The sequence below is a fragment of the Larkinella bovis genome (genome assembly GCF_042655385.1).
In the GTDB taxonomy this organism is placed as follows: domain Bacteria; phylum Bacteroidota; class Bacteroidia; order Cytophagales; family Spirosomataceae; genus Larkinella; species Larkinella bovis.
In genome coordinates this window covers 1,557,132-1,614,662 of sequence record NZ_JBHSMA010000001.1, presented here as the reverse complement: position 1 = coordinate 1,614,662, position 57,531 = coordinate 1,557,132, and the positions used below count along the sequence as shown (strand labels likewise).

52 protein-coding genes, 1 tRNA gene and 1 pseudogene (2 of these 54 running past the window's edge) are annotated in these 57,531 nt (G+C 49.4%); 20 read left to right on the top strand and 34 right to left on the bottom strand.

What is annotated here, in order from left to right:
* From ACFPMF_RS06700 to acs, 4 genes are all read left to right on the top strand, one after another.
* Positions 1–380, top strand: partial view of a carbonic anhydrase gene (locus ACFPMF_RS06700; protein WP_379842440.1) — the 3' portion only. It extends 310 nt beyond the left edge of the window; the window shows 380 of its 690 coding nt (coding positions 311–690); the start codon falls outside the window, past its left edge; it ends in the stop codon at positions 378–380.
* 255 nt (positions 381–635) lie between these two features.
* Positions 636–2,162, top strand: coding sequence for an MFS transporter (locus ACFPMF_RS06695; RefSeq protein WP_379842437.1), 1,527 nt, complete (start codon positions 636–638; stop codon positions 2,160–2,162).
* 11 nt (positions 2,163–2,173) lie between these two features.
* A complete protein-coding gene (locus ACFPMF_RS06690; RefSeq protein WP_379842434.1) occupies positions 2,174–2,392 on the top strand; it encodes a DUF6814 family protein in 219 nt (72 codons plus the stop codon).
* A gap of 179 nt (positions 2,393–2,571) precedes the next feature.
* On the top strand, positions 2,572–4,485 hold the full coding sequence (gene acs, locus ACFPMF_RS06685) for an acetate--CoA ligase (RefSeq protein WP_379842432.1): 1,914 nt from the start codon (positions 2,572–2,574) through the stop codon (positions 4,483–4,485).
* A 90-nt stretch (positions 4,486–4,575) separates the two neighbouring features.
* Here acs and ACFPMF_RS06680 read toward each other — a convergent pair whose 3' ends face one another.
* The gene (locus tag ACFPMF_RS06680) at positions 4,576–5,427 is read right to left on the bottom strand and encodes an FkbM family methyltransferase (protein ID WP_379842429.1); all 852 of its coding nucleotides are present in this window, start codon (positions 5,425–5,427) and stop codon (positions 4,576–4,578) included.
* Between the two features lie 107 nt (positions 5,428–5,534).
* On the opposite strand from ACFPMF_RS06680, the gene ACFPMF_RS06675 reads away from it, so the two are divergent.
* From ACFPMF_RS06675 to ACFPMF_RS06660, 4 genes and pseudogenes are all read left to right on the top strand, one after another.
* Positions 5,535–6,263 (top strand): T9SS type A sorting domain-containing protein, encoded by a 729-nt coding sequence (locus tag ACFPMF_RS06675; RefSeq protein WP_379842427.1) that lies wholly within the window; start codon positions 5,535–5,537, stop codon positions 6,261–6,263.
* Positions 6,264–6,338: 75 nt separating this feature from the next.
* Positions 6,339–7,193, top strand: coding sequence for a methylated-DNA--[protein]-cysteine S-methyltransferase (locus ACFPMF_RS06670; RefSeq protein ID WP_379842425.1), 855 nt, complete (start codon positions 6,339–6,341; stop codon positions 7,191–7,193).
* Between the two features lie 57 nt (positions 7,194–7,250).
* Positions 7,251–7,946 (top strand): annotated as a pseudogene (locus ACFPMF_RS06665) (2OG-Fe(II) oxygenase).
* Positions 7,943–8,212 (top strand): Ada metal-binding domain-containing protein, encoded by a 270-nt coding sequence (locus ACFPMF_RS06660; RefSeq protein ID WP_379842423.1) that lies wholly within the window; start codon positions 7,943–7,945, stop codon positions 8,210–8,212. Before ACFPMF_RS06665 ends, ACFPMF_RS06660 begins: the two are co-directional and overlap by 4 nt.
* Before the next feature lie 49 nt (positions 8,213–8,261).
* Here ACFPMF_RS06660 and ACFPMF_RS06655 read toward each other — a convergent pair whose 3' ends face one another.
* The 3 genes from ACFPMF_RS06655 to ACFPMF_RS06645 all read right to left on the bottom strand — a co-directional run bounded on the left by ACFPMF_RS06655 (position 8,262) and on the right by ACFPMF_RS06645 (position 15,092).
* A complete protein-coding gene (locus tag ACFPMF_RS06655) occupies positions 8,262–12,785 on the bottom strand; it encodes an efflux RND transporter permease subunit (protein WP_379842420.1) in 4,524 nt (1,507 codons plus the stop codon).
* Between the two features lie 6 nt (positions 12,786–12,791).
* Positions 12,792–13,844: an efflux RND transporter periplasmic adaptor subunit gene (locus ACFPMF_RS06650; protein WP_379842417.1), complete on the bottom strand. Its 1,053-nt coding sequence runs from the start codon at positions 13,842–13,844 to the stop codon at positions 12,792–12,794.
* 201 nt (positions 13,845–14,045) lie between these two features.
* Positions 14,046–15,092 (bottom strand): sensor histidine kinase, encoded by a 1,047-nt coding sequence (locus tag ACFPMF_RS06645; RefSeq protein WP_379842415.1) that lies wholly within the window; start codon positions 15,090–15,092, stop codon positions 14,046–14,048.
* A gap of 59 nt (positions 15,093–15,151) precedes the next feature.
* Here ACFPMF_RS06645 and ACFPMF_RS06640 point away from each other — a divergent pair, with 59 nt between their 5' ends.
* Together ACFPMF_RS06640 and ACFPMF_RS06635 are read left to right on the top strand one after the other, a co-directional pair.
* The gene (locus tag ACFPMF_RS06640; RefSeq protein WP_379842412.1) at positions 15,152–16,177 is read left to right on the top strand and encodes a sensor histidine kinase; all 1,026 of its coding nucleotides are present in this window, start codon (positions 15,152–15,154) and stop codon (positions 16,175–16,177) included.
* Positions 16,178–16,249: 72 nt separating this feature from the next.
* Positions 16,250–17,278 carry a sensor histidine kinase gene (locus tag ACFPMF_RS06635; RefSeq protein ID WP_379842409.1) on the top strand — a complete coding sequence of 343 codons (1,029 nt, stop codon included), beginning with the start codon at positions 16,250–16,252 and terminating at the stop codon, positions 17,276–17,278.
* An 8-nt stretch (positions 17,279–17,286) separates the two neighbouring features.
* Here the strand turns inward: ACFPMF_RS06635 and ACFPMF_RS06630 are convergent, their stop codons facing one another.
* The gene (locus tag ACFPMF_RS06630) at positions 17,287–18,276 is read right to left on the bottom strand and encodes a c-type cytochrome (RefSeq protein ID WP_379842405.1); all 990 of its coding nucleotides are present in this window, start codon (positions 18,274–18,276) and stop codon (positions 17,287–17,289) included.
* A 216-nt stretch (positions 18,277–18,492) separates the two neighbouring features.
* Between ACFPMF_RS06630 and ACFPMF_RS06625 the strand changes: the two genes are divergently transcribed.
* On the top strand, positions 18,493–19,107 hold the full coding sequence (locus tag ACFPMF_RS06625) for a DNA-3-methyladenine glycosylase family protein (protein ID WP_379842402.1): 615 nt from the start codon (positions 18,493–18,495) through the stop codon (positions 19,105–19,107).
* 185 nt (positions 19,108–19,292) lie between these two features.
* On the opposite strand, the gene ACFPMF_RS06620 is transcribed toward ACFPMF_RS06625, so the two are convergent.
* From ACFPMF_RS06620 to ACFPMF_RS06580, 9 genes are all read right to left on the bottom strand, one after another.
* Positions 19,293–20,504: a metallophosphoesterase family protein gene (locus tag ACFPMF_RS06620; RefSeq protein WP_379842399.1), complete on the bottom strand. Its 1,212-nt coding sequence runs from the start codon at positions 20,502–20,504 to the stop codon at positions 19,293–19,295.
* Between the two features lie 89 nt (positions 20,505–20,593).
* On the bottom strand, positions 20,594–22,018 hold the full coding sequence (locus ACFPMF_RS06615; protein ID WP_379842397.1) for a DUF4403 family protein: 1,425 nt from the start codon (positions 22,016–22,018) through the stop codon (positions 20,594–20,596).
* A 26-nt stretch (positions 22,019–22,044) separates the two neighbouring features.
* On the bottom strand, positions 22,045–22,215 hold the full coding sequence (locus tag ACFPMF_RS06610; protein ID WP_379842394.1) for a FeoB-associated Cys-rich membrane protein: 171 nt from the start codon (positions 22,213–22,215) through the stop codon (positions 22,045–22,047).
* A 123-nt stretch (positions 22,216–22,338) separates the two neighbouring features.
* Positions 22,339–22,875, bottom strand: a complete 537-nt coding sequence (locus ACFPMF_RS06605; RefSeq protein ID WP_379842391.1) for a YfiT family bacillithiol transferase — start codon at positions 22,873–22,875, stop codon at positions 22,339–22,341.
* Between the two features lie 4 nt (positions 22,876–22,879).
* Positions 22,880–23,863 (bottom strand): hypothetical protein, encoded by a 984-nt coding sequence (locus ACFPMF_RS06600; protein WP_379842389.1) that lies wholly within the window; start codon positions 23,861–23,863, stop codon positions 22,880–22,882.
* A gap of 112 nt (positions 23,864–23,975) precedes the next feature.
* A complete protein-coding gene (locus ACFPMF_RS06595; RefSeq protein WP_379842386.1) occupies positions 23,976–24,833 on the bottom strand; it encodes an inositol monophosphatase family protein in 858 nt (285 codons plus the stop codon).
* The gene (locus ACFPMF_RS06590) at positions 24,820–26,109 is read right to left on the bottom strand and encodes a lipoprotein N-acyltransferase Lnb domain-containing protein (protein WP_379842383.1); all 1,290 of its coding nucleotides are present in this window, start codon (positions 26,107–26,109) and stop codon (positions 24,820–24,822) included. The genes ACFPMF_RS06595 and ACFPMF_RS06590 overlap by 14 nt, the downstream gene beginning before the upstream one ends.
* On the bottom strand, positions 26,078–26,743 hold the full coding sequence (gene rsmI, locus ACFPMF_RS06585) for a 16S rRNA (cytidine(1402)-2'-O)-methyltransferase (RefSeq protein WP_379842380.1): 666 nt from the start codon (positions 26,741–26,743) through the stop codon (positions 26,078–26,080). Before rsmI ends, ACFPMF_RS06590 begins: the two co-directional genes overlap by 32 nt.
* Before the next feature lie 92 nt (positions 26,744–26,835).
* On the bottom strand, positions 26,836–27,099 hold the full coding sequence (locus ACFPMF_RS06580; protein ID WP_379842750.1) for a 4a-hydroxytetrahydrobiopterin dehydratase: 264 nt from the start codon (positions 27,097–27,099) through the stop codon (positions 26,836–26,838).
* A 113-nt stretch (positions 27,100–27,212) separates the two neighbouring features.
* Between ACFPMF_RS06580 and ACFPMF_RS06575 the strand changes: the two genes are divergently transcribed.
* Both ACFPMF_RS06575 and ACFPMF_RS06570 read left to right on the top strand, forming a co-directional pair.
* Positions 27,213–27,297, top strand: a tRNA-Ser gene (locus tag ACFPMF_RS06575).
* Positions 27,298–27,689: 392 nt separating this feature from the next.
* On the top strand, positions 27,690–28,691 hold the full coding sequence (locus ACFPMF_RS06570) for a DUF3427 domain-containing protein (RefSeq protein WP_379842377.1): 1,002 nt from the start codon (positions 27,690–27,692) through the stop codon (positions 28,689–28,691).
* A 243-nt stretch (positions 28,692–28,934) separates the two neighbouring features.
* On the opposite strand, the gene ACFPMF_RS06565 is transcribed toward ACFPMF_RS06570, so the two are convergent.
* Positions 28,935–29,879, bottom strand: a complete 945-nt coding sequence (locus tag ACFPMF_RS06565; protein ID WP_379842374.1) for a hypothetical protein — start codon at positions 29,877–29,879, stop codon at positions 28,935–28,937.
* 415 nt (positions 29,880–30,294) lie between these two features.
* Between ACFPMF_RS06565 and ACFPMF_RS06560 the strand changes: the two genes are divergently transcribed.
* Both ACFPMF_RS06560 and ACFPMF_RS06555 read left to right on the top strand, forming a co-directional pair.
* Positions 30,295–30,675 (top strand): hypothetical protein, encoded by a 381-nt coding sequence (locus ACFPMF_RS06560; RefSeq protein WP_379842372.1) that lies wholly within the window; start codon positions 30,295–30,297, stop codon positions 30,673–30,675.
* A gap of 32 nt (positions 30,676–30,707) precedes the next feature.
* Entirely contained in the window at positions 30,708–31,073 is a 366-nt protein-coding gene (locus ACFPMF_RS06555; RefSeq protein ID WP_379842369.1) for a transposase family protein, read from the top strand.
* 424 nt (positions 31,074–31,497) lie between these two features.
* Here ACFPMF_RS06555 and ACFPMF_RS06550 read toward each other — a convergent pair whose 3' ends face one another.
* The 4 genes from ACFPMF_RS06550 to ACFPMF_RS06535 form a co-directional block, all read right to left on the bottom strand.
* Positions 31,498–32,397 carry a CHC2 zinc finger domain-containing protein gene (locus ACFPMF_RS06550; RefSeq protein WP_379842366.1) on the bottom strand — a complete coding sequence of 300 codons (900 nt, stop codon included), beginning with the start codon at positions 32,395–32,397 and terminating at the stop codon, positions 31,498–31,500.
* Positions 32,398–32,877: 480 nt separating this feature from the next.
* Positions 32,878–34,008, bottom strand: coding sequence for a hypothetical protein (locus ACFPMF_RS06545; protein ID WP_379842363.1), 1,131 nt, complete (start codon positions 34,006–34,008; stop codon positions 32,878–32,880).
* A 46-nt stretch (positions 34,009–34,054) separates the two neighbouring features.
* Positions 34,055–35,332, bottom strand: a complete 1,278-nt coding sequence (locus tag ACFPMF_RS06540; RefSeq protein ID WP_379842360.1) for a site-specific integrase — start codon at positions 35,330–35,332, stop codon at positions 34,055–34,057.
* The gene (locus ACFPMF_RS06535; protein ID WP_379842357.1) at positions 35,329–35,571 is read right to left on the bottom strand and encodes a hypothetical protein; all 243 of its coding nucleotides are present in this window, start codon (positions 35,569–35,571) and stop codon (positions 35,329–35,331) included. The genes ACFPMF_RS06540 and ACFPMF_RS06535 overlap by 4 nt, the downstream gene beginning before the upstream one ends.
* 123 nt (positions 35,572–35,694) lie before the next feature.
* On the opposite strand from ACFPMF_RS06535, the gene ACFPMF_RS06530 reads away from it, so the two are divergent.
* Both ACFPMF_RS06530 and ACFPMF_RS06525 read left to right on the top strand, forming a co-directional pair.
* Complete coding sequence (locus ACFPMF_RS06530) at positions 35,695–36,180, top strand: helix-turn-helix domain-containing protein (RefSeq protein WP_379842354.1); 486 nt, start codon at positions 35,695–35,697, stop codon at positions 36,178–36,180.
* Between the two features lie 256 nt (positions 36,181–36,436).
* Positions 36,437–38,608 (top strand): hypothetical protein, encoded by a 2,172-nt coding sequence (locus tag ACFPMF_RS06525; RefSeq protein ID WP_379842352.1) that lies wholly within the window; start codon positions 36,437–36,439, stop codon positions 38,606–38,608.
* Between the two features lie 578 nt (positions 38,609–39,186).
* Here the strand turns inward: ACFPMF_RS06525 and ppsA are convergent.
* From ppsA to ACFPMF_RS06510, 3 genes are all read right to left on the bottom strand, one after another.
* Positions 39,187–41,826, bottom strand: a complete 2,640-nt coding sequence (gene ppsA / locus ACFPMF_RS06520; protein WP_379842349.1) for a phosphoenolpyruvate synthase — start codon at positions 41,824–41,826, stop codon at positions 39,187–39,189.
* Positions 41,827–41,840: 14 nt separating this feature from the next.
* Positions 41,841–42,302 (bottom strand): MarR family winged helix-turn-helix transcriptional regulator, encoded by a 462-nt coding sequence (locus ACFPMF_RS06515; RefSeq protein WP_379842346.1) that lies wholly within the window; start codon positions 42,300–42,302, stop codon positions 41,841–41,843.
* Positions 42,303–42,601: 299 nt separating this feature from the next.
* The gene (locus ACFPMF_RS06510) at positions 42,602–43,651 is read right to left on the bottom strand and encodes a hypothetical protein (RefSeq protein WP_379842343.1); all 1,050 of its coding nucleotides are present in this window, start codon (positions 43,649–43,651) and stop codon (positions 42,602–42,604) included.
* Positions 43,652–44,022: 371 nt separating this feature from the next.
* Between ACFPMF_RS06510 and ACFPMF_RS06505 the strand changes: the two genes are divergently transcribed.
* From ACFPMF_RS06505 to ACFPMF_RS06495, 3 genes are all read left to right on the top strand, one after another.
* Positions 44,023–44,571, top strand: a complete 549-nt coding sequence (locus tag ACFPMF_RS06505) for a lipocalin family protein (protein WP_379842340.1) — start codon at positions 44,023–44,025, stop codon at positions 44,569–44,571.
* Positions 44,572–44,911: 340 nt separating this feature from the next.
* Positions 44,912–45,541 carry an HPP family protein gene (locus ACFPMF_RS06500; RefSeq protein WP_379842338.1) on the top strand — a complete coding sequence of 210 codons (630 nt, stop codon included), beginning with the start codon at positions 44,912–44,914 and terminating at the stop codon, positions 45,539–45,541.
* Positions 45,538–46,230, top strand: a complete 693-nt coding sequence (locus ACFPMF_RS06495) for a Crp/Fnr family transcriptional regulator (RefSeq protein ID WP_379842335.1) — start codon at positions 45,538–45,540, stop codon at positions 46,228–46,230. The genes ACFPMF_RS06500 and ACFPMF_RS06495 overlap by 4 nt, the downstream gene beginning before the upstream one ends.
* Positions 46,231–46,485: 255 nt before the next feature.
* On the opposite strand, the gene ACFPMF_RS06490 is transcribed toward ACFPMF_RS06495, so the two are convergent.
* The 12 genes from ACFPMF_RS06490 to ACFPMF_RS06435 all read right to left on the bottom strand — a co-directional run.
* Complete coding sequence (locus ACFPMF_RS06490) at positions 46,486–46,794, bottom strand: hypothetical protein (protein ID WP_379842333.1); 309 nt, start codon at positions 46,792–46,794, stop codon at positions 46,486–46,488.
* A 79-nt stretch (positions 46,795–46,873) separates the two neighbouring features.
* A complete protein-coding gene (locus ACFPMF_RS06485; RefSeq protein WP_379842330.1) occupies positions 46,874–48,082 on the bottom strand; it encodes a glycosyltransferase family 4 protein in 1,209 nt (402 codons plus the stop codon).
* A gap of 136 nt (positions 48,083–48,218) precedes the next feature.
* Positions 48,219–48,974, bottom strand: coding sequence for a glycosyltransferase family 2 protein (locus tag ACFPMF_RS06480; protein WP_379842327.1), 756 nt, complete (start codon positions 48,972–48,974; stop codon positions 48,219–48,221).
* A complete protein-coding gene (locus ACFPMF_RS06475; RefSeq protein ID WP_379842324.1) occupies positions 48,971–49,546 on the bottom strand; it encodes a WcaF family extracellular polysaccharide biosynthesis acetyltransferase in 576 nt (191 codons plus the stop codon). The genes ACFPMF_RS06480 and ACFPMF_RS06475 overlap by 4 nt, the downstream gene beginning before the upstream one ends.
* Positions 49,506–50,429, bottom strand: coding sequence for a glycosyltransferase family 2 protein (locus ACFPMF_RS06470; protein ID WP_379842321.1), 924 nt, complete (start codon positions 50,427–50,429; stop codon positions 49,506–49,508). The genes ACFPMF_RS06475 and ACFPMF_RS06470 overlap by 41 nt, the downstream gene beginning before the upstream one ends.
* Complete coding sequence (locus tag ACFPMF_RS06465) at positions 50,426–51,601, bottom strand: glycosyltransferase (RefSeq protein ID WP_379842318.1); 1,176 nt, start codon at positions 51,599–51,601, stop codon at positions 50,426–50,428. The genes ACFPMF_RS06470 and ACFPMF_RS06465 overlap by 4 nt, the downstream gene beginning before the upstream one ends.
* A 17-nt stretch (positions 51,602–51,618) precedes the next feature.
* Complete coding sequence (locus ACFPMF_RS06460) at positions 51,619–52,779, bottom strand: glycosyltransferase family 4 protein (protein WP_379842315.1); 1,161 nt, start codon at positions 52,777–52,779, stop codon at positions 51,619–51,621.
* Between the two features lie 18 nt (positions 52,780–52,797).
* Positions 52,798–54,159: a hypothetical protein gene (locus tag ACFPMF_RS06455; protein WP_379842312.1), complete on the bottom strand. Its 1,362-nt coding sequence runs from the start codon at positions 54,157–54,159 to the stop codon at positions 52,798–52,800.
* Between the two features lie 159 nt (positions 54,160–54,318).
* Positions 54,319–55,296, bottom strand: a complete 978-nt coding sequence (locus ACFPMF_RS06450) for a hypothetical protein (protein WP_379842309.1) — start codon at positions 55,294–55,296, stop codon at positions 54,319–54,321.
* Between the two features lie 8 nt (positions 55,297–55,304).
* Positions 55,305–56,333, bottom strand: coding sequence for a glycosyltransferase family 2 protein (locus ACFPMF_RS06445; RefSeq protein WP_379842306.1), 1,029 nt, complete (start codon positions 56,331–56,333; stop codon positions 55,305–55,307).
* Positions 56,317–57,150: a DUF5672 family protein gene (locus ACFPMF_RS06440; protein WP_379842304.1), complete on the bottom strand. Its 834-nt coding sequence runs from the start codon at positions 57,148–57,150 to the stop codon at positions 56,317–56,319. Before ACFPMF_RS06440 ends, ACFPMF_RS06445 begins: the two co-directional genes overlap by 17 nt.
* A 124-nt stretch (positions 57,151–57,274) precedes the next feature.
* Positions 57,275–57,531 carry the end of a glycosyltransferase family protein gene (locus ACFPMF_RS06435; protein ID WP_379842301.1) on the bottom strand. It continues 733 nt past the right edge of the window, so 257 of the gene's 990 nt are visible here — the last part of the coding sequence; its start codon lies beyond the right edge, outside the window — the gene reads right to left on this strand; it ends in the stop codon at positions 57,275–57,277.

Below are 57,531 nucleotides of genomic sequence, written 5' to 3'. Positions count from 1 at the left end.
TAAAAGCCGCCCTGCTCGATAAGCGTTATGGTCTGATTGACAACTGGTTACAGAATATTCAAATCGTAAAGCAAAAATACGCTGACGAACTGGGTAAACTGACGGACGAGAGCCAGTGCTTCGACCGGCTGGTTGAGTTGAGCACCCGCGAGCAGGTCTTTAACCTGGGGCATACTGCGATTATTCAGGATGCCTGGAACCGTAAGCAGGAGTTGTGGCTTCACGGCTGGGTGTTCGATTTACGGACGGGCCGTCTGAAGGAAATTATCGATTTGTCGTCGGAAGATGCGTCCGCCGTTAGCCGGGTCAAAGAACTGGGTGCCGAAGGGGGCCTGGCCAAAGCCCTGACTACCGATATCCGGTTGCTCACGGACAAGTAAGGCTGGAGGCTGGATGGGATGGATGCTAGATGGGCTAGATGCTGGATAGGCTGGATGCTAGATAATGGATGCTAGATGGATACGATGGATGGGCTGGTACCAGCATCTAGCATCCATTATCTAGCATCCAGCATCTCCATCCAGCATCCAGTATTCATCCAGCATCCAGCTCATTCTGCATTAATTTCGTCGGGTATAGGAAAAAAGCGGTTTATGTTGCTTTTTTATGCCGTTTTCCAAAACCCTATACAGTTCATGCGAATTAAACAAGCCGCATCCGCCGAAGCAAGCGGGGTTTGGCGGGTCATTACAGCTTCCTCCGTCGGTACCCTCATCGAATGGTACGACTTTTACATCTTTGGTAGTTTAGCGACGATTCTTTCCGCTCAGTTCTTTCCCAAAGACAATCCAACAGCCGGTTTTTTGTCGACCCTGGCGACGTTTGCCGCCGGTTTTATCGTACGCCCGTTCGGGGCGCTGGTGTTCGGCCGGCTGGGCGATCTGGTTGGCCGGAAATATACCTTTCTGCTGACACTGGTTCTGATGGGTGGTTCGACTTTTCTGATTGGCTGCGTACCTGATTACGAAACCATCGGTATGCTGGCACCGGCTCTGGTTCTGCTGCTACGGCTCGTTCAGGGGCTGGCGCTGGGGGGCGAATACGGTGGGGCCGCCACCTACGTGGCGGAACACTCCCCTGACGGTCGGCGGGGCTATTTCACCAGTTTTATTCAGACAACGGCCACGCTGGGGTTGTTCGTTTCGCTGGGCGTCATTCTGGTCACCCGGCAAATGATGGGGACCGACAAATTCGCGGAATGGGGCTGGCGGGTGCCGTTCCTGCTGTCGGCTCTGCTGGTCGCGGTTTCCATTTATATTCGGTTGCGGATGCACGAATCGCCCCTTTTTCAGAAAATCAAGAAAGAAGGGAAAATCTCGGCGAACCCGTTAAAAGAAAGTTTTGGCAAGAAAGGAAACCTCAAAATGGTCTTGCTGGCGTTGTTCGGGGCAACGGCGGGGCAGGGGGTTATCTGGTATACCGGGCAGTTTTACGCCCTGTCGTTCATCCAGAAAATCTGCAATGTCGAGTTTGCTCAATCGAATTACATCATTGCGCTGGCGCTGCTGGTCGCCACGCCTTTTTTCGTCATTTTTGGCGGATTGTCCGATAAAATCGGTCGGCGAAACATCATGCTGGCCGGGATGCTCCTGGGAGTTTTGACGTACCGGCCGATTTACAAGGCGATGTACAACCTGGCGGACATCAGCCAGAAATTCGAGGAGGCCCCCCGCCGGAGCATCGAAACCAAGCAGGAGCGTATCGACGGGACGAACGAATTTAAAACGACTACCTCGACCGTCCGATATTTCACCGACGGGACCACCTACCGCGAAATCCAGCCCCAACCCGGCTCGGCATCGACGGCAGTGACCAAGGAAGTGACGCTCGGGGACCAGGCGTTTTTCCTGATGACCTTGTTCGTGTTCATTCAGGTCTTGTACGTTACGATGGTCTACGGACCGATTGCGGCTTTTCTGGTGGAACTGTTTCCAACCCGGATTCGGTACACCTCCATGTCGTTACCCTACCACATCGGGAATGGCGTTTTTGGCGGTTTAACCCCCTTCATTGCGACCAGCCTGGTAGAAACCGCCCGAAAAACCGGCTCGCCGGATGCGTATCTTCAGGGCTTGTGGTACCCCATCGGTATTGCTCTGGTTTGCCTGGTCATTGGGGCTTTATACATTGATAAAAAACAATACAAAACGGCCGACGACTAACCCTGCTCACCATGAATGCCCTCAAAAAAACGCTTGGCCTGGTCTGGATGCTGGCCGGTATTGCCCTGATGGTTGGGCTGCCCTATGAAACCATTCAAAAGCTCACGTCCGAAACCGCATCCACGGAAGATTTCGTTTTCTGGCTCGTGATCGTTGTCATCTTTCTGCCCATTACCATCGGCCTGGCCCTGTTTGGCCGGTATGCCTGGCAGGGCGAATACGATAAATAACCGCTTTGTACCGGGCCTGCCGGCCTATTTTGACGAAAAACCGGCAGGGCTAGGTCACTGATTAAAAGGCCGAATCACTACGAATAATGAACAATTTTAGGCTAATGAGTCAACCCGCAGGACCGGATAAAGCAAATAAGTGTGTAGTTTAGCGGTCTGAACTATAGCCTGTCAATACTATGAATTTCCGAATCCAAACCTTTGAGGAATATCAGGAGGCTTATCGATACAGTGTCGAAGATCCCGAAGGTTTTTGGGCCGAAATTGCCCAGAATTTTCAATGGCGCAAGCCCTGGAAGAAAACACTTCAATGGAATTTTGAAGAACCGAATGTGCAATGGTTTGTAGGTGGTAAACTCAATATCACCGAAAATTGCCTGGACCGGCATCTGGCGGAGCGGGGCGACCAACCCGCCATTATCTGGGAGCCCAACGACCCGAACGAAGCCGGGGTAACCCTGACGTACCGGATGCTGCACGATCAGGTTTGCCGGGTGGCGAATGTCCTCAAACGCAATGGCGTTGGCAAAGGCGACCGCGTTTGTATTTACCTGCCAATGGTGCCCGAACTGGCCATTTCGGTGCTGGCCTGCGCCCGCATCGGGGCGATTCACTCCGTGGTGTTTGGCGGTTTTTCCGCTCAATCGATTGCAGACCGGATTAACGACGCCCAATGCCGGCTGGTGATTACGTCCGATGGCGCTTTTCGGGGCAACAAGGAAATTCCGATGAAGGAAACCGTCGATGACGCGCTCGTGCAGTGCCCCAGCGTTCAGAAAGTGGTGGTGCTGACCCGCACCCGCACCCCGGTTTCGATGATCAAAGGCCGCGACGTCTGGATGGAGCAGGAACTGAAGCAGGTGACGGCCGAATGCCCTGCCGAAGAAATGGATGCCGAAGACATGCTCTTTATCCTCTATACCTCGGGTTCGACCGGCAAGCCGAAGGGCGTGGTGCACACCTGCGGAGGGTACATGATTTATGCCGCCTACACTTTCCAGAACGTGTTCCAGTATGAACCGGGCTGGGTACATTTCTGTACGGCGGACATTGGCTGGATCACCGGCCATAGCTATATCGTGTACGGACCGCTGGCCTGCGGAGCCACCAGCCTGCTTTTCGAGGGGGTTCCAACCTGGCCGGATGCCGGGCGGTTCTGGGACATTGTCGATAAGTACAAAGTCGATATTCTGTATACCGCTCCGACGGCCATTCGCTCGCTGATGGGTTTTGGGCTGGATAAAGTGGAAAGCCACGACCTGAGTTCCCTGAAAGTACTCGGTTCGGTGGGCGAACCAATCAACGAGGAAGCCTGGCACTGGTACGATGATCATATCGGGAAAAACCGCTGTCCAATTGTGGATACGTGGTGGCAAACCGAAACCGCCGGGATCCTGATCTCGCCCATTGCCGGGCTGACCAAGACCAAACCGACGTACGCGACACTGCCGCTGCCGGGTGTTCAGCCAATTCTGGTGGACGAAAACGGGGAGGAGATTGAAGGCAACGGCGTCAGCGGCAATCTGTGTATGAAGTTTCCGTGGCCGGGGATTATCCGGACCACCTACGGCGATCATGAACGGTGCCGCCAGGCGTATTTCAGCACCTACAAAGGCTTGTATTTTACGGGCGACGGCTGTCTGCGCGACGAAGATGGCTACTACCGCATCACGGGCCGGGTCGATGACGTGCTGAACGTGTCGGGCCACCGCATCGGAACCGCAGAGGTCGAAAACGCCATCAACATGCACACGGGGGTGGTCGAAAGTGCCGTGGTGGGTTACCCGCACGACATCAAGGGCCAGGGCATTTACGCCTATGTCATTGCCGAAAATACGGTTTCGCACAGTGATGCGGATCTGATGAAGCGCGATATTCTCGCAACTGTTAGCCGGGTGATCGGACCGATCGCCAAGCCCGATAAGGTGCAGTTTGTCAGCGGGTTGCCCAAAACCCGTTCCGGTAAAATCATGCGCCGGATTCTGCGGAAAATTGCCGAGGGCGAAACCGCCAATCTGGGTGATACGTCCACACTCCTCGATCCGGGCGTAGTGGAGGAAATCAAAGCCGGGGCGCTGGTGGGCGTGAAGTAAGAGGGATACGGTTTTCAATATACGGTTTTCGGTGGGCTTCGCCAGCAATGCGTTAGCTCCCGTAAACCGTATACTGAATGCCGAAAACCGTTACACTTCCCGCCATTTGAACGGCGTGGCAACTACGTCGAAATGCTTCCAGTTGGTCATGTCTTCCCGCTTCAGCCGCACCTTCGGCGTGTCGGCTTCAAACTTTTCGATGTAGTAAAGGTTGTAGCCTTTTTGCTGAATCGAATCGTACAAATCGTACCGTTCCCTGGCCGGTAACCGCTTGAAACATTCGAAGATAACCGTCGGTTTGTAGGTGGTTAACACCTTCTCGATCGATTTAATGATCTCGATATCGAGCCCTTCCGTATCGATTTTGATGAGGGTCAGCCGGGAAAGACGATCGGCGTACTTTTCGTGTAAAAACCGCTCCAGGTTTACCGCCTGAATCTTTTCCTTCAACCCGTATTTGCCGTGCGGACTGTCGGCCACTGCCGAAATGCCGCCGTTGCTGAAGGTCGCTTCCGAAGAATTATAGAAATACTCACCTTCGTTGGTTGCAATGGCCAGCCGGTAGGACTCGATGTTCGTTTTCTCCTTGTTGAGCGACGCGTTCTTTTCCAGGATTTTATACACCAGCGGATTCGGATCGAATGCCAGAACCAAACCGGTTTGGCCAACCGCCAGCGCCATTGGCAAGGTCGTATCGCCCATGTGCGCGCCAATGTCGATCACAAAATCGCCTTCTTTGGTGAACTCCCTGTAAAAATTTACATCCTTGATTGTCACCGCATACGGACGTTCCAGCAACGGATTCAGCCATTGGGCAACTTCTACAGAGCCGTAACCCGCTAACGGAATGGTAACAACTTGAAAATCGTATTCCTGAAACGTTCGCTTGATCCGACGCCGTTCGAGCTTCCGCTTGATGTACTGAAGCAGATTATTTATCATTACGAGATAGTAGTTAAGCGGGCTAAAGTAGAAAAAATAAGAATGGAACGGTCGGGGTTCCAACGAAATATTCCGGTTGGGGGTCTCTGTCAAAAAACGGGCAGATTATGATGCGACGATTACTGATGGTGTTGATGGGCGGGCTGGGTTGGTTAAATGCCCTGGCTTGCAGTTGCGTGGATGGCGGGGCTTTTTTGACGATTGCGGAGCAAAACGCCTGGAAGCCGGGCTCCCTGATTGTGCGGGCGGAAGTGAAAGACCACGAAGCCCACGGGATAGACGTGAAAATCCTGGAGGTCCTGAACGGGAGCGAGGAGAAATCGGTCATTCGGGTCTGGGGCGATCCGGGGTTCATGTGCCGCCTGTACACGCACGGTTTTAAAACCGGCGAGAAACTGGTGCTGATTCTCAGTCGAATCGACAATGCCTATTACCAGGACGAGCGAAACGGCGATTATGCGCTTGGCGTCTGCGGCTCCTACGTGGTGCGGGAAGGAAAATCCATCACCGGGCGGATTTCGGGTTCCGATACGGAAATGGCCCGGAATAAATTTTACAACGAACTGGAAGCCATTTTCAACAAATACCGCCCGGATCTGGCGCGGATTTATCCCAATCCGGTCGTCGATCAGTTGCTGACGGTGAGCGTTCCGGAGCTCCGCCAGCCGACCATCTCGGCCCGGATTCTCAACGGGTCGGGCCAGGTTCTGCAAACCCGGCAACTGGAAGTGGGGAAACAGCACGACCTGGAGGTTTCGACGCTCGCCAGTGGCATTTACATCATTCTGTTCCAAACCGAGCACCAGTATTATACCCGTCGGTTCGTCAAGCAATAACGACAAGTCCGCAAGAATCGGGTTTCCGGTGGGTGTTTTCCGGGGTAAATTTGTTGTATACAAACGACATGAACCATGAACGCTACGGAAACCAGCCCCACGTATCAGCAAATAGCCCGGTCGATCGAGTTTCTAACCGAGAACTTCCGGCAGCAGCCTTCGCTGGCCGCTGTGGCCGACCGCGCCAACCTCAGCGAATACCATTTTCAGCGGTTATTTTCGGACTGGGCGGGCGTGAGTCCGAAGAAATTTCTGCAATACCTCACACTCGACTTCGCCAAGGAGCGCCTGCGCCACGGGCTGACACTGGCCGAAACCGCCGACGAAACGGGCCTGTCGGGGACGGGGCGGCTGCACGATCTGTTCGTGGTGCTCGAAGGAATTACGCCGGGGCAGTTCAAGCAGGGGGGCGAGGGAATTACCATTCGCTACGGTATTTTTGAAAGCCCGTTCGGGCCGTATCTGCTGGGGGCCATCGGGCATAAAATCTGCAAACTGGACTTTCTGGACGAAGCCGAACCCTCCGACCCGGCCAGCCTCGCCCGGCGCTTTGCCACCGACTGGCCCGAAGCCCGGCTGATGGCCGACCCGTCTGCGCTTCATTCCCTGGCCGATACCATTTTTACGAATGCCGACCGAAAACCGCTGGACGTGGTGGTCAAAGCATCGCCGTTTCAACTGAAAGTCTGGGAAGCGCTGCTGCGCATTCCGGAGGGACAAGTGGTGAGTTATGATCAGATTGCGGCAGTGATCGGCCTGCCATCAGCCTCGCGGGCGGTCGGAACGGCCATTGGTTCGAATCCGGTCGGCTACCTGATTCCCTGCCACCGGGTTATTCGCAAAACCGGGTTGTTTGGCCACTACCGATGGGGCGCTACCCGCAAAACCGCTCTGCTGGGCTGGGAAGCGGCTCAGGTGGGCAACGAGTGAAAGCGCGAATGAGTGGAAAAACAGCGATCCCGTCTTAACACCCCGTGTCATCTTGCTATGAACCTGGAATTGGTCGATTGGAAAACCGTTCATTCGGGACTCCACCAACACGGTTTTGCCCTTCTGGATCGGGTATTCTATCCGGTGGAATGCCAGGAACTGATTGGCCTGTACGGGCAACCGCAGCACTTTCGGAAAACGATTTCGATGGAACGGTACCGGTTCGGACTCGGCGAGTACAAATACTTCACTTACCCGCTGCCGGACCTGATTCAGACCCTGCGAACGCGCCTGTACGAAGCCATCGTTCCGGTGGCCAACCAGTGGATGAATGTCCTGAACCTCGAACGGGTCTATCCCGCTGAGCACGCTGATTTTCTCGCCGAATGTTGGGCAAATCGGCAGCGTCTGGCGACGCCGTTGTTGCTGCAATACGGTGAAGGCGGGTTCAATACGCTGCATCAGGATGTATACTGAGAGGTGTCTTTTCCTTTGCAGGCCGTTGTTTTCCTGAATGAAATGGGGGTGGACTATACCGGCGGAGAGTTTGTTCTGACCGAGCAGATACCGAGAGCGCAGTCGAAGGCAACGGTGCTGACGCCCCGCCAGGGCGATGTGTTGGTGTTCACGACCCAATTCCGCCCGCAAAAGGGAACGAGAGGGCATTATCGGGTCGCCATGAAACACGGTGTTAGCCCGGTTCGCTCGGGAAACCGGTCTACACTGGGCATCATTTTTCACGACGCCCCATGACTCGCCATGCTGATTTTTCGGACGATGAAACCGGAAAAGCCGCCCTTCGACGGCGAATCAAAACCGGGCAGATTGTATTCGGAGGGAATCGCTCCCTCCGAATTTACGGTTTGCTGCGCTGCGCATCTGGGAAACGGATGCTGACGAAAAACCGGGTGTTTTTTGCCTCGGAAGCCGAAGCACTGGCACACGGCTTTCGCCCTTGCGGACACTGCCTGCCCGAAAAATACCGACAGTGGAAAGGGGCGAAGGAGCGTGATCAATGATCGAAGCTTCGCGGTATCACCGGCACGCCACGGGTGTTAGACTTGAAACTTATTCCTCGCCGGTGGCCCGCTCCAGTTCTACTTTGGCGATCAGGTACTCGTAGACGGCCTGCAAGCGATTGGTTTGCGCCTGCCGGAACGCCAGTTCGGCATCGGTAACATCACCGAATTTGATCAATCCCTGCCGGTAGCGGCTTTGCGTCAGGGCATAACTGCGTTCGGCAGCCCGGACAACGCCCTCCTGGGTCCGAATGCGTTCGCGGGACTCGTTCAGCGAGTGCAACTGCGAGCGGACCTCGTTACGAATCAGGGCTTTGCTATAGTTTAGCTGTTCCTGCGCCTGTGCGTAACCCAGCCGGGTCTGCTGAATTTTTGGACTCGTCGCGGCCGTCAGGATCGGAACCGTCAACTGCAAGCCGAGGAAGCTAACGAATGGCCAGCGGCTATCGGCAAACCGGAAATGGTTCATTTGCGTCAGTGCGCCCGCCTGGCCGAACAGGTTCAGGGTCGGCAGACGGCGGGCCTGCTCCTGCCGGGTTTGCAGCTGACTGTTTTCCAGTCCCAGCAACAACTGCCGGATTTCGGGCCGCCGGTTCAGGGCCAGGCCAACCGTGGCTTCCTCCGTTGGGTCTTGTTCCAGTGCGTACGTCAGCGAATCCGTCAGAATCAGGTTCGTGGCGAAATCGGTCGACTCGCTGAGTCCCGTCAAAACCGCTAACTGGCCCTTCAGCAGCGTGATCGTCCGGTCCAGTTTGGAGAGATTCGGGCGGAGATTTGCCATTTCGACAAAGGCCCGCAGCGTGTCGGCATCCGTCGCCAGCTGAACCTGATACAAACTCCGGACTTCCTGCAGGGCCTGCTCGGCCCGGCGAATGCTGCGTTGCAGCAACGCCCGTTGTTCCTGCGCCAGCAGCGTATTGAGGTACTGGCGTTTCACATCGGCCACCTGCCGGGCGATGACCGACCGGAGTTGCTCCCCGGCCAGTTTCTGTCCCAAAACCGCCTGTTGGCGGGCAATGCGCAGATTCGGCTGAAGAACCGGCATCGCGACATTCAAGCCTGCATTGTACTGATTTTTCAGGGCCGCTTCGATGGGTGTCATCTGATTTTCATCGAGCGAAAAACCGCCTTCGGGCGTGATCGAAAAAGCCGGGAAAAAGAACACGGGCGGGGTAAGATTCCGCTGGTATTGCACAGCCGCGTTGAGGGTGGGCAATACCAGCCGCTTCACTTCCTCGGTTTTGGCGTTGGCTTTCTGCACCTCCATCCGGGCAATACGGACCTCTCCGTTCTGTTGCCGAACCAGATCAACGGCCTCCCGGATGGAAAGGGGACGGGGCGCAGCGGGTTGGGCGAAAAGGGTTGTGGTTCCCAGGACAAGGAAACCAATCGTTACCGGTATGGCCCTTTCCGGGAGCCCCACGTTCTTGGCCCTCGGCTTACCCTCTGCTGCTTTCGGGCCGCGACGCGAAACCCGCGCAATCATCCGGGCGAAGTAGAAGTACATGACCGGTACGAACACCAGCGTCAGGAACATCGAACTGGTCAGGCCGCCGATGAGCGCCCAGGCCAGCCCGGTTTTTAGTTCGGCACCGGGACCCGTTGCCAGGGCAATGGGCAGCATCCCGATCACCATCGCCAGGGTTGTCATCAGAATGGGGCGCAGCCGAACATGACCGGATTCGAGTAGCGCATCAACGACGTTCAGGCCCTGTTCCCGGTTTTCGTTGGCCCGCTGAACCAGCAGAATGGCATTTTTTGCCACTAGACCGAGCATCATGATCATACCCAGGATGGTGAAGACATTCATCGAATTCATGGTCATGGCCAGCGCAAACAGAGCCCCGACAATGGCAACCGGAATCGAAAAGAGCACAACCAGCGGATAGGCCCAGGAATTGTAGAGCGCTACCATGACGAGGTACATAAACAGAATGGCCGCCAGAAACATCAGCCCCAGTTTGCCGAACGAATCGTCCTGCAACTCCAGATCACCGCCGTAGGTGATGCGAACCGACGGGTCCAGCTTGAGGTCGGCCACGGCTTTCTGGATGTCGATACCAATTTCGCCCGTCGGCCGGCCAATGGCCTGCGAAGTGATGGTCATGGCGTTGTCGCGGTCTTTGCGTTCGAGAATGGCCGGGTTGAACGTATCCCGAATCTCCGCAACCTGCTTCAGTTCGACGGGTTGACCATAGGCGTTCGTCAGCGTTAATTGGCCGATCTGGGCGGTGCGGTTGCGGAACGATTCGGCGTACTGTACCCGCATCGTTACCGATTCATTGCCCTGCTGAATTTTCAGGTCGTCAAAACCGGCCAAAGCCGTCCGGATGGCCAGACCTATCGTTTCGGTGGTCAGGCCGAAGCGGGCCAGTTTTTCCCGGTCAACATGGATTTCGACTTCCGGTTTGCGGACATTGCCCGAAAACCGGACATCCGCCGTACCGGGAATTTTCTTTATGGCGTCCACCAGCCGAATGGTTTCGGCCCGCAGCCTGTCGCGGTCGGGGCCGCCAACCAGCAACAGGATGGGAGCGGCATTATCGGAGCCCAGAATACCCAGCGGATAGGCCCGAATGCGGGCACCGGGAATCTCCGACGCCAGTTCTTTCACCTCGCGGGTCAGCGTGTTGAGGTCTTTGGTGCGTTCCTGCCGGGGCGAAAACGTAACGGCAAATTCCACGGCGTTCTTGCTGGTGGGCAGGTTCGACCAGCCATCGGGATTGGCACCAACGTTGGTAAACACGCGCCGGACTTCGGGCATACGGTATAACCGGCTTTCAAACCGCCGGGCAAACGCATCGGTTTGTTCGAGTTTGTATCCCTCCGGGAATTGAAGCACCACGTTAATTTCACCTTTGTCGGTCGGCGGCATGAATTCCCCGCCAATGAAACCCATTCCCGGCAGCATCAGCGCCACAATGAACAGCACGAACGTCATCAAAACAGTCGTTTTGCGGTAATGCAGCGCCATGGCCAGTAACCGGCGGTAGGCCTCCGAAAGCCGGTCGAACAACCGTTCAAAGCCCAGACCAAAGCGGCCCATCAGCGAGTGGGGCGTCAGGTGTTCCAGTTTACCGAACCGCGAGGCAATCATGGGCGTGAGTGTGAACGAGACGAGCAGGCTGAACAGGGTTGAAATCACAACGACCAGCGAAAATTCCCGCACCAGGTCGCCCACTAAACCGGGTGAGAAGGAGAGTGGAACGAAGACGACAACATCGACCAGCGTGATCGCAATGGCGGCAAAACCGATGCTGTTCCGGCCTTCGAGGGCCGCCGTGCGTTTGTCGCGTCCTTTTTCCAGTTGCTGGTAAATACTTTCCAGCACCACAATCGAATCATCAACCAGAATCCCGATCACCAGCGAGAGGGCCAGCAACGTCAGCAGATTGAGCGAAAAACCGAGCAGGTGCATAAAGATGAAGGTGGACAGGAGCGACGCCGGAATGGCCACCATCACGATCAGCGACGAGCGCAGGCTGTGCAGGAACACAAACATGACCAGCGCCACCAGGAAAATGGCCATCACCAGGTCGTGGTTGACAGCCTCGGCTGCCGCCAGCGTAAAATCGGAGCCATCCTGCGCAATTGAGAACGTTAAACCCGTTGCCGCGTAGTCGGTTTCCAATTGTTTCAGGGCTTTGCGGACGGCCGCGCTCACTTCCACATTATTCGCACCGGACTGCTTTTTGACCAGAATTCCGACCGAAGTCCGGCCTTCGGGTTTCGACGCTCCCGACTGCACCATAAACCGGCTGAGATTTTCCATTTCCTTCTTCTCCGTCGAAACCGTGGCGACTTCGCCCAAACGAATTTTTTGGCCGGTCGGACTAGTGTGAACTACAATTTCGCTGAGCTGCGAAACAACATCGGTTTTGCCCACAACCCGCACCGAGTAAGCGGCATCGGCGTCTTTTACACTCCCCGATGGCACATTCAGGTTCGACGCCCGCAGGGCGCTAACCACCTGCAAAACTGATAGATTCAGCGCCTTAAGCCGGGACGCATCGAGGGCCACGCGAACTTCGGCTTCGGGTAAGCCGACAAACTGAATCTGACCGACGCCCGCAACCTGCGCCAGCCGAGGTTTGATCTGCGTTTTGAGCAGCGAACCAAAGTCGAGTTCGGATAGAGTGCTGTTGGCGGCCACCCGAACCAGCGGGAGTTCCGAGATGGAAAACCGGTCCAGGGTAGGCGTGCGCGAACCCGCAGGCAGCGCAGTTGTCACCTGATTGACCCGTCGTTGGACGTCCTGCAACGCTTGATCCGAATCGACATCGTGCTTGAACTCCACCATGACGACGGAAACGTTTTCAATGGAAAGCGAAGTGACCCGTTTGATCCGATCGGCGGATGAAACCGCGTCTTCAATGGGTTTGGTAATCCCGCTTTCAACCTCCGCCGGTGATGCGCCAGGGTAGGGTGTGGTTACAATAATGAACGGGATGGATAAATTGGGCAATAACTCATACCGCATCTGCGAATACGAAAACAGTCCCAGAAGGCCCAGTACGAGAAACAGGACGATTACCAGAATGGGACGCGTTATGGAAAGGAGGGTGAGTTTCATGCCGAATTATTCGTTTACAGTTACGGTTTGGCCATTGGTCAGTCCTTCGGTGCCGCTGACGACGACCCGTTCACCTTCACGAAGGCCGCTGCGGACCAGCAGGATTGTTCCGGTGGTGGCACCGGTTTCGATGGATCGAAGGGTAATCTGCTTGTTTTGCAGGACGTAAACGGCGGGTTGCTGGCTGGTGGTGACCAGAGCCGTCCGGGGAATGGCCAGGCCCGACAGTAAGGTGGCATTCGGGAGGGAAACACGGGCCGTCATGCCCACGCGCAGCGGAGTAGCGGGCGAATTGGCAACCCGGATTTCGACCGGAAACTTCCCGGTTTCTCCCCCTTTGAGCCGGATGTAGTGAACGGTGCCGGTTACGGTTTTTCCCGGATACATATCGAAGGCAATGGCAACCGCGCGGCCGGGCCGAAAGAGGTTCAGTTCCGCTTCGGGTACGTCGATTACGAGTTTGATCGCGGATACGTCGGTGATGGTCAGCAGGGGCGAACCGGGCGCGATGAATAGACCCCGTTCGATGTCTTTCCGGGTTACCACTCCGCTAATCGGGGCATACACCACGGCGTCGCGGAGCTGCTTTTTCAGCGTTTGCACCTGCGTTTCGAGGGTCGTGACCTGCAAACGGGCATTTTCTACGTCGGTAGCGGGAAGGTTGTTTTCGCGGTGGAGCGTTTCGTACCGTTTCAGATCGGTTTGGGCTTTCCGCAACTGGGCTCCGGCCTGGGCCAGAGCGATTTCGGTTAGTTCCGTATCGACCGTCACGATGGGCTGGCCTTCGCGCACCGTTTCGTCGAGTTGCGCATTCAGGCTGCGGATGGTGCCCTGCGTGGTGGCGTTCATCTGGACTTCCCGCCAGAACTCGGTTTTGCCGATGTAGGAGGCTGCTTCCGTAAACGTTTGCCGTGCAACGGTTTCGATCGAAACCACGGTGGTCAGCGGTTTTTGGGCTTCCTGAATTTGTTCCTGCTGTTTTTGTCTGTTGCTCATCAACAGCGCAGCCGATGCTCCGATAAGAGCCAGGATAGTGAGAATGACGAATAGCTTTTTCATAGTAGTTGTCGTTTACACGCTGGCGCGCTGGCGGGTGGTAGCCAACGGAGGGCGTGGTCAGTTAAAGTGCGATTGGGAGGTTCCGAAAAGCTCCGCAAAAGTTGCTTCGGGCGGTTACATCATCAATCGTGAATCAGCTGAAACGGAAAAAGCCGCTGGCGAAGCGGCTTTGATCTGCTACAAAAGAACCTCGCTGGTAAATTAAGGACCCGGTTTTAACAGGGGTAAGCGTACGATAAATTGACCGGAAACTTCCTCAATGGTTGGAGCCGATTGACCTAGCATCTGGTATTTTGCCAGGATATTTGTTAAACCAATGCCGTTGGAAAGAACGCGTGATTGTTTTTTTTGAAGATTGTTGCTTACCAAAATACAGGCGGTTTGATTCGTTTTTATTGTAATTTTCAGGGGTTGGTCCACCAGGGCCACATTGTGTTTGACGGCGTTTTCGAGCAGCAGCTGGAGCGTCAGCGGGGGCAACTGATAGCGGGCATAAGTGCTATCGATTTTAACATCCAGTGCCAGTCCGGCGCCGTAGCGGGTTTTGAGGAGGTGGTAATACGACTGAATGAAGGCAAGCTCCGTGTCGAGTTCGGTTAGGTTCTGTTCATTGGCACGAAGCACGTAGCGGTAAACGGAGCTGAGTTCCTCGGCGAACACTTCGGCTTTCTCCGGGTTCTCACTGATCAGGGCGGTGAGCGAGTTCAGGCTGTTGAACAGAAAATGGGGGTTGACCTGCTGCTTCAGGCTGTCGAGTTGCCGCTCCATGTGCAACTTTTTCAGTTCGTATTCCCGCTGTACGCTTTCTTTCCACCGCTGATACGTATAGGCCGATTCGAGAATACCGACCGAAATAATGTTGGTCATGAAGCCCAGCAGCAACGTCCAGCGGAAAACCGTCGGATCGAAACGGTAACCCGGAATAGCCAGCCAGCCGAATACGCCGTAGAGCGAACAGACGAAACCGGCCGTAATCACGATGTAGAAAAGCAGGCAGTAAGCAACGCGACGGACCATCTGGTTGAGCTGGCCGTAGTGGTGACTCATGTACTTCATCCAGGACACCATGATGAAGCCCGCGAGGATATACAGCCCGGTTTCGATCAGTGTGACCGGCAAAAAAATCCCCGGCTCCCGAAAATAAGGTAGCCCCAGAACCAGATAATTCCCGAAAAATAAGGCCGGATAGCACACCAGCATGGAAAACCAATCGATGCGGGTGAACCTAAACCATTCTTTCATAATCATACCAATGCTATTGACAGATTTTTGTAGATTTGAGTACCAGCCTTTTCTCCTGGTCCGTCATGAAACTACCCGCTTATTCCCGATACGACTGGGTTTTACAACTGATTTTTGTTCCGCTTCATATTTGCATTTTAAACTGGTTACTGATTGGCCCGGCTTTCTGGCAGAATGGAAAAACGTTGGGGCTGGCCACGGGAATTACCCTGATCGATACTTTTCTTAACTGGTATTCCAATAACGGCATTGCGCTGAAAGTGAATTCTTTGTATCCGGACCCGCGGCAGTATTTTGCCCGGACGATCCGGTTATTCGTTGCCTGCGCCATTAGCTCGATGCTCCACGTCACGGTTATTTTTTTTGTCTACTGGTTTATCGGCTTACCCGGTTTTGTTCCCCAGGTCACGCAACTGGGGTTGGGTTTGCTGTTTACGACGGTCGTGGCTGCGATTGTCGTGATTACGTACGAAAGTATCCATAGCTTTGAGCACTGGCAGGAGTCGCGCAAAGAAATCGACTCCCTGAGTAAAGCCCAGCTGAAAGCGGAACTGATGCTCCTGCGCCAGCAGGTCAATCCGCATTTTCTGTTCAACAGCCTCAACTCGCTCACCGCCCTGATCAGCGAAAATCCGGAAAAAGCCGAAGTGTTCGCCGAGGAACTTAGCTCCGTCTACCGTTATTTGCTGCGCAGCAACGAAAGTCCGCTGACACCCCTGGCCAGCGAACTGGAGTTCATCGAATCGTACTACCACCTGCTCAAAACCCGCCATGGCGAGGCCCTCAAACTCGAAACCCGGATTCAGCCCGGCACCGAAACCCGGCAGTTGCCTCCCCTGACGCTTCAATTACTGCTCGAAAATGCGGTCAAACACAATATTATTTTACCCGATCAGCCCCTCCGGATTCGGTTAACCACCGATGAAAAAAAACTGGTCGTAAGCAACAACCTGCAACGCAAAACCAGCCGGGTGTTATCGAATGGCGTGGGCCTGAGTAACATTCTGAGCAAGTATCAGGTACTGGGCCAGCCGATGCCAACGGTGGAAGAGGACGAACACGAATTTCGGGTAACCCTGCCCCTGGTTTAGCGTGGCGTAACCAACCATTGCCCTAATGCCGGAATTTTGTAGATTTGAGTACCAGCCTTTAACTGGTCGGCCATGAAAATTCCTGTTTATTCGCGTTACGACTGGGTACTACAGATTATTGTTGTTCCCTTGTATATCAGCATCTTAAACTGGCTGCTGTTGGGCGACGATTATTGGCAGAACCGGACCACGCTGGCGCTGGCAACGATTCTGGCAGTTGTTGACTCGATGCTGAACTGGTACGTCAACAATAGCATTGCGATCCGGATTAATCTCATGCACCCCGATCCGAAGGATTACGTCGTGCGAACCATCCGGCGGTTTCTGGCCTGTACCATCTGCTCCATGCTGCACGTTGGTGTCCTCTTTTTTCTCTACTGGTTTATCGCCCTGCCGGGCTTCGAGCCCGAGATGGGACGACTGGCGCTGGCGATGATTTTTACGACCCTCATTGTCGCCATTGTGGTGATTACGTACGAAAGCATGGATAACTTCGGAAACTGGCAGGAGTCGCGCAAAGAAATCGATACGCTCAGCAAGGCCCAGTTACAAGCCCAGTTGGACACGCTGCGGCAACAGGTTAACCCTCATTTTCTGTTCAACAGCCTGAACTCGCTCACCGCCCTGATCAGCGAAAATCCGGAGAAAGCCGAAGTGTTCGCCGAGGAGTTGAGTTCCGTTTACCGGTATTTGCTGCGCAGCAACGAAAGTCCGCTGACACCTCTGGCCAGCGAACTGGAGTTCATCGAATCATACTACCACCTGCTCAAAACCCGCCACGGCGAGGCCCTCAAACTCGAAACCCGGATCCAGCCCGGCACCGAAATCCGGCAGTTGCCCCCGCTCACCCTGCAGCTGCTGGTGGAAAACGCCGTCAAACACAACATTATTCTGCCTGAACAACCGCTAACGATTGTGCTCACAACCAACGCGCATCAGCATCTGATCGTGAGCAACAACCTGCAACGCAAACCCAGCCGGGTATTCTCCAATGGGGTGGGGCTGAGCAATATTCTGTCAAAGTACCAGATGCTGGGCCAACCGGCACCCACAGTCGAGGAAGATGACCGGGAATTTCGGGTGACGCTGCCGCTGGTGTAAACCGTCCGTTAATGGCCCGGTTTTTCCGCCAGCATCAGCTCCTCGTTTTTCCGGGCAATATCATTTTCCAATTTGGGGACCGTTTTCAGGTATTCATAAATAGCGCCCACTTCGTAATCCGTCAGCATCGGCCGGGGAAACATCGGCTGCCGCAGAATGGAACCGTCGGGCCGCACGCCCATTTTGACCACTTTGATAAACTGTTCTTTCGTGTATTTTTTCGCGATCCCGGTTTTTTCGTCGAACGTCAGGTTGGCCGTTAGAATCGGCGTGCCATCGTCGCTTTTCATTTCAATCCCTCCGCCGTAGTAGCCTTTGCTTTTTTCAGGATGAGCCTTATTCTGGTCGATCAGGTCACCGGAATGGCAACTGTAGCAGTCGCCAATGGCATCGGCGGTGTAACGGCCCAGCGCGACCACATCCGTGCTGTCGGGTAAATTGATCAGTTCGGTTGAGTATGGCAATGGTTTCATCATCGTGTGAGTCAGCAGCTTCGAGACGAAACTTAGCTCCGATTCGGGGGCTTCGATAGCCGCAGGCTGTACCGGGAAGCGGTCGGAACGCAGCCAGGCAACGACCGATTTCAGGTCCTCATCGGCCATGTTCGGGTACTGGGGCATGACCGGGGCAAACGATCCGTCGCGCCGGACCCCGGTTCTCAGGAAATAAATGATTTCGCCGTCGGTCCAGTTACCGATGCCTTTGATCTTATCCTGCGTGATGTTTTTTGAATAGAGTTTGCCAAACAGGGCGGGTACTTCGGCCAGGTGTTTTCCGGTCAGCCGGTTTTGGTTGTCGGCATGGCAGGCCATGCACTGAATTTGCCCGATGACCTCGCCCCGGGCTATCCGGGCGGGTGTAATCTCAACGTTAGCTTCCGGAATGGTGGGGGCCTCGTAGGTGGGGACGCCAACGATTGCAACGTAAGCGCAGAAACCGGCCACAAGGAGCAGAATAAAGCCTAAACCCAGACCGATAAATTTGAAAACCTTTTTCATTGTCGTGCGAGAAAGAAATAGTGCAGAAACCGTTTGTTCGAATTGATGGGAACAAAGTTGCTACGGCTGGCCCCTCAACCCAACGCCCAATCGATTGAACCGGAACAACTTGGACATGAAGTGTCATCCGCACGGGTAAGAGATGCAAAACCATGTAGTTCTGCGAATTCCTTCCGATCTTTATAGACGTATTACTGATTGACCCGTTCGTACGCTATGCCACTGGCCCATCTCTCGCAGGATGTCATTTTGAAGCAGATTATCGAGTCGACCCCCGCGCCGAAAATTGCGTTTGACTACACCGATGATCCGGCCAGAAACCGGGTTTATCTGGCGCTTCTGGAAAGCATTGTCTCGCAGCAGATTTCGACCAAAGCCGCAAATTCCATCTTTGCCCGGTTTCTGGCCCTTTTTCCCGATGGCTACCCTTACCCGGAGCAACTCATTGCCAAATCGCCGGAGGAACTGCGATCGGCCGGTTTGTCAGGCCAGAAGTCGATTTATCTGCAAAGCGTGGCCGCCTTTGCGCTGGAAAATCCGATGGACAACGCCTTTTTCAGCGGGATGTCGGACGAGGAAATCGTGCAGTATCTGTTGCCGATCAAAGGCGTGGGACGCTGGACGGTCGAAATGTTGCTGATGTTCGTGCTCGACCGACCCGATGTGTTTCCGATCGATGACCTGGTGATCCGGCAAAAAATGGTGAAAGCTTACGGCCTGACCGAAACCGGCCGGGCGCTCTACAAACGCCTGCACGAAATCGCCGACCGCTGGCGTCCCCACCGAACCCTGGCGTCGAGGTATCTCTGGCGGTGGAAACCGGATGGGTGATCTGGATGTTTCCGGATGCTGGATACTGGATGATAGATGCTGGATATTGGATGCTGGATGGTTCTGGATGCTGGATTTTAGATTTAAGGGAGTGGGTGTTTGGCGCTGTATGTTAGGTGATTAGGCGTTCATCAGATCAAACCGCATACTTCATCCAGCATCCAGTATCCAGAACCATCCAGCATTTAATATTTTGTAATTTCCGGGCTGACTTCGAGGATTTCGGAGGAAAGGTCGCCGGAAGGGCTGACCTGCCAGCGTTCGGCGATGACGGTCTGGTTGGTCTGGTCGATGTACTGAATGTCGATGGCTGGCCCGTTGAACGTTAAGAGTGCGAACCCGTTGAAGCCCACATCGCGTCGGCGGATGCGTTCCCGGACCCGCTGATCGTAGAAGAGGAGCTGCCCCAAATGGCCCCGGTTGGGAGCATTGGTTTCGACGGGCATCCCACCGTGTCCGACGCAGCGGCCCCAGGCCTGAATGCCATCCTGAAAACCGTATTTGTTGTAAAAGGAAAGACGGTGCTCGTGGCCCCAGAACCACAGAACCGGTCGGTCGGCGGCTCCGAAGGCGGTTTTCAACTGGCGACCCACCACCGGATGATCGTCGCGGAAGGAAGAAAAATAGGGGTGATGACTCAGGAAAATAATACCGCGCTGGTCATTCGGGTCCTGGAGCCGGACGACTTCGGTCAGCCAGTTGACGTGCTCCTCGCGCAGGTTGCAATCCGGTTTGAACAACACTTCCAGTAAAGGCCGGTTTGTTGAGTTGTAACCCGTATCGAGTCCGATAATGCGCCAGTGTTCGTTTTCCAGACAGAAAAAACCGGCCTGTTGCGTGGCAATGCCCTTTCCCTTGCGAATCTTCATCGCGGGCAGCAGTTTTTTGAAGAAAGCCGTGCCGTTGGAATACATCTCGTGGTTGCCCGACAAGGCCAGACTACCGTGTTTGCCAAAATGCCAGGACGCATCGGGATCGGTAAAGTTCGTCGCCACCTCTTCCGGCGTTCCGACAAAGTACACATCGCCGAGGTGAATCGTGTAATCCGGATCGCGGTCGCGGATTAAACCGCCGATCAGGTCGGATTCGGGCGTATCGGTTGCCCAGTCCGAAACCAGCGCCACCGTGACGGTTTCCGAAAACGTGTGCATGGGGTAAATGCCGTCGTCACCGTTTCGCGGATAAAACTGGTATTTAGCTTTCGGACCAAACCGGCTTTTGAGGTAATGATAGGCAAAGCCGAACAGGTTGGTGGCAAAAAAGGCGGCCACCTTGTTGGCCGCGGTTCCTTCTTTCAGTCGTTTTTCGTAAAGGGCCACCTGGGTTTTGAGGTGGTTTTCGACCTCGGAATGCCCCAGATCAACGTACTGCTCCGGTTCTCTTTTTTCGGATTTCATCGGGTTAAATACAGCCAGGTGTGAACGATAGATACGGACAGTAGGGCGATCGGAAGGTCTGTCATAGCGGTTTTGGGGTGAATAGTAAGTTACAAATGTACTACTTCCAGGATCAGGGCGGCCTCGGCATGGAGCAGAATCTGTAATCCGTCGGGTCGGACGGCGATGGCTTTGGGCTGTAGCTGAAACTTCGGAATGTCGATTCGGGCTTTTCGGCCCGCTTTTCCTTTCGAAAACGCTTTTTCGATCCGGTGGGGCAGCAGCGTCAGGTGTTCCTGCAGCGGAATGCGCAGGGCCGATTGCAGGGTATCTTTCAGCGTATCATGCAGCAACCAGTCGGCCACTTTCGCCAGCGATTGCTCGGTATGGATGTCGTAGTCGATGTTCTGCATCACCAGTTCGCTCCGGGTGCTGTCGAAAACCGGGCGACCCCGAAAATACAGCGTGCCCCCAATGGCCCCGGCAATATCCGTCTGAACGATCAGGGCGTGGTCGCTGCCGAAAACCGTCACCTTTTTGATGTCAACCAGGTGATTGATGATGTCGAATTTTCGGCCGGTGACGTACGTGTTCAAAAGCGTACTCATCTGACCATACGGAATCCGGCTGAGCAGATTCAGGTGCGACATCATGGGCAGGGTGGTCACTTTTTCCAGCCGGGGCAATCGGGTATTGATCGCATAAACCGGCTTGGGGCCAAATGCCGACTCGATGGTCAGCCGGAGCCGCATGGGAATTACGATCGAGGTGGGGTTGCCGCGAATCGGCCCGACCTGAATGGCTGTCGGGCGGGGCCGTAGCCAGACCTGCTGAAACGCCCGGTTAATCAGAATCGGTTTTTGAATATCCCGCCAGACGGTGGCCAGCTCGCGGTCGAGCCGCAGTTCGTTATAAACCGCCCGGTCGATAGCGGCTTCGATGCCGTTTTCGCGTTTTTGCAGAATCCGGTCGGCCAGTTTGGCGACGGGAATATCGATGCCCAGAATCCGGATTTCCGGTCGGGTAATCCAGCGGTAATGCTCCAGTTCGACCTTGGTTTGCATCCGCCAGTCGTCGCGGACGGTCAGGGGGCTGCGAAACCGGACTTCGAGGGCGCTATACACCCGGTTGGTGGTGTCTTTCGGATTCTTCCCCAGCCGCAGCGGATTGCTGATCCAGATGCGGAGCGATGCGCCAAAGGTTAGCCGGTTTCCATCATACGCCAGCTTGACCGGTCCCGAACGTTCAATATGGAGGTACAACGGTCGGGTGATCCCGTTCTTCAGTTCGGCATTTTTGACCAGTACGGTCCCCAGCGCCCGATTGATTTTTTCTTCCAGTTCCGCAATTTCAAACGTAACCGGTGAGCTGATGTAGGAACTGTCGGCCTTCAGGGAATCGTCGAAATTCCGGGCAACGGGCGGTTCGGGCGTAACCCGTTTGCAGGAGAAAGAGCCCACCAGCACAAGGGCCAGGAAGGCAGTATATATGAATAAAGAGGGGAGCCGGTCGGGTGTGCTGTCATCCGTTATCATGTCGGGCCAGGAAAACTTGGTACCGACTAGTTAACTGGTAAGTGCCCTGATTTGTTAATTGACGGCGTTTTGACGTCGGTCGCACAGCCGCATCCCTTCGCACAACCGGCTTCTTTCCGGGCAAAACTTTTCCATCCCCGCCAGCCCAGATAAGCCAGCGCAGCCAGAAATAGCAGACCGATGAGAAGCTCTTGCATAAGGAGTGATGAATTAAGAAAGATGAGTTAAGAGTTGTGACGGGGCTGCCCGGCGGTTAGCTCCGCAGGAACAGCATGCGTCCGCCAACTCATAACTCTTCATTCATCACTCATAACTCCTAATTAAACCCATTGGTTCCGGAGGGCAAGCTGGTAGGCGTGTTGGTAGTGGTGTTCACAGTGCCAGGCGTAGTTGGCGAGGACTTCGGAGAGTGTAAACTCTTTTTGGCTTTCCGGGTGAAAATACGTCCGCTGAAGTTGTTCGTCGGTCAGCGGGTCCAGCACCGCCACCCAACGCTGGTGCAGGTTGCTGAGGATCACCAGCGAGGGCGCAATGGAAAGCCGGGAATCGGGCAGTTTGGCCCATTCGGTTTCGTCGTACGGTTTGATGGTCGGCACGGTTTCGGTCAGGGCGAGTTTGGTCCGGATGTAGGCATTCATGTGGCTGTCGGCGACGTGGTGCACGAGTTGCCGGACGGTCCAGCCGCCGGGACGATAGGGGGTGTCGAGTCGGTTGTCGCCCCATTTGCCCACCAGTTCGGTCAGGTTATGCGGGAAAACCGCAATGGCCGCAATGTGTTCCTGCGTTTGTTCGAACGTGTAGCTGTTGCCGGATGAAAACCGGCCGATGGGGTACTGAAGCGCTTCAAGGTCTGCCATGACGTCACTTGTTTAGAATTCGTTGTAAGCCACTTTTCAGCCGACGAACCGGAGCCAAAACCGGAGCCAGCCGGTGCGAAAGTTCCTGGCCGAACTGATGCAGCCGTAAATCCGTCCCCTGATAGAATTGGTGGATGTATCGTTTGCTCAGTCCCTGAAAGTGGAGGGTATTAAAGATACAGGTTTCTTTTAAAATCCGGTTGTAACCGACGTACTGCAACGCTTCCGACTGCACCTTCTTCAGCCCATGAATATCCTGATCGTATTCGTTTTCAGCGTAGTTATGCGGAATGCTGATATTGAGGTCGAAAACCTCTTTCAGGCGCTGCCCGGAAGAGGCTAAGGGGGGCAGCAGGTTGATGACCCGCCCGGGATGATCAAGGGCGTAGAGGTACAGCAGTGCCATATCAGATACCCCGCCCGCTAGCCGGTTTTTCCCGTGATACTGCCATTTCTCCTCCAGGCGGGCCTGATCGGTGGTCGTCCGGTACGTGGACAACAGGTAATCGCAAAAATCGGAAAGCCCTTGGCGGGTCCAGTACGACGAATGGCCCGATGCTAACCAGCTGTACGAATTTGGCGTTTGATGGCCAACCAGGCAATAGGCGGCCTGCTGGCCGGCCGACCGCTGCGACCAGGGAGTATAGTGGCCTACGTTCTTGTAAATCATGACGTCCGAGTCCGCCACAAATACTTCATCCAACTGCCGTTCTTCCATAAAAGCCAGCACGTGAAACCAGCGAATGAAGCAAAGCAGTTCATACCAGTACGGGTTGGTGGACCGATGGACGTAAATCCGGGTAAACTCATCGGCTCTGGCAGGATTCAGGGCGCTGATCTTGCGGTGTTGGGCAAACGGGAAGCGGTTTTGGTTCGCATCGTCACCGAGCAGGAAAACCGCCGACTCCGGATTTGCCAGCTTGCCTTGCCGCAGACTATATTCCAGGTACGACTGATAACCGGTGTGGATGAAAACGATGGGAAGCATGAACGTAGGAATTTCAGTTTTCGGCAGGCGGTTTTCGGGTGACGTAGATCGGTACTAAACCAACATGATCCCTAGAACCCAACGCTTTAAGCCGAAAACCGGAGACTGGCTTTTAGTGAACAGACGAAACCGGCAGCGGTCCTTCGTTGTTCCAGTATTCTTCGATGATGGCGAGGAGTTCGGGCTGCATGGCGCATCCGGCCAGCACATCGCCCCGAAACAGGAATTCGTCGCCACCCTGGAAATCAGTGACGATACCGCCCGCTTCCTGCACCAGCAACACCCCGGCGGCCATGTCCCAACAATTGAGGTTAAATTCGTAATAGGCTTCAAACCGGCCACTGGCGACGTAAGCCAGGTCAATGGCGGCCGAACCCATCCGGCGGATGCCGTGGGTACGCTGGATCAGGGTCGCAAATATTTTCAGATACCGGTCAATGCGGTCGAGAATTCGGTACGGAAAACCGGTGGCTACCATGCTTTCGCCCAGGGTGGTGGCAGGGGAGACACTGATGGACTCGGGGGTTCCGCCGGTTCGTGAATACCAGGCGCCCCCGCCAGCCGTGGCCGAGTAGCATTCGTCGCGGGTAATATCGTAGACGACGCCGGCCAGGGGCATTTTGCCTTTGGCCAGCCCGATGCTGACCGAAAAAACCGGTAATCCGTGCACAAAATTGGCGGTCCCATCGAGCGGGTCGATGATCCAGTTGAGGCCGTGTTGGTTGGCCGTCTGGCCAATGGTTCCTTCTTCCGTAATAAAACCGGCTTCAGGTAACAGTTGATGAAGCGCATCGACGATCTGCTTTTCCGCTTCCTTGTCGACGTACGAAACCAGGTTGTTAACGTCTTTATATTCAATCTTTTCGCGCGAAAACAGCAGTCGTTCCTGACGGATAAAAGCACCCACGGTCCGGGCGATGTCGTCGATTTGCTGACTGATTTGCGCTAGATGGAGATCACGATTGGGCATAGGTTGGCTGTTCAGTTTGAGTGGCTGCAAAGCGGTACTGGTAGAACGCGCGGTACAGTAAGGTTAACAAAAAGAAATTAAAACCGTAGAGATAATCCTGCGCAAACGCGTATAAAAAGAAAGCGACGAGGCCGATCATCGTTAGTAAAAAATAGGTCCGGATCGCCTGCCGACTGCCCCGACCGGTGACCCAGAATACCAGCGGAACATGCAACGGCATCAGGAACAACACCGCCGGATTCCAGGTCGTGACGCCGTGGTCGGTGAAGAACCACAGAAACACAAGGAACCAGCCCCAGACGCCCGAGAAACCGAACAGCCAGCGATCGAGCCAGACACCCCGCGACTGCTGTTTCTGCTGACGCCGGGTAATCAGAAAAACCACGACCAGCAAAGCCGCAAACACAAAATCCGGGGACAGCAAATAGGTCAGAAAGGCATTGCTTTCTTCCACGGTCACGGCCCGGAACAGAAACTGGCTGCTGGAAACCAGCGGAGTTGTGCCACCGTCGGCGGTTTTGAGTTGCGCCCGTTCCGCTTCGATAAACACGTTGTCGGGCAGATACATGGCCTCCCAGGACGATGTTTTCTCGTCGGCCGGGTAACCAATACCGAGGTTCATGCCCATACGCGCCCAGGGTTGCCGGGTCAGGTAGTCGTTCATCCAGTCGCGGTAAGACCGGGTGGAGTCAACGACATTCGGGAACCGCAGGCTGTCGGCGCAGGCCCGGGCAATCATGTCGCGCGGACGCGTGGCACAGTTGTCGTAATAGAATTTGTACCGATACTCCCGGTTTTCGGGTAAGGCGTTGGTTTCCAGGAGTGTGAATAGCCGTTGTCGCTGGGCTGCCGAGAGGTTCAGAACCTGTTCTTTCACGCTCCGGTTTTCCAGTTGGGAGCCGTACACCATACGTGGCATTTCGTACACCGACAGAATGTACGGCAGTGTACCGCGCAGGAATTTGATGTAAAAATTACCGGTTCGGAAATCGAACGTTCCGTAATTATAAACCCGGTCGATGCCGTACAGAGGGTCACTGATCCAGATGGCTGTGTGACCGAACGAAGAATACAGGTCATCGCCCGGAGCCACCGTAATGAGGCTGGCTTTGCTCTGCGGAGAAAGGGTCTGGGAAAACGACGAATGAAGGAAAGGAGAGAGGAAGGATAGAAAAACCGTAAAAATGGCACCCTGAAAAGAGAAGATTCCTCCTTTCGTCCGTTTTTTCTTCCCTTTTTTTTCTTTATTTCCCCTGAACAACAATGACGATTTCACCTTTGATCGTTTTTTCGGCAAAGTACGCAATTATTTCCTGGATTGAACCGCGAACCGTTTCTTCAAATAATTTGGTGAGTTCGCGCGAGACGCTGGCCGGCCGCTCGGGGCCAAATACCTCACTAAACTGTGTCAGGGTTTTCAGCAGCCGGTGGGGGGATTCGTAGAAAATCATCGTGCGCTCCTCGTTGGTCAGTTCGGTCAGCCGGGTCTGGCGGCCTTTTTTGTGGGGCAGAAATCCCTCGAAGGTAAAGCGGTCGGCGGGCAAGCCTGAGTTGACCAGCGCGGGCACGAAGGCCGTGGCACCGGGCAGGCATTCGACCGGAATCTCGTTTTTCAGGCATTCGCGCACGAGCAGAAAACCAGGGTCCGAGATGGCGGGCGTTCCGGCGTCCGACACCAGCGCCAGGGTTTTGCCGGTTTTGAGTTGCGCAATAAGGCGCTGTACGGTCTGGTGTTCATTGAAAATGTGGTAGCTATGGAGCGGTTTACTGATTTCGAGGTGTTTCAGCAGAATGCCCGAGGTCCGGGTGTCTTCCGCCAGAATCCCGTCGACCGATTTCAGCACATTCACCGCTCGCAGCGTGATATCGTCTAAGTTACCAATGGGGGTGGGTACGAGGTAAAGTTTCATGGTTGTGCAGTGAGTGAATGTGCGAATGAGTGAAAGAGTGAATTGCGTTGTCGATTATACAGACAGGCAGAGCTATTCACTCTTTCGCTCTTTCACCCTTTCGCAATTTTATCAATCGCCCGGGCGAGGGCGTGGTCTTTCTCCGTCACCGTGTTGCCCGCGTCGTGGGTACTGAGCCGGAAAGAGACCCGGTTGTATGTATTGGTCCACTCGGGGTGGTGGTTCATTTTTTCGGCGATGAGGGCCACGCGGGTCATGAACCCGAAGGCTTCGCTGAAGTCCCGAAACACGAAGGTTCGGGTGAGCTGGTTGTTTTCGTCTGTCCACATAACCGTACAACGGGATGCTTTCCGGATTGTTTGTGTGGGGGCAAGTTAGGGGTTTGGAACGAAAAAATCGGGATTATTACGGGGAGAGGGTTGACAAAATTAAAAAACCGTCTTACTTTTGCAGCCACATACGTGACCAAAGAGGAATGGCGGAGTGGTCGATCGCGGCAGTCTTGAAAACTGTTGACTGTAACAGGTCCGGGGGTTCGAATCCCTCTTCCTCTGCAAGATTTATAAATAACCTGCTCATTCGAGCAGGTTATTTTGTTTAAGTGTACTCCCTCTGCAAAAACCCCGAAAACGCGCTGTTTTCGGGGTTTTTCATTTAAAATGTATCTAGGTTTAACTGACAGCAAAAGGTTAACTATCTGATATTTAGGGTGTTGATCTGTATTTTGTGCAATAGTTGTACTTGATGACCCTATTTGCTTTCTAAGAAGGTCGTTTCTTGGGTGTTTTTAGGCTATCGAATAGTAATGTTAATCTCGGATTAGTTATAAAAAGAAAGCCTAGTCGTATGACTAGGCTTTTGAGAATGAAAGTGAGTTATCACTTTAGACTAACTGAAATATACTATTGTTTATAAGCCTGCTGGGCATTATTTATTAAAGTGGCATATGAATAACCTACAACTTTTTGAAGAATATAATAGAAAAGAAGTTCACAGTATTTTTTCTCCTCACACTGTTTTTACTCCGCAATCCGGTACATGGGGTTTACAAGGTATAGTATCAATCCCAAACCGTCCAGGTGACTTTGTGTTTTTTGTGACATTTGGGCAGCAACAAGGTGAGCATACATTTGATGAAGGAATAACAGAGTTTGGCGTGCTATCTTGGCAATCTCAGCCGAGTCAAAATTTAACGAGTTCCCAAATTTTACAATTTATTAATCACGATGAATTAAAGAATGTAATATATCTTTTCTTGAGAACCAGCAAGAAAGGAAGTTATAACTATTTAGGGAGACTTAAGTATATTTCTCATGATTTTGAGAGAGAAAAACCTGTTTATTTTCAGTGGCAATTATTAGATTGGCCGATACCTACGGAATTAATAATTAAAATGAATCTTTCTTTAACTAAGTTTAAAGAAGATTACTATGTTATTGATAAACAGATAAATATATTATCAGAACCTAACATCCAACAATTCCAAAAGACTGCTGGTGTTGTTACAAAAACCTTTAGAGGTAGGAAAACGCCTGATTATTCTATAATTGATGCTAAAAATAAGGAATTGGGTTTAGAAGGAGAGATTTTTATTGTCCAGTTTGAAAAAAACTTATTGGAAAAAGTAGGAAGGATTGATTTAGCTGACAAAGTCCGTCATATATCATTAATTGAAGGAGATGGGGCTGGATACGATATTTTATCTTTTTTACCTAGCGGAGAAGAAAAGTTTATAGAGGTTAAAACAACACAAGGTCCTTTAAAAACAGTTTTATATATGTCAATGAATGAGTTAGATTTTTCTAGAATACATTCAAGTAAATATTACTTATATAGAGTATTTAATTTTAATTTGTCTGAGAAGACTGGTGGTGTTGAAATATTTAAGAATATAAATGAGGATATATTTGAATTTACTCCAATTCAATACCGATTGAAATTTAAGTGATTAAAATTCAATTCGTTTAATAGAGTTGTTGCAAAGGTGATTAACAGTTAGTTAGTCAAATAGAAATTCCAAATTCCTGCGCAAACACACAAGGCCAACTCGTATAAATTAACTTTGTGTGTGCGTAAACGATCACTCAAATAACGATACGCGTTTACAATTTTTAGTGAGACATAGTAGGACTGTAGGCTACATGAACAAATTACTAGGCATTTTTTACTATTGCCTATTACCTACCTATAATTATAAAGGAATAGAATAATCTTCATCGAGATGTTTAAACTTATTTCGTTGCTCAACATATTCAATAAATGGAAAATAAAGTTTTGAAACGTTCTGCTCGCCCCGGCTGCAAATATCTAATTCTAATTGTCTAACAAGTTCTTTTACTTTTTGAGCAAAGAAAGCCATAAAATGTTTTTCAGAATCGTATATATCTATAATAATTTTTCTACCATCTTCAGTTAGTGTATAAGCCTGATTTATTTGTGCTTTATGTTCTGCGCTATCTATAAAAATATCTTTCCATTGATATCCGCTATTATACTCATTATATCGTTCTGATATATCGATTTTAGGTGTTATACTTCGTAAATAATCATCTGTTGCTATAATTTCAAAATTACTTCTTATATGTGTCCAACACCAGTCATCGCCACCAGGTCGATAAGTATGCTGAATTTTGTGAGAAACCTCATAATTATCTGCATATTTATCGATATCAAATTCCTTAAAAATCTCTTTAGAATTATCTTCTAATTTGTCATTATAAAATTCTAAGAATTCCTTTATTAAATCTCTAATAAATGGTGCTGTTATTACATAATGAAATCCATTCACTTTTTTTTCTTTATTAACTGTAGCACCTGCTATTTTCTGAAGATCAGCAAGCGTTAATTCCATAAATCTATATTTAATAAATGAGTTTTTTTCAGCCACTATAAATATCTTATCGATCGATCTTATTTCTTTTTTTAATGGTTTTGAACATGAACTAAACATAAAAACTACTCTATCGATTTCCCATTCTTTAATTTTTTTAAATTTTATATTAAATTGATGATCTCGCCATAAATTTAAATGAAATTGGATACCTTCAACTTCAAAATATATAAAATTATTCTTTACTTCTTTGATATTACCAAAGTAAAGCTCTGTGTAGCCTTTTATCGTTGTGACTAATAACATTTATAAGCCATTTTTAAGCTTTCATTATAAACATGATTCTTCTGGGATGCCGTAAAGGTAATAATCTTACTACCTTTAGATCTTTATTTTTCTCTTGTCGAAAGTATTTCCCTAAAATACAGTCTTTTACTTTTCAAACAATACTTTTACCTAAATTTTGAGTTTAAATTTCTTAATACAAGCATTTTTTTCGCGCAAAATACCTACTCACGCGTGAAGTCGTCCGCAAAATTGGAAGTGTTAACACACTTAACCTTAAACCAATAGAGTTGTTGCAACAGCTTAATTTTGTAGCATGAGACTATCAACTGTTGACTTACGAACTGATCGCCAATAGCGATCAGCCACCGGACTTGACCAGGTACGGTTTATCAAACTGCTGGCTTTACTACCGGCTGCTTACCAGCAAATTTATGTGCAATCCATCCAACAACGCCAGGAGCAATGCCCAGAAGAACCCGCCCTGAATACCTACGAGTATCTCTTATTGTTTACCCTATTCTCTTTAAAATCAGGTCTTTCTTTCGATTTGCTGGGTTTCACAACGGGTATGGATGGCTCAACCGCTAAACGTAATCAAGACATCGGTTTGCTGGTGATCAAAGCGGCTTTGAGTAAGTCGGAGCATATGCCCAAAACGCATTTTGATAATGCGGAAAGTTTCAAAGCCTATTTCAAAGATAAAGGATCTGTGCTGATTGACGCCACTGAGCAGCGCACTCAGCGGCCTGGAGAAGCTACTTACCAAAAACAGATGTATAGTGGTAGAAAAAAGCCCACACCGATAAGACCCTAATTCTCTCCACAACGGATCGTTATATTCATTTTGTGAGCAAAGGCTGGGTCAGCAAATGGCATGATTATAAACAGTTGAACTACGAGTTCTCGCCAGACCAGGCTTGGTTTAGTGACGCATCAGTTAGTCTGGATCTGGGCTATCAGGGTTTCATTAAAGACTATGATTGTCAATGTGTTAGTCAACCGACCAAGGAACCTAAAAATGCTGAGTTATCGGCTGAGCAGAAGGCCGCCAATCAGCAAATTAGTGCAAGCAGGATCTATGTTGAACACGCCATTGGCGGGCTAAAACGGTATCGTTATTTGAGTGATCGTTTACGCACACACAAGGTTAATTTATACGAGTTGGCCTTGTGTGTTTGCGCAGGAATTTGGAATTTCTATTTGACTAACTAACTGTTAATCACCTTTGCAACAACTCTATTACTTAAAACTCAAAACATAAAACCCTAGACATGTCTAGGGTTTTATGAAAACAATATGATATTCTCAACTATTTCTTTTCCTAAGTAAGGATACCGCTTTGTTACATCTGGGTGAACAATATGCAGCATGGACTTGCCTTGCCGTAAATTCGCTATTACAGAAAACACACCTCTTGATATAGCGAATACTTCCGTGTTGCCCACCGACTTTGTAAACTCTTTCGTATTTGTAGCTGAACCTTCGGGACTTTGTTTCTTTCTCCATTTTTAAAATTTGGGTGTATATTATGGTGTATATTATGCCTTATACTATGATTACTACTATGCCCTATACTATACTGTATAAAGTCCTCAGAATGTTCTCTAAACAGTAAAGGAAGGCTGTTTTTGGGCTATTAGGTATCGGGTTTCTGTATCATATGCTTTATTAGCATCTCGTTCATATCCTTATACTCTGCATACAGTTCTGAAAGGTCATTAACTTTGACTCCTTTGGTTTTCAATTGAGCAAGTGCCTTTTTACCAGTTAAGTCATTGTCTAAATAGGAGTTTACTGAATTAGCTTTTTGAACATAGGGGAGTGCTTGTTTAAGATTAGTCGTAGAATTAAGGATAATAGTCGTGTAGCGGGGTTGTATTACGTCGAAATAGACCAAGGCTGATAAGAAGTCAAAAAAGCCTTCAAAAACGTTTACTGTGGTGTTGTCAGTAGATGGAATGGTAGTAATCCCACTTTGACCAATCCAGCTTTTAAATGCGGAATTTCGCAATACGAAACCACCATTATCTGACTTGAATCCAATCGAGTAATAGTTTCGGTTCCCATTTGTGTAATGAACCTCTTTAACATAGATTTTTGCATAAGAGAGGGGTATACCTCTGGACTCCATATAGCTGATCAATGCAAGGCTTTCTAGCTCTTTTACGGCGTTCAGTTGCAATCTGTGTTCGATCTTTTCTGTTTTCGGCTCCTGAAAGTTTTTGCCGCTAAAAGAAAAAGATGAATTTTGATTTTCAGCGAGTGATTCAAGCCGTTCAACAGCTTTTATAAAAGCAATTCGCTCCATTAGCTGAACTAACCTGATTACGTCTCCTTTTTCTCCGCTACTAAAACAATTGAAATGATTGGTTTGGGGGCGCACATAAAAGGATGGTGTTTGTTCTCCTGTCAAAGGCGATAGATAAACCAGTTGGTTACCACTCGTTTTTGCTGGTTCAATACCTATTGAGCCTAGATATTCGACAATTAGATGTGACCGTTGCTTTAAGTCTGTGATGATTTGGGAAGTGATCATTATTTTTTTCTTTTAGCGGTTATCTTATTTCATTCCTGCCTTATGGCTTACTTGAGTAGGGAGTTTGTGAAAGGGCAAACCAAATAATGTTTTGAAGTGTAATTTGAAGTCGGGAAAATCAAGGACTTTAAACGGGACAGACAAAGACGGACAGATTTATCTATATAAGGGTTTTTGTCCTGTCTGTCCTAAATGGCTGTTTTTGGTAGCAAATAATGTTTGGTTTATCTTGTTGGTTTAGGGTATTTGCCAAACATCCTAAAATTCGTTCATTGTCTTTCAGGTTATTACTACCCATTTCTTGATTTCTGACAACTTTGGAAAAAGTGGAAAACCGGCTTTTTTTTCTGGACAGACAAGACAGACCCCCTATATATATCTGTCCTGTCCGTCCTTTACAGAGAGACGGGCATACATACATTTCTTGGCCTGTCCGTCCGTCGTTATGTCTAAAATCAGGACTTAGGTTAGTGATGTAATTCATGCGGATACGATTTCAGGGAGAATTTTATAGCTATCCTTCGGCTCACCAGTCAGGGTTAGGATATTGTATTTGTCTAGCATTTCAACAATCATTCGGGAAATGGCTTTCTGGTAAGCATCGTCACCTTGGCCGGGATTCTGTGGGACATTGGCTTTTAGCCCTCTGACAAGTTCAGCACGACTCAAACGTATAGCATCCCCGTAAACAGCTTTTGCAATTCGTCGTAACTCGGTAATACGCCCTTCCTTCTTGTCAATCTGCGACCGTAGTTCTTTAGTCTTCGCGTCTGTAAGGGAAACGAAGCCTTTGGCGGCTTCGTCGTAATGGAAAGCGTAATTGTCGAAATCTCCCGAACCTCTTAGGAGTTTGGGTTGTATCCAGTGGGTTTTTGTTTCGCGATCTTTCTTTACGGAAATTGCACCCCCACATTTTCGTTCTGCTTCACTGCCCAGGTGACCACGTAATTTGCCCGTATTCTGGATTTCATGGATGAGTAGGACAATGGTTGTGCTTAGTTCGGTAGCCTTGCGCATAAAGAAATTGATCAATTCATTGCCCTTTTCTTCGTCGTTTGCACTCCCGAGAAAATCAGTGATACCATCAATAATCCACAAAGCAGAATTTTGATAATAATTAAACAGGACTTCGAGACAGTCCCGGTTTTGTCTGTATGCTTGATGCCGCCAATTGAATATGTGCAGGTTAGATGGTAGCTGTTCAGTTCGTAGCAGCTTTTTGATTTCGTCTTTAGCCTTCATGGTAAAGGCTTTTGGTTGTTCAGTGTCAATGTAAATAATGGGTCTTCCCTGACAGTAAACCGAACGAATACCCAATGAGTCAAACCCTTCGGGCAGCGTTTCCATTAAAGCTGTTGCCATGATGTACCGGCAAATCGTTGACTTGCCAGATTTAGCCATACCGGATACAAATGATATATCCCCTTTAATGGCAAAAATCCCGTCCTTAACGGAGATCGTAGCTTCAACGGGTGGAACATCACTTTCATCCGTTAATTGGGTAAGCAGAATATCCGCAATCTTGGGTTTTGGCTTCCCGTTCTGATTATCGGGGTAAAAACCGTTTGTGCCATTGCTTTTCGGCAATGCTACTGTATCTTTGGTTATCATTTTTTAAAAGGAGTTAAGCTCTGACGTTGGCGCGTCAGAGCTTTTTTTATGCTTGTTTGCTTTTAAGGGCGTTTTCCATATCCCGAATAATGGTGGCTGGTTTAATCCTGACATAGTGGCGTTCAGTCATGGATGTATTCGTGTGGCCTAACATCATAGAGACGTTTTTAAGGCTCATTCCCTTATTCATCAGCACACTGGCTGCGGTTCGTCGGGCAACGTGAGTTGTTAACCGTTTGGTCATGTTTAAACAGCCCGCAATCTGTTTGAGGTAATTATTCATTTTCTGATTCGTTAGAACCGGCAGCATAACTCCATGCTCTTTACAATATGGGTCATTGGCATACTTTTCGAGCAAATCAACGGCTTGCGGAATGAGGGGAATTGTTGACGAAACTTTTGTTTTCTGGCGATCTTTCCGAATATATTTCCAGCCCGTTTCCTGATCACTCAGGATATTGTCGGGCGATAGGTTTTTAACATCGGCGTAAGCCAATCCGGTATAACACTGGAATAGAAAAACGTCTTTAATCCGGTTGAGAGCCGGACTAAATAGAGGGGTTGTTTCCACCATTTCAAGTTCTTTCTCCGTGAGAATTTCCCCCTGTTTGAAAACCTTTTGCCCTCGGTAATTCATGAACGGATTTCGGATAATCCACTCTTTCTCAACTGAATAGTTTAACAGTCGTTTGGCAAATTGGACAATCTTTTCAGTGTAATTGTGAGAAAATCTATGCTTCTTTTTTAAACCAATTAATAGCCCTTTGGCATCGGCAGGAGTAACCTGTTCTATTTTGCAGCCTTTCCCGTACTGCTCGATAAAGAACTCTCCAATGAGTTTAGCCCATTGAATATGCCGTTCATAGGTGGCAAGTTTAATATCACCAATTTCATATTCTTTTTGAACCCGATCTAAAAACTGATCAAATGAGTTAAGGAGAGTCGGGACTTGCTCGATGGCGAGTGACTCTCCAAATAAGGCTCCCTGAATCCGAGCAAGATCAATGGGTTGTTCTGTAAGTACAAGGTAGGAATACAGCTTTTCCGCCCGGTTCTTTAGATCATTCAATAAGCGGGTTTTCTCAGGGGCATTTACAATACTATTTGTTATTACCTCCCACTCAACCAACTTACAATTGATGCCTGTTGAGAATTGTTGCTTTTTGCCATTGTACCTAAGTATGCAATTGATACTAACCATTTTAAGGTTACTGGCTTTCTTACGGGCAATGAAACCAACATTGAAAGTTGGAGCCTTTGCGCGATTGTTTTGACTGTCTGCTATTCTCAATAGCTGTTTCAGTCGATTGTTTTTAATGCTCATACAACTGGCTCAGGTTTAGGTTGTAGGAGATCATTTACCGGAATGCCGAAGTAGTCAGCCAGTACTAAGGCTTCGTGCGTGTACATAGCTTTTTTGCCCTTGACAAGTTGCCAAAACCGAATTCGATTGATGCCGATTCTATTATAAAACCTTTCATCAGGAGTGAACTTAAGATCACTTAAGTGTTCATAACGCACGATTGCAGCGCCTAAAAAGGTATTGTTTTTTGAATTTGTCATGTGTTTTGGTGTTATCATGCCACAAATCAGGCAAAATAAAACCAACAAAACAAATAATCGTTGCCATTATTTTGGCAAAATATTACCAAATGCTTGTTAAAATAAAACCAATAAATTTGGGGTATGGAACTTTCAGACCGGATTAAGGCAATCAGAGAAGAGAAAAGAATCAAGTTAAGTGAGATGGCTACAGCATTGGGCGTCGATGTGTCCAACTATGCCAAAATTGAAAAGAAAGGGAAAAAGCTCACATTGGAGCGTTTAGAGGAAATTGCAGAGGCCTTGAACGTAACACTTCCCGAACTTTTAGACTTAAGTACCAATGATGATGCTAAAGAACAAGTGTTGCTTATTGATCGGATTGAAGTACTAACAAAAGAAAATGAAATCCTTAGAATAGATCTTAAAAGAGAGAAGACGGAAAAGGATATGTATATGAATATTGTACAATCCGGTCTTGATTTAATCAATACGGTATTTAATAGAGAAAAAAAGAAAGAAGCACCAGAAGTGGTAGATAAACTATCAGAAGAAGATGTTGAAAAAATTAAAGAGTCAATATCTAATGAATTAAATAAAATAGCTATGAAAAAAACTGATAGTCTATAATGCTTTGAATTATTAGATCAAAGAGGTATTAAAACGAATTATAAAATGCGATTTTGATGCATTTTTTGCCTGTACAGCTTTGGCCTTAAAAAATATATATCTCTCATTAGCATTGTTTTTCATACCAAATTTTTTTGATGACTTTAGCTACTGATATAAATAATATTTGTATATACTTCAATTAATTTTTTTAACTTTTAAATACCTTTTTACCTAAAAAATTAATTTAATAATTGAATTTTTTCAAACAATAGTCATGGAATTTGAATCACTTTTTAAGAACTTTCCAAAGAGTAACTGGACTAAATATCTATTTGAAAATTCAATAATTTTGAACTTTGGTACTTCAAAAGAAAAAAAAGAATTTATTGATAAAATTTTATTTGAAATAAAGAAGAATATTGTTAATCAAAGGGTAGGAAAAATAATTGATTGGATGTCATTAGGAGTATACATACAACCACAAAAGTTTTTAGAAACTGCAAAACGAAATGGAATTCTTAGGCATTATTCTTATATTAAAAATATTAGTCCTGTTTTAGAAATTTGTGAGCATTTTATAAATCATAAATCTTTATTTAGCTTGAGTACTAAAGAAATAAATTATTTAGAATCTGTACGTTCATTAGGTATTATAAGCAAAGAATATAAGAAATATTATCAAGACATTATAAATATTTTTAAGTTGTATAAAAGAAAATTTGGAAAGAACTTAGATGATCATTCTATTATCAAGTCGCTACTTGTTATAAACGAGTATCTTTTTTTAAAAGAAAATAATTTGGGATATTTAGATATTAATTATTCAATAAATGAAAAGAAAACTTCTAAAGAGGAAATATCAGAAGCGATTTCTTTTTTAATCAATATGTATTATGAGATCTATTCAGTTAATGATCAAAAAAAAACCGTTTTTATAATTAATGAAGAATTTATTAATGGAGATAAATCAAAACTTTTAATCGAGAATTCTTTAAAGATAAATGCTTTAAGGGACATAGAAACCAGAATTGAGTATTTTGATTATATATGTGTAGAAGATGATAATAGATTTATTGTCCTAAATGAAGATGAAAATATTGCCAAAAGTATTGACATAACGTTTATAGTAATGGCACTTCAAAGAACAGCAGATGAATTTATGTCTTTGCAATTTAAAGAAGAAGGGACGTCAATTGAAGATTTTGTAATTGCTTTTAATCAATCTTTTCCTGATATATTTGAATATATTAATGATAATTATCCTAGGTTTAAATTAAAAATCCCGTATGGATTATTCGAAGTATTATCCGATAAATTTGAGAATAAAATTTATTTTTATGAGGACACGTATTCAATGATAGAAGCTTCAAACAATTTACTTATTAAGGTTGAAGACCTAGAAAATTACATTATTAGAGATAATATTACATTGAAGGATTTGTTGAAAGCGAGGAACTTATTAAACGTGCTTGGGCGAATAATGATTAATCGATTCAGTAATAAGGAAATACCGAAAGGTATCCTTTTAAGGTCTATAGTTAGTGTTGCCCAAAAAAATGAAATTTTGCAATTATTCAAAACAATATTTGATGAAAATAAAGCTCAACAAGTATTAGAAATACTAACTTGGGATTGTAAAAGTAGATCTACTTTAGATTTGCAATATCAGCCTATAATTAAGATCTCTAATGAATTTCTATTTTCAATTATTGTGTTTTCGTCATCTAGAATAAGTAGGAATATTTTTCCACTTGAAACTAAAAAGAACAACAATATTAAATTAGCTCAGATAAACAACAAAGAACCCCTGTCAACATCGTTATGTGAAACACTAACCAAGAACGGGTTTTTAGTTCTAGAAAACTTGCCTATAAAGTATAAGAACCCAATTCAAAATGAAGGTGATATTGATATTTTGGCAATAAAGGATGATTTATTATTAATAATAGAATGCAAATTTCTCACGGAACCCGCATCAATTTTTGAATTAAGAACTTCTTATGATAATATTATAAAGGCAAAAAATCAACTAAACTATATAAAGTCTGCAATGTCTGATGAAATATATAGAAACCAATTTTTGTCTTCCAAACTACAAACAACAAAATTGAAAGCCAATTATAAATTTCAATATGCAATAGTAACATCAAATAAGGTATTTTGGGGTTTAAATATTGATGGATTTCCTGTAAGGAGTATTTATGAGGTGTCTAATTTTTTTGATACAGGTGTTTGGATGATAAAATTTCCAAATGAAGAAATAATCCACAAAAAAATCTGGGCTAATGAAATTATAAATGATGATGATATTATTCAATTCTTTTCTCGAGAATCTTATTTTAAAATTCTTTATGAGTGTTTAAATCCTTACTTTGAAAAAGTTGGCAATAATATTGAACTATTAAAATATTCCCTTAATATGACTGCCTTGTCTTCAAAAATATAAGATATAACCTTTCTTTAAATATTAAATCGGTAAATTCATATTACACATGTGTTACTTAATATGGCATTGAAATTCGCGAATATTTCATATTAGTATACACAAATTCCATAGTATTCATTGTAAGTAATTGATTATAAGACACTTGTGATATTCAAATTGATTCTTCTTAGAGAAAAAGTGGATATATTAAGAATTATTAATGATATAGTGCTTATAATCAATGATTTAGATTGGTCCTCTCCGGTTGCAAAACCGATGTCAATAGCTGGGGTAGGGTGCCAGCTAAAAATCTCTATTAACCCACCCCGCTCGGCAGATGTCAGGCTGGGGTAATGGAGTCCAGCAACTTTTTTGTCTACGACATTGCCCTGCGCCGTTTGCTTCGAAATGCCGGCCCTTGCGGCCGACACCTGGCCGACAATTTCGCTCCTCCAAACCGCCAGGCTAGGGACCTCGATTCCGTTTTCGATCAAGCCTCCCTGGCGGCCAGCGGTGCGGGTTTATCACAGGCGCTTCCGTTTCCCTGCTTTAATGGTTGGCTGACGCTTGTGGTAAATGCGCCCGGACTGGTCGCAGAATCACAGGAATTCTACGTAGCCATCGGTTCCATTCACCCGGATCCGCTGCCCGTCTTTGATCCGTTGGGTCGCATTTTCCACGCCGACCACCGCCGGTAGACCATACTCACGGGCGATCACGGCTCCGTGGGTCATCAGGCCACCCACTTCGGTGATGAGGCCCTTGATGGCGACAAACAAGGGGGTCCAACTGGGGTCGGTAAAGGCCGTAACCAAGACATCACCCTCTTCCAGATCAGCCTCTTCCAGGTTCAGGATGACCCGTGCGCGTCCTTCGACAAGACCGGAAGAAACCGCCAGACCGGCAATCGCTCCGGCCGGAAGATTTTCGTGATTGTACTGACCGGTAAAAATTTCTCCCTCCGACGTGATCACCCGGGGGGGCGTCAGTTTTTCAAATGCTTTGAACTCGTCTTTTCGTTGGCAGATGAGTTGGTTAGCGGGTTTGCGGGTCCGTACCATTTCCCGCAGTTCTTCAAACGTGAGGTAATGGCTATCTTCCTGTTCAGGAAGAACGTTGGCTTGTACGAGTTGTTCGATTTCGCTCAGCAACGCCTGCTTATAAACAAAGAAGCGGTTTACGATACCGTATTTGGGATATTCACGATATCCGATGAAATTCCGGATCAGGGCAATCACGGCTTTTGTTTCCCTGGCTTTCGATTCGCCATCCGGTAACTGCTTCAGCCGATCGAGTAACTCATTTTCTTTGTGCAAAGCGTCCTGCCGTCCTTGCTCAAATTTCCGCTGGCTGGCACCGGGCTCAAAGTTTTTGATGTTACTGAGGATCAGGGGAAGAAGGGTTGTCGGTTTTTCACGCCAACGCGGTTTCGTAATATCGATTTCCCCGGCACAGCGCATCCCGTATTTATCGAGATAGGCCTCAAGCGCGTTTCGGACTTCCTGTCCACCCTCAAACCTAAGCAGTTCGTTCAGGAAGTCCTCCGCTTTTCCCTGCGGAAGGACGGTCCGTTGTAAATACGCAATAATGGCAGGGTAAGGCCGAATCACATCGGCGATGTCCAATAACGCCAGCCCCATTTCTGATGTCACATTGTTGGGTACAGACTGAGAAAGGATATCGGACACGTTTTTTTCGCCCAGCCATTCGTTCATTTTTGCGCTGATCCACGAGGAGGCATTCATGGCCGCCATGATCACACCCATGTGCTGGCTGTGAAATGTCATCTGCTTGGATTGCTCGATGTCGGCCCGAATGAAATCAAAAAGAGCCGGCCCGGATTGGGTTTGAATGGCTTGTTTGAGCGCTTCGACCGAGGCTTCGTTCTCGTTAATCAGATCACGAACGATGGCCGGGTCGTTTCCTGCCTGCGCCAGAATAGCCGCCGACGGCATACCCGGATTACTCTTGACAGGCACTGGGGCTTTTGTATCGTCCGGCAACGGTTTTATAAAATCGCCCCGCTCAATGATGGTCAAAAGGGCGTCTTTGATAAGCGGATCGTGTTGCCCCATGGCCTCGACTAAACTTTCCCGGCCAGCAGCTGTAGCCAGATTAGCCGCGACATCTACAAACAACCTTCCACCGGCCTTAAACATGGGTCTGGCGGCCCTTAACTGCCATAACGATAAACCCAGCGGTTTCATCGGATCGGTCATCATTTGCTGATGACCAACCGAAATATAAACGTGCTTCTCCTGATCATGGGCTTCCGGAATGGGGTATAACGTGGTGATGGGTCGGCTTTGAAGAATATAAAATACACCATCGGCCAACGCCCATTCAATATCCTGTGGCTGGCCAAAATGGGCTTCGATGGTTCGGCCCAGGCGCTCAAGCTGTACAATCTGCTCATCGGTCAGCACCTGCCGGTTTTGCTGCGCCGGTTCTATCGCCTGCTCTTTCGTTCCCCCTTCTTGCACCGCATGGATAGCCAGCGTCTTGGTGGATACGGTCTTTTCGGTAATCGTTCCGTTGCGCACGTTGTAGCGATCCGGATTCACCCGGCCGGAAACCAGGGCCTCGCCCAGTCCGAAGCCCGCATCAATGGACACGGTTTTCCGGTTGGAGGTAACGGGATCGGCCGTGAACAGAATCCCTGCCGCCTGCGGGAAGACCATCGTCTGAACCACCACGGCCAGGTGGACGTGCCGGTGGTTGAACCCGTTTTGCAGGCGGTAAATGACCGCGCGATCCGAAAACAGCGAAGCCCAGCATTTGCTGATATGCTTCAGAATAGCCGCTTTTCCGATAACGTTCAGATAAGTATCCTGCTGGCCGGCAAAGGAAGCCGTTGGCAGGTCTTCGGCGGTGGCGCTGGACCGCACGGCAAAGGCGGTTTTTTCTCCAAACGTTGCGAGGAAGCGGGCAATCTCCGCCGACATCGCTTCCGGGAGGGCTATTCCTTCGATAACCGCACGGATTTTTGCGCTGATTTCGCTGATCAATAACGTCTCGGCCGCCGTCAGACGCGTCAATTCATCCAACAGCCCGTTAAGGGCCTGATTATTCCCCGTTATTTTTTTATACGCTTCGGTAGTAACGCAAAAGCCCGCGGGTACCTGGATGCCCTCAATCCTGGCGAGTTCGCCCAGGTTGGCCCCTTTCCCACCGACCCTGACCCGCATTGTTTTATCGATTTCCTGAAAACCGAGTAGGTAGGCGCTCCTGTTGTTCATTTGATGTGCTCGTTTTACAATTGTTGGTGGTTGAGTTGACCGCTTGTCTCACCCATGATGGCAATTGCCTTCAAAAAGTAGGTTTCAATACTTTTGATTTCCTCGTCGGAAAAGGAGGCAATGAGTTCTTCTGACTTCTGGCGGAATTCTTTGTACAGCGGTACGAACAGGGCCATGATCTTCTCCGTGTTCGGTTCAATGATCACCTTCCGTCTGTCATCGGCAGCAAACTGCCGTTTCACCAGATGTTTCTTTTCAAACCGGTCGATTAAACCGGTAATGGCCCCCGTCGTCAATCCTGTTACGTTGGCCAGCTCGCCCGCGGTCATTTGCCCGCGTTCCAGTAAAAACCCCAGATACTTATGGTCCGTCCCCGACAGCCCCGCCTTTCGGGCAACGGCTTCGTGCATCTGAATGGACACGTAGGCGTATTGCTGGCTCAGTTTTCGTATTCGTTTGATTACGTCATCGTTCATCTCTTTATCTTATTTAATAAGTATCTTAGTTATAAAGATAATTGTTGACTCGAAATTGGCCAAACTAATTTTGGCGGTTTGGCGGACTCAGCGCGCTTTCATTCGTTTCTCAAAAGCAATGGTGACGCCACCCGAACAGCAGAGCAAAAGAAGAATAGCGGTCGTGGCCACAAAAGCGCCACTTAATGGGCGAAACAACAAACAGCTTATGATTTTCACCACACGCATTGACCGGCCGGTTTAATAGATCTGACCGGCTCAAGGTTGAAAGCGTGGCTGGCAAGGCTTCAGAAAATACCTTATTTAAACAGTTGCAGGGATTCAGGAATAATACTCGAGAGTAAGGGCGATATAACTGTAAATAGAATTTTTAAATTATCGAATGCCGTTGTTTCCATTTTCAGTTTTCCCAGTAAACCGGCCTCAATCTCTTCTTGCCTCTGCTCGGATTTTTCCACCAATGCCTGCGCATTATACTGCATCTGAATGTAAACAGGGATAAAGACGATGGCTAAGAATAGGGAAAACAATAACCCATACAAGTAACTGAATTCTTTCGGGAATATATCGAAGTACTTCTTGTGAATAAGAATCTGATTTTTAATAGATAACGCCAGGGAAGAGGTCGTTAATATCGAAAATACAATAATCAGGGCCAAAATTTGCAAGGAATTTAGCAAGAGTTTACTTAAGGTAAGGTGCCCTTTTATGAGGTTTTTAATCAGGTTTTCGTTGTCTTTTACCAATTTGTTAGACGCGAGTGATATCATAAAAACCGTCATGATAATGGGCGTCGTCAGTACGATTGTGCAAATTGAAATTATTTCCGGGATTGATGAGCGACCGGGTTTGAAAAGGATCTGAAAGTCTTTGAATATGGAAATCAGTTTATATGCACCTTTGTTATCGCTCTGAATTAGAATCGCTACGATGGTGATAAGGAGTGCCATACAGGCTGGAAACACGACATCTGCCGATCTCAACTTAAATTTATTGTATAGAGCAAGCATGGCAATGATAAATACGGGAAATGCTCCCGAGGCAATCGTTACCATGGTGACGATTAGTGCCATCCAGATAAAAAAAGTTGGGTTATTGTTGAACACAACATTATTAATCTGAATGACAACAGATTCGGTTTTGGCATCGCTGAGTCTATAATTGGCAACCGATTTTGTGTATTTAATTTTGATGGAGTCGGCTACCGTCGTGTCAACACTCGAAACCTGATATTTAATGAAGGATTGATTAATACTGGTATTAACTGAGAAATACGATCCTAATAACCCGACTGCTGAAAATAGTGCAATGATGATAAAGGAATTTTGTTTAATAAATGATTCTTTCATGGTTGAATAATTGGCTTAAGGCATAGGTACAATTGCTTATCTTCTCAAATATATACAGAAATCTTAATCCGCCGTTTTTAGATGCTCTATTCCTTCCTGATTGCTAGCTATAGATTGAGATTCAGTCGGGTGAGTGCTGCCGAAGGAGCCCTGAAATCCAGCCTTAGGAGCGAATCATACGGAATCTTTCCTTGCGATTTTTACCTATTTCGGCCATTGCTGTCAAATTGACCCCTGCCGTTTGGAAAATAATTAAACGAAAAAGTTAGTTGTTCACTTACGTGGTCATTTTTTGATACAACTATTTCCCGTAGCTTTGGGGTCAGTTAATCAATTTATTCATCCTCTTCCTCCGTTCAGTTATCATGAAAATGAAGCATTACCTCTTTTTGTCTGTCTTATTTATTACCGCCTTATCCGGCTGTTCAAAATCCGATGATACCGTAAAACCGGAAAGCAGGTCGGAGTTGCTGACCCGCAAATGGACGTTCAGTGGTCTCAGCGTTAAAACCGACGTGAAAAGTTATGTCATTCCGGGCAATGAAGGGGATACTTTTTTCGGGGAAGATAATACCGTGACCTTCAACGCCGATAACACCTATTCAGTGCTTGAAAATGGGAAGACCACGGAAGGCGGTACCTGGAAACTGTCTGCCGACGACAAAACGCTGACGTTGACCGATACCGACAAGATTGCAATTGCGATGTCGGTGAATACGCTCACGAAGACGGATATCGAACTGGCCACGAAAAGTGTCGATATTACCAAAAGCAATCCGACCATGGAGGAACTGAATGTGGGTTTAGCCGCCAGTATTTTGCTGTATTCACTGGACATCGATTTTGGGGGCACGGTCGACTTCTCGAAGGAACCGGATTACAAAACCCTTCAGATTATCCTGAAAGGCAAGGGCCTTTAAGTCGGCCAGGGCATACGGTCGTCGGGACGGTGAACTCGACGGCCGTATGTCGTTTGACAGGTCGTTGAAAGAGCTTTGTGGCGTTTCCTGGCCCGGGGAAACGATCTCCCTGCTCCGCCTTCTGCTTCGGAAATCCATTACCATTCCTTAGCGGCTTCTCATTCTCTCCTTCCCAATTCCTTCCTGTTTTTTCCACCCTGGAACTGTTTTCCTCCGGACGTTCACGTCAGGAAATGCAGAAAATATGATATATATCATATTAATGGCTTAGATTTGCTCAGGAGGTTTGATAGAATAGGATTATTGTTAGATTGAGTTGTTTTCAGCGATGAAGAAAGGGATGAGAAGGCGGTATCGCATTGCCCGGTATGTGGTGCATCGACAAACGATTGTAGAACCGGCGAATCATTTCTGGACTTTTATGGGGGCCTTCATTGCTATTGCCGCTATTGGCCTTCTTCAACAGGCGCAGTTTACCCGGCAGGATGATGTATTTTTGATTGGCTCGTTCGGGGCGTCCTGCGTCCTGATTTTCGGTTCAACCCACAGTCCACTGGCGCAACCCCGGAACCTGGTTGGGGGGCATTTTCTGGCGTCCCTGATCGGGGTAGCGGTCTACAAACTTATGCCGGACCAGCTTTGGCTCTCCTCGGCCTTGGCGGTTTCGCTTTCCATTGTGGTGATGCAAATGACCCGAACGCTGCACCCGCCGGCGGGGGCTACTGCGCTCATTGCCAACATCGGTTCCGAGAAAATCAAAAGTTTAGGATTTGGGTATACCATTTCTCCCGTTATGTCGGGGGTTATGATTCTGCTGGTTATTGCCTTGATTGTGAATAATTTACCAGCAAAACGCTCGTATCCCAGCAAGCCCTTGATTGGGAGCCGGCGCATCCGGAGAAGAAAAAAGGCGCAACCGCCGAAACCCGTGCCCGATCCGGTCGGGGAAGCGCAACTGATGTCCGAATGAAACAAAGTAAAACGGGGTGTGCTTTAACAAACTGTCTTTTCTGTGCTTTCAGCCAGGAAGCCTGGTTGCCGGTGCTGAATGCGAACCGGCAGGTGCAGGTGTATGCGAAAGGGGAGACGATTTTTACGGAGGGCACGCCTGTAACCGGGGTTTATTTTATCGACGACGGACTGGTAAAAATTCATCAATCCTGGCCGTCGCAGAAGCAACTGATTCTGAATTTCGCCGGTCGGGGCGACATGATCGGCTACCGGGCGCTGGGCCAGGACCCAATGTTCCCGGTGACGGCCACGACGCTGGCGAAAACGGCGGTTTGTTTCGTTGATCTGCCGTTTTTTGAACTCGCCCTGGAAACCAATCCCCGGCTGACTTACCAGCTCATGAAATTCTACGCCAATGCGCTGCAGAAAGCCGAAAAACGGATGCGGAATCTGGCGTTGATGGACGTGAAAGGCCGCGTGGCCGATACGCTGCTCATGCTCGATCGTAGGTTTGGTCGTGACGAAAACGGGTATATTGACGTCCTGCTTACCCGTCAGGACATGGCAGCGTATGCCGGCACGACCTATGAAACCTTTTTCCGAATGCTCGCAGAGTTGAAAACCGGGCGACTGGTGGCGGAGGAAAAGAAGAAAATTGCGATTCTTGACGAAAACCGCCTGCAATCGCTCCTGCACGTTGTTTCCTGACGCATAACTCAAAACCGGCATGAAGGCTGGTTGTGAGGGATCAGATTCGGTGCCACCCGGTTTTGCGGGGGCGGAAGCCAAAAGGAAAGCCAGACGACCGGAGTCACCTGGCTTTTACTATTGCTTAACAGCCGGTTATTTTTGCAATCAGGTGCCTTTCACAGCATCCCCGTCTATCAGCAATTACTGTCTATAAAACCAGCTCGCGAAACAATTGTTTAAAATCAGACGGTTTTTTTCGCAAACCAGCCGGCCTTATTTTTCATCGGGCTCAATTTCCATCGTCAGATCATCGATATCGCCTTCGTACGCCAGCGAATTTGACCGGTTTTCGGCCGTATTAATGGCCGTATGCGTATCGGTGTACAATAAGGTATCGGTCGCTTCGTCACCACCTTTGTTGTACGGATCTTCAGAACCTAAGCCCAGATCGGTGTACATGGGAGCGGTATCGGCATCGGAAAGGGGAGGCAATTGATCCGGGTCGTCCGGGGTACTGTTTCGGCGGTTTTGGATGGGTTCAGCGGATTCGGAATCCTGTTTTCCCGTTTGCGGCTTTTCCATAATAGATGCATCTTCTGATTATGGAAGTATAACAACCTGCCGCGGGGATTGTTGGGCATAGTTCCGGCACCCAGCGATTTTACAGATACCGCAGAATGTTTTTTCCGGTGAATGCATTAAGTAACTGACTGGCATATAGTCCTTTACGGCGCGTTTTGTCGATCGCCCGAACCCGGGCGCGCATTTTCAGCACAACGCCGATGGCCATGTAAAGAAAAAACATACCAATCAGGATAAAGAGCGAAACCGTATTGGAAATATCCCGGTGAAACAGGAAAAACAGCACCGTATTGGCCAGCGAAACCGCACATAAAATCGCCGTTGCGGCCGCGTGCGACAAGCCATTGTCGATCATGATGTGGTGCATGTGGTTCCGGTCGGCGGAGAACGGTGACCGGCCGGCCATGATCCGTACCAGAAATACCCGCAGCGTATCAAATATGGGGACGATCAGGACCACAATCGCAATAATAGGCGCGTTGAAAAACGAAGTCGGGTCGAACCGGAACGAATTGTTCAGGTTGATAAACCGGACGGCAAAAAAGGAAAGCAGAAAACCGAGAATGAGCGACCCGGTATTGCCCATGAAAATCTTGCTGGTGTGCGAGAAGTTGAACCGCAGAAAACCGATCAGCGCACCGGCCAGCGTAAAGGCCAGACACGCCATGGCGAAGTGATTGGTGAGCAGAAACCAGCTACCGAAGGTCAGACTGGCCAGCGTAGAAATAGCCCCGGCCAGCCCATCAATCCCGTCGATCAGGTTGATGGCGTTGATAATCGTAATGAAAATCAGACAGGTAATCAGCACCGAAAACACATCATTGATGTGGTAGAGGCCGAAGATTCCGTAGAGATAGTCGATCCGGAGTTTCCCGAAAAAGATCAGGATCAACGATGGCAATACCTGAAAGAAAATCTTTTTGTTCGGGTCGATGCCCACCATATCGTCTTTGATGCCGATAAAAAACAGGATCGACATGCCGACAATGGAAAGGTTGGTGCGGTAAATATCCGTCTGGTCGATGGCCGGCCAGAGAAAATAACTGATAAGAATGGCCGCAAAGATGGCAATACCACCGAAGGTTGGCGTGGCGGTTTTATGAGAACTCCGGTGCCCCGGCTTCTCCATAAGAAACTTCAGTTCCGAAATTTTGATAACAACCGGGATGGAAACAACGGCCACAAAACAAGCTACCAGGAAAGATAACAGGCATTGATAAAGGCCCAGTTGAAAGAGGTCATCGGTAAGCTTATTTTGGATATAAGACAGAAGCAGCTCAATATTCATAAGGTTGGTGTGATAACTATTCAGGTCGATAAATCAAGTAGGCAGAGAGTAAATGTTACTATTTTACGCAATTAGTACAATTAAAAATGACTGTATGGTACCGGATATTTATTTAAAGGTGCAAAAAAAAGGTAAATTATGACAATTTAGGTAACACCTGTCCTATTTTTCTCAGCGGCTTAAGCAAAAGTGTATAAAAGTAAGGACGGAGGCCATTGATTCGCCACGCCTGACGGTCTTCGCGGTTGGCGCGCCAGCGGTTTTTGAGCGTCGCATTACTGACCCCGCCCGACCGCATGGTCACCAGCGTTTCGGCCAGGTAACTGATCCGGATTTTGTGTTTATGGATAAACCGCAGCAGGAGTTCGTAGTCCGACGAGCTCTTGAGTTCCAGGGTGTAGGTGCCGAGTCGTTCATACACCGACCGTTTGATGAAACAGGTTGGGTGGGGGGGCATCCAGCCGTGCAGAAAATCACCCTCTTTGTATTCGCCCACTTTCCAGTCCCGTTCGATTTTTTCCGTATTGATTGGATTGACGTAGATGACATCGCCGTAAACCGCATCACATTTCTTCTTTTTGAACAGGTCGACTACTTTCTCGACCACCTGCGAGTGTTTGTAAAAATCGTCGGCATTGAGAATTCCGATGACCTCGCCCGTTGCCAGCCGGATTCCTTTGTTCATGGCGTCGTACAGACCCTTGTCGGGTTCGGAAACGAAGCGGGTGATGCGCGACCCGTAGGAGCGAACAATCTCCGTCGTGTTATCCTTCGAGTGGCCGTCGATGACGAGGTATTCAATGTCGGGGTAGGTCTGACTCAGCACGGATTCGATGGCATCCCGAATCGTGGCGGCTCCGTTGTAGACGACAGTAATGATGCTTACTTTCATTCAATTTCACGATTTTTAACCCTGACAGCCGGGTTTCCCTGGTAAATACCGTATGCGTCGAGTGAGTAGGTAGCCACAGAACCCACGGCTAAAATGGAATGGGAGTGGCAGGTAACCCCCGGGCAAACGATTGACTTGGCGCCGAGCCAGACGCCGTTTTCCAGCGTAATGGGTTTTACAAACAGGTCGAACGTTCGTTTCCGGTAATTATGGTTCCCGGTTTCGAACATGACGCCCTGCGAAATGCAGACGTGATCGCCGATGGTGACCGGGGCCAGGTTGTCGATCCAGACTTCTTCGCCCATCCAGACGTGGTTCCCGATGGTCAGCAGCCACGGAAATTTGATATTGACTTTGGGCTTGATGGCAAAACCGCTGCCAATTTTAGCGCCAAAAAGCCGCAAAATCCATTTTTTGAACGACATGGGCAGCGGCAAATACGAATTGATCGTTACCGAACTGACCAGAAACCAGAGCACAATTTTCCATTTCGGGCCGGGGCTCCACCAGCTATTATCGTACACCGACAGGTCAGTGCTGACCCGGTCGCTCCGCCAGGAGGTCTTTTCCATATTCGGTTCGGAAAAAATCAATGATGGCCTGTTTATCCGTGCCGACCCGGTGGTAGACTTCGTACAGCTTGGCATCGACCAGAAACCGGTACCAGAGGCCCTGCAAAAAATGCCACATCAAACCGGGTCGCCCGTCGAGCAATCCCAGCCGCACGAAATACCGGTAAAAAAAGTACACCAGCGGGCGCGTAAACAAGGGCAAGGATGCATACTTCACTTTCAGATACCGTTTGCGTTGTTCCTGAGTTCCAAAGAATTTTGGTTCAACCCGGATCGATTCATCAAAGTTATAACGCATATTTAAAATATCGATCACTTCCCGAATGGCGTACAGATTATGTTTCTGAGTCCACCAGGTTAAATTATTCAGGTTATGATCGACAATGTCGTGCGCGAACTGGATGGAACGCCCGGTCGACAACTTGATGTGTTCGTCCATCCAGGTTTCTTCGCAAATACCCTGCCCGTTGCGCCAGAGCCGAAGCAGCCAGATCGGATAGTAAGCCCCGTGCCGCATCCAGCGATTCATGAACATAACCCGTCGTTTCACGTAAATACCGCTTACGTCGTCGGGCAGGGTAGTCAGTCGGTTATTAATTTCAGCCGCCAGTTCGGGCAGCACGTATTCGTCCGCATCCATCCGCATCAGCCAGCTCGTTTTAAAAGGCGTATGCTGGATTCCGTAGTTGAATTGGGTGGCGTAATTCACCCAGGGATTCTGGGCCACGACGGCGCCCATTGACCGGGCAATTTCGACAGTCTGGTCGGTGGAAAAAGAATCGACGATAAAAATTTCCTTCGTAAAAGGCAGCAGGCTGGCAATACACCGACCAATGTGTTTCTCTTCGTTGTGCGTCAGGATAATGGCGGAGATGCTACTCATGCAAAACGGGATTCTGTGCGTTGACGGGAATTGACAAGCAGGGTGTATTGCTGAAGCAACTGACCCGCCACGACGTTGATTTCGTACCGGGCCTGAACGAGTTGCCGGGCGTTCCTGCGTAGCGTTTCCGCGTAATCGGGCGTGTGAAGTACTTTCATCAGGTTTTCGTGGATCGAATCCGGATTCAGTTCGGTCAGACAGGCGGCCTGTAGCTCACCCACCGCACGGCCCAGGCCCACCCGGTCGGAAATCAGCGCGGGCACGCCCGCAGCCATGGCTTCCAGTACGGCCATCGACAAGCCTTCGGAGTAGGAGGGTAGCACGAAGACATCGGCAGCCGCCAGAGCCGCTAACTTGGTTTCGCCCGTCAGCATGCCGACGAGCCGAATCTTTTTTTCCAGACCCTGCTGACGAACAAACTGCTCGGCCTGTTGCTGAAAACCGTCGTCCGGCCCGGCCAGCACGAGGACCGCATCGTCGTGCTGACGGCAATACCGTTGAAAGGCGGGTAAGAGTAAATCAAGTCCTTTTTTATGGTTCAACCGACTCATAAACAGAATAATTCGCTGATCGGCAGGGAGGCCGAACTCCGTCCGGAATTGCCCGCGTGGGGGTAAATTGGCGAAGTCGGCTACCTGGATACCGTTCGGTATCAGCACGACCCGGGGCGACTGATACCCCAGATAACGTTCCACATCCAGTCGCTCGTCTTCGTTGAGAACATGGATCAGGTCCGCCCGCGCCATGAATTTTCTCTGCATCAGCGCATCCATCAGTCGCTTTTTCCAGCGACTTTGCTGCAGCGCCCAGGGGTCCAGAACCCCGTGGACGGTAATTACTTTGGGGACGGTTTTGTTGACCAGAAACGGCGCGATACTCCCGAAATGCCACAAACCGTGGCAGTGGATGATGTCATAGTCTCCGCTATGTTTTTTCAGGTATTCGTACAAACCGAGTGAAACTTCGCGGAAAAACCGGCTAATAACCGGAGTACGCAGGAAAGGAATGACCCGGCTGCCTTCCGGTGCCGGATAAAGCTCGTCCCCGGGCGACATCGGACTTACAATATCGACCTGATGACCGTTCGACACGGCAAACTGCGTGTGGTCGTAAATCATCCGGGCGGGTCCCCCAATGGACCAGGTATAAGCACAAACGTGGAGGATTCGCATACGTTGGGTCGAAATAACTAAGTCCGGGCCACTTTCACAAATCCTTCCATCATTTCCTTCCCCACCGTAGGCGGGTCAAAACGGGCAATGATTTGTTCGGAGCGCAGGCCCATCGCCACCCGATTGACCTGATTGGCCATGAATGTATGCAGGTGGCTGGTCAACTCGTCCGGCCGGAGCGGGTCAAATGTAAACCCATTCTGGCCGTTTTGTACCAGATCCGCCGCGCAGCCACACCGATTGGAGACCACTACCGGCAGGCCACAGGCCATGGCTTCATTGACCACCAGTCCCCAGGGTTCCGACAGACTGGGTAGCACCAGGACATCGGCCAGGGCCAGCGTTTCCGGAACCCGGTACCAGGGTTGAGTTGGCAGAATTTTGACGGACGACTGGAGGCCGAGCCGATCGATCTGGTCTTGCAGCACTGCTTTCTGCGGGCCGTCGCCCAACAGCAGCAACCCCCATTCCGTTGCGGCCGGTTGTTGCCGGCGTGCCTGCGCAAAGGAGTCGATCAGCATCGGAAGGTTTTTTTCCGTTGCCAGCCGGCCCACATAGATGAAATTGAGCGGTTTTATCCCAAGCGTCTCCTGGTTAACGGAGCGCGAAGGGAGCGAGCGGTTGTAGGTATTCCGTAAGTGGGCGTTGTCAACCACCGCGTTGTTTTTTACCAGAATCCGGTCGGGGCGGACACCCAACTGGAGCAGGTAGTCGGCCTGCGGACTGCCAAAGCAGAAAAAACCGTCGGCCAGGGCGACGATTCGTCGCTTTACCCATTCTTTCAGTCCGCTCCGAACCTGATCGACCGGCGACGATTCGGTTTGAATGATCACCCGGATCCCGCTGAGTTTGGCGAGCAGCATCAACACAATCTGGGCGGGATCGTAATACCCGGTCAGTAAAAGAACATCGGGTCGGTAGGCGCGCATTCGTTGAACCAGGGCCCTGGTTTTGGCCGACGTACTGATTTGCTCAATGAAGGTATCAAACAGCAATTCGTAACTATACTGATCCGGTAATTGCTCCGGTTTCCCCATCAGCGCCCGGGATTGTTCGCTACGGGCAATTTGCAGCACGTGAACCTGGCCTTTATAGTGCGGAGCGATCCGGTTCAACTCGCTAAAAACCGTAGCCTTGTAGTGTGCCCACAGAATGTTGTGAACAATCAGAATCTTCATAGAGATGGGATGTCAATCTCAGGCGGCCGGAGCAAGCACGGGTTCGCTTCGAAGATTGGGTGGGTAAAGATGGCTAATACCCAGAAAACGAATCATCAGACAGAAGGGATGCCAGAACGAAATTTCGTACGGTCGCCCGTTGGTAAACAACTGCACGAATAACATGATGAAAAAATACGATAGAAATATCGACAGCGGATCAGGGTTGTCGCGCATCGACTTCAGGCAATAGAACAGCGTTGAAAAGCAGAATGCCGCAAATGTTACAAAACCGGGAATGCCGTGGTTGATCAGGGCCTCCATCAACGGCACATCCAGGTACGTAGACTTGTAACCCTGACCCACTAAGATGACGTGAAAGTGGCCTTCAATAACGTTCTGGAGATACTGAAAACTGGTGGCCCGGTTGCCGGCCGACGCATCCAGCGAGGCCGCAAACTGATTCTGGATCTTGATCCCGAGAATGGCGTAAACGTTTTCCAGGTTCCGTTCAATAAACGCAACGGCATACCCGTATAAAACCGCAATTAGATCCCCATTCCGCTTCATGAAGACCGAAATCCCGATGAACATTACCGCGAGCAGGGCTAATGAAGCGGGCTTGAATAATCCCCTGACGGCCATTTTGATCTGACGGGGGCGAATGTTAAACAGTAAAAACAGCCCGATGATCAGAATCAAGGCAACAATGCTGGAACGGGTTTGGGTCATAACCAGAATACCCATCCCGAATACACTGGCAAACAGCGTCAGAATGCGGGGAATGAACGACGTCTGCGGCCGGAATGCCCATATGCCACAGGCCACCACACTCATCAGGGCATTGCGGGCAAATACGTGCGGATTCCCGCTTCGGTACTCGCCTTCGCCGTATTGAATGGCGGCCCGCTGCCCGATGGACCAGGTTGGGTCCGTTAACAAGGCATAGACGAGGGCCAGGTTGGAAACGACGGTGAAGGCAATGGTAATGGGGACAAAGACCTCAATAATATCGTTGGGAATGTTGATCAGCAGGAACAGAAACAAGGCCACGTAGACGTAATAAATCGAGTCCATCGTAGCGTCCTTGAACCATTGGTCGCGGTAAAATGCCATGTAGAAAATAATCACGGCGAAAAACAGGAGCGCCTGTTTTAACAGGGTGGTATTGAGCCGGTAAAGCTTGTGCAGAAAGTGCAGCGGAATCATCAGGATGAAACCCAGGGCCAGAAAAGCCGCTGTAAAAGCCGTACTGCCCGGAGCAATCCGTAACGTCTCCTTGAAAAAGAAAATCAGGGGATATCCATCAATTACGATTAAAATACCAACCACGTAGCGCATCAGATGCAGCTTCCGCCAGGTAAATAAATCGGACAGGGACAGACTTGAAGAAGATAGCATAGGATGCGGAGTTTAAGCAATTTCAGCCACAACCGTAGCCACAACAAACCGCTTAGTCAATTGTATTTTTTTTATGCCTGTACAAATATAACGAAAAGAAAGAATAGTCAAGAAGTAACTTACCGAAGAACGATCCGGCACGTCGCCGGCAGACGCAGCCTAGTTCATTTTCCGGGGAATGTCAACGGTTTCAATGAATTCGATGGTTTGCCGGACTGTCTCGACGGATTTCTTCCGCCAACCCCGCAACGGCGGTTTGAACGGTTGTCGGCCATACGCCGGAGCAATGGCGTCCAGCGACGTTGATAGCCCGGCCCGGTTGAACGAATGCACCCGGTTTTGGTAATCCCGGAGCAGGTTTTTGATCACCGGATAGGTAGAAAGCCGAACCCGGGTCTGGGCCTGGAAATCCCCTTCCTGATCGGCTAATCCTTTGTAATTCAGAAAAACCGGTCCGGCAGCTTCGGGGAGCGTGCGTTCGTGAAGGTTCCAGATGCCCAGATGCCAGCCGGGGTTTTTTACAATGGTCACCCCTTCGAACAAGCCGGGCGTCAGCATCAGCCAGATCTGATCGGTGTACATGCCGTCGCACGGCTGGGCAAAAGCCCGTTCGGGAACCCGCTGGCTCCACCAGTCTAAAAACCGGGCGGTTTCGGGGGTCCGGCGCAGGCCGAGAAAACCGGAACTGTATAACCCGATGTTCTGAAAATATTTTTCATCCGGAAACGCCCGGTCAACCAACGGTTTGAGGAGATGGGGTGTGAGCAGCAGCGTGGCATCGGCGTACCGGTTGGTCAGCTCATGCAGCGGCTGGTACAGATAAATGGATGGATCAAGGTATATCACCCGGTCGCTTTGCCCCCGCTGCTGGTAAACGTACTGGATAAAAAGGGGTTTGCAGGCCGCTACAAATTCGGCCGGGGTGTATTGCTGCGAAAGCACTTCCTGATTCGGAATTGAAAGTTCCGTGAGAAAGAGAATCGGAAATGGTGCCTGAAAACCCGCCGGAAGCTGCCGTTCATCATCGCACAATCCAATCAAGAATTCCTCGGTGGCATGGTGCCGTTTCAGGCTTTCGCCCAGGGCCAGCGCCTGGGGGAGTTGTCGGATCGTGCAAACGGTTAAGAAGGTGATCATATCGTTTGTTATTCAAGTAAATCGCCAAGCGCGGCCAGATACGGAGCCGAGTGATTGGCTTCCTGATCAGCATACCGGTGGTAATTGCCCGCCAGCAATTCCCGGAAAACCGGCCCGATTCGGAAAAACCGCCCGTCAGGCATTGTGCTTCGCCGGTAGTAATGGGCCAACCGCCGGTCAAAGAGCCGAAGCCCGGGCGTTTTTTGGGGAAATCGTTCGGTGATTAAACGGTGTAACTGATTGATTTCCTGGTATTTATGGATGAGTGGTTCAAGTTTTTCTTGATGGGGTCGCGAAAACCGTTCCTTCAGGCTGACCGGTTTACCTGCTTCTGGGGGCCGCGTGCCGACCTGTTGCTTTTCGTGCGTTCGGTACCAGATCAGCGGTTTTTCGTAAAAGTCAATCGTACCCCTGGCGGCCCCGATCAGCCCCATCCAGCCGTCATAAATGTAGTTGGGTAAGCTGGGAATGGGTAGAAAATCCGTCAGAAACCGGCGTCGCAGGGCGGACGCACAGCCCATCACCCGGTTGCCGTCCAGCAGCACTTCCATCGCTTCACCCCGGAGCCAGCGCTGGCGGATGGGTTCGGTAAACCGGACCGTATCCCAGAACAATTTGCCCGTATTCTTCAGACTAGCATCGGCAATGTGGGCATTCGTAAAAACCAGGTCGGTGTCGGGGTGCTGAATCAGGTAATGGGCCAGGGTTTCAATTTTCTCGGGTAACCAGGCATCGTCCTGATCACAGATAAAAAGCAACTCACCCGTGCAGAGCGACAGGGCTTTTTCGAAATTCTTGTTGTATCCCAGTCGTTCGGGATTGTGAAAAAGCCGGACCGAAAACGGCGCATTGGTAGCAAATTGCGCCAGAATGTTCCGCGTGGCATCGCTTGAATCGTCGTCACACACCACGAGTTCATCGGGCAGCCAGCTTTGGGCCAGCAGAGTCTGGAGCTGCGTTTCGAGGTACGCTGCGCCGTTGTAGGTGCAGAGTGCCACCGAAATGGTTGGGCGGTTCGGATCAGATGGTGTAGCCATAGCGTGCAAAAATGGGTCGCCAGTAATCGGTTCCGTGGATATTCCAGGCATGACAGCCAAAGGGGAGTTGTCCTTTGTTATAAACCGGAATCGCCCGCTCCGGGTAAAACTCCACCGAAAACCGCATCGCCGTCCGAAAATCCGGAACGTTCAGAATGGGCCAGTAGCGGTTAATTTCGATGCCCCAAAACACATCTTCGTTGTATTGGTGCGCGTGAATTTTCTCGTAATTGGCGATTTTTCGGCGGTAGAATCGAATCCAGCGCAGTAAGGACGAAACTTTACGCAGCGAAAAACCGCCATTGCCCACGCCGTTCAGCGACGTAATTTCGCGGGGCGTCACGCCATCGTCTTTTTTTAAATCCAGCCAGATCGCAATTTTCTTCTTGACGTTGAACACGAATTCATCGGCCCAGCCGGTAAAATCGCGGTCGCGCAGCCAGGGGGCACCAATGTATTCGTAACCACTTTTACACCAGTCCGTTAGCTCATCTTTAAAGACAAACGCATCCAGCTGGTAAATCAGCATGAATTCGAAATCCGTAAACGCCTGATAAAATTCTTCCGACAGCATCAGCCGGTTATAGGACTGGACACTTTTAAAATACGCATCATCGAACGACCGGGCCTGGAGCTGAGGATGCGGGCCCGTCAGGAAGGTAATATCGAGCGAAGCCGGTTTTACAACAATAATCGGGTACGTTCCCAGCACGCGCAGGCATTGTGTCAGCGAAATCTGTTCATAGTCCGTCAGCGACGACTGGTATACCGGAATGACAACACAGGCCAACTGCGGATGCTTATTTGATGTACTCATTCGTGGCAAACCGTTTCAAGGAGATTAATTTACGGTTCTGGGTTTATGGTTTTAATTGTTGTTATGGTCTGAATATAAGTATATTGTCATCCTGTCGTGTGAAGGTGATACACGGGAAACCGTCTCAGGAATAACCCTCTTTCAACTTCGAAAGTAATGTTTCGAGCGGAGATTTCAGCGTTTTTCGCACTTTCTGGTAATACAGCACTTTGGGCGGTTTGATGTAAAAACAGGGATAAGCGCGGTACGTTTCGTTATGGTTGTCCAGCAGCCGCTGGCGGTATAGGTCAAACAGGGGCACAATATCAGGCCGGGCCTCAAACGTAAACCGGTTCTGGTATTTGGAAACCTCCTGCGGTTTGTGAATACCGTATCCGCTGT

Bases quoted from the DNA above. Each gene is read 5' to 3' on its own strand.
- ACFPMF_RS06695 (WP_379842437.1), top strand. From the start codon at position 636: ATGCGAATTAAACAAGCCGCATCCGCCGAAGCAAGCGGGGTTTGGCGG.
- ACFPMF_RS06690 (WP_379842434.1), top strand. From the start codon at position 2,174: ATGAATGCCCTCAAAAAAACGCTTGGCCTGGTCTGGATGCTGGCCGGT.
- acs (WP_379842432.1), top strand. From the start codon at position 2,572: ATGAATTTCCGAATCCAAACCTTTGAGGAATATCAGGAGGCTTATCGA.
- ACFPMF_RS06680 (WP_379842429.1), bottom strand. From the start codon at position 5,427: ATGATAAATAATCTGCTTCAGTACATCAAGCGGAAGCTCGAACGGCGT.
- ACFPMF_RS06675 (WP_379842427.1), top strand. From the start codon at position 5,535: ATGATGCGACGATTACTGATGGTGTTGATGGGCGGGCTGGGTTGGTTA.
- ACFPMF_RS06670 (WP_379842425.1), top strand. From the start codon at position 6,339: ATGAACGCTACGGAAACCAGCCCCACGTATCAGCAAATAGCCCGGTCG.
- ACFPMF_RS06660 (WP_379842423.1), top strand. From the start codon at position 7,943: ATGACTCGCCATGCTGATTTTTCGGACGATGAAACCGGAAAAGCCGCC.
- ACFPMF_RS06655 (WP_379842420.1), bottom strand. From the start codon at position 12,785: ATGAAACTCACCCTCCTTTCCATAACGCGTCCCATTCTGGTAATCGTC.
- ACFPMF_RS06650 (WP_379842417.1), bottom strand. From the start codon at position 13,844: ATGAAAAAGCTATTCGTCATTCTCACTATCCTGGCTCTTATCGGAGCA.
- ACFPMF_RS06645 (WP_379842415.1), bottom strand. From the start codon at position 15,092: ATGATTATGAAAGAATGGTTTAGGTTCACCCGCATCGATTGGTTTTCC.
- ACFPMF_RS06640 (WP_379842412.1), top strand. From the start codon at position 15,152: ATGAAACTACCCGCTTATTCCCGATACGACTGGGTTTTACAACTGATT.
- ACFPMF_RS06635 (WP_379842409.1), top strand. From the start codon at position 16,250: ATGAAAATTCCTGTTTATTCGCGTTACGACTGGGTACTACAGATTATT.
- ACFPMF_RS06630 (WP_379842405.1), bottom strand. From the start codon at position 18,276: ATGAAAAAGGTTTTCAAATTTATCGGTCTGGGTTTAGGCTTTATTCTG.
- ACFPMF_RS06625 (WP_379842402.1), top strand. From the start codon at position 18,493: ATGCCACTGGCCCATCTCTCGCAGGATGTCATTTTGAAGCAGATTATC.
- ACFPMF_RS06620 (WP_379842399.1), bottom strand. From the start codon at position 20,504: ATGAAATCCGAAAAAAGAGAACCGGAGCAGTACGTTGATCTGGGGCAT.
- ACFPMF_RS06615 (WP_379842397.1), bottom strand. From the start codon at position 22,018: ATGATAACGGATGACAGCACACCCGACCGGCTCCCCTCTTTATTCATA.
- ACFPMF_RS06610 (WP_379842394.1), bottom strand. From the start codon at position 22,215: ATGCAAGAGCTTCTCATCGGTCTGCTATTTCTGGCTGCGCTGGCTTAT.
- ACFPMF_RS06605 (WP_379842391.1), bottom strand. From the start codon at position 22,875: ATGGCAGACCTTGAAGCGCTTCAGTACCCCATCGGCCGGTTTTCATCC.
- ACFPMF_RS06600 (WP_379842389.1), bottom strand. From the start codon at position 23,863: ATGCTTCCCATCGTTTTCATCCACACCGGTTATCAGTCGTACCTGGAA.
- ACFPMF_RS06595 (WP_379842386.1), bottom strand. From the start codon at position 24,833: ATGCCCAATCGTGATCTCCATCTAGCGCAAATCAGTCAGCAAATCGAC.
- rsmI (WP_379842380.1), bottom strand. From the start codon at position 26,743: ATGAAACTTTACCTCGTACCCACCCCCATTGGTAACTTAGACGATATC.
- ACFPMF_RS06570 (WP_379842377.1), top strand. From the start codon at position 27,690: ATGAATAACCTACAACTTTTTGAAGAATATAATAGAAAAGAAGTTCAC.
- ACFPMF_RS06565 (WP_379842374.1), bottom strand. From the start codon at position 29,879: ATGTTATTAGTCACAACGATAAAAGGCTACACAGAGCTTTACTTTGGT.
- ACFPMF_RS06550 (WP_379842366.1), bottom strand. From the start codon at position 32,397: ATGATCACTTCCCAAATCATCACAGACTTAAAGCAACGGTCACATCTA.
- ACFPMF_RS06545 (WP_379842363.1), bottom strand. From the start codon at position 34,008: ATGATAACCAAAGATACAGTAGCATTGCCGAAAAGCAATGGCACAAAC.
- ACFPMF_RS06540 (WP_379842360.1), bottom strand. From the start codon at position 35,332: ATGAGCATTAAAAACAATCGACTGAAACAGCTATTGAGAATAGCAGAC.
- ACFPMF_RS06535 (WP_379842357.1), bottom strand. From the start codon at position 35,571: ATGACAAATTCAAAAAACAATACCTTTTTAGGCGCTGCAATCGTGCGT.
- ACFPMF_RS06530 (WP_379842354.1), top strand. From the start codon at position 35,695: ATGGAACTTTCAGACCGGATTAAGGCAATCAGAGAAGAGAAAAGAATC.
- ACFPMF_RS06525 (WP_379842352.1), top strand. From the start codon at position 36,437: ATGGAATTTGAATCACTTTTTAAGAACTTTCCAAAGAGTAACTGGACT.
- ppsA (WP_379842349.1), bottom strand. From the start codon at position 41,826: ATGAACAACAGGAGCGCCTACCTACTCGGTTTTCAGGAAATCGATAAA.
- ACFPMF_RS06515 (WP_379842346.1), bottom strand. From the start codon at position 42,302: ATGAACGATGACGTAATCAAACGAATACGAAAACTGAGCCAGCAATAC.
- ACFPMF_RS06510 (WP_379842343.1), bottom strand. From the start codon at position 43,651: ATGAAAGAATCATTTATTAAACAAAATTCCTTTATCATCATTGCACTA.
- ACFPMF_RS06505 (WP_379842340.1), top strand. From the start codon at position 44,023: ATGAAGCATTACCTCTTTTTGTCTGTCTTATTTATTACCGCCTTATCC.
- ACFPMF_RS06500 (WP_379842338.1), top strand. From the start codon at position 44,912: ATGAGAAGGCGGTATCGCATTGCCCGGTATGTGGTGCATCGACAAACG.
- ACFPMF_RS06495 (WP_379842335.1), top strand. From the start codon at position 45,538: ATGAAACAAAGTAAAACGGGGTGTGCTTTAACAAACTGTCTTTTCTGT.
- ACFPMF_RS06490 (WP_379842333.1), bottom strand. From the start codon at position 46,794: ATGGAAAAGCCGCAAACGGGAAAACAGGATTCCGAATCCGCTGAACCC.
- ACFPMF_RS06485 (WP_379842330.1), bottom strand. From the start codon at position 48,082: ATGAATATTGAGCTGCTTCTGTCTTATATCCAAAATAAGCTTACCGAT.
- ACFPMF_RS06480 (WP_379842327.1), bottom strand. From the start codon at position 48,974: ATGAAAGTAAGCATCATTACTGTCGTCTACAACGGAGCCGCCACGATT.
- ACFPMF_RS06475 (WP_379842324.1), bottom strand. From the start codon at position 49,546: ATGGAAAAGACCTCCTGGCGGAGCGACCGGGTCAGCACTGACCTGTCG.
- ACFPMF_RS06470 (WP_379842321.1), bottom strand. From the start codon at position 50,429: ATGAGTAGCATCTCCGCCATTATCCTGACGCACAACGAAGAGAAACAC.
- ACFPMF_RS06465 (WP_379842318.1), bottom strand. From the start codon at position 51,601: ATGCGAATCCTCCACGTTTGTGCTTATACCTGGTCCATTGGGGGACCC.
- ACFPMF_RS06460 (WP_379842315.1), bottom strand. From the start codon at position 52,779: ATGAAGATTCTGATTGTTCACAACATTCTGTGGGCACACTACAAGGCT.
- ACFPMF_RS06455 (WP_379842312.1), bottom strand. From the start codon at position 54,159: ATGCTATCTTCTTCAAGTCTGTCCCTGTCCGATTTATTTACCTGGCGG.
- ACFPMF_RS06450 (WP_379842309.1), bottom strand. From the start codon at position 55,296: ATGATCACCTTCTTAACCGTTTGCACGATCCGACAACTCCCCCAGGCG.
- ACFPMF_RS06445 (WP_379842306.1), bottom strand. From the start codon at position 56,333: ATGGCTACACCATCTGATCCGAACCGCCCAACCATTTCGGTGGCACTC.
- ACFPMF_RS06440 (WP_379842304.1), bottom strand. From the start codon at position 57,150: ATGAGTACATCAAATAAGCATCCGCAGTTGGCCTGTGTTGTCATTCCG.